This window comes from Neorhizobium sp. PAMB6630 (assembly GCF_058242775.1).
Genome location: NZ_CM177836.1, coordinates 1,807,414 through 1,864,084, shown reverse-complemented (window position 1 = coordinate 1,864,084; position 56,671 = coordinate 1,807,414). Strand labels below are relative to the sequence as shown.

General features: G+C 60.4%; 54 protein-coding genes (2 of these 54 running past the window's edge). 12 read left to right on the top strand and 42 right to left on the bottom strand.

The features are described from left to right. Both AC4CWF_RS08775 and AC4CWF_RS08770 read right to left on the bottom strand, forming a co-directional pair. A protein-coding gene (locus tag AC4CWF_RS08775) for a DUF1800 domain-containing protein (RefSeq protein ID WP_491284985.1) crosses the window boundary here: on the bottom strand, positions 1 to 194 show its beginning. The gene continues 1,279 nt to the left of window position 1, outside the view; 194 of the gene's 1,473 nt are visible here — the first part of the coding sequence; its start codon is at positions 192 to 194; its stop codon lies off the left edge, out of view. A gap of 128 nt (positions 195 to 322) precedes the next feature. Next, positions 323 to 928, bottom strand: a complete 606-nt coding sequence (locus AC4CWF_RS08770; protein ID WP_491284984.1) for a class I SAM-dependent methyltransferase — start codon at positions 926 to 928, stop codon at positions 323 to 325. 177 nt (positions 929 to 1,105) lie between these two features. Between AC4CWF_RS08770 and uvrB the strand changes: the two genes are divergently transcribed. After that, positions 1,106 to 4,165, top strand: coding sequence for an excinuclease ABC subunit UvrB (gene uvrB / locus AC4CWF_RS08765; protein ID WP_491284982.1), 3,060 nt, complete (start codon positions 1,106 to 1,108; stop codon positions 4,163 to 4,165). A 65-nt stretch (positions 4,166 to 4,230) separates the two neighbouring features. Here the strand turns inward: uvrB and AC4CWF_RS08760 are convergent, their stop codons facing one another. Continuing rightward, the gene (locus AC4CWF_RS08760; RefSeq protein ID WP_491284980.1) at positions 4,231 to 6,183 is read right to left on the bottom strand and encodes an ATP-binding protein; all 1,953 of its coding nucleotides are present in this window, start codon (positions 6,181 to 6,183) and stop codon (positions 4,231 to 4,233) included. An 880-nt stretch (positions 6,184 to 7,063) separates the two neighbouring features. On the opposite strand from AC4CWF_RS08760, the gene AC4CWF_RS08755 reads away from it, so the two are divergent. Continuing rightward, the gene (locus tag AC4CWF_RS08755; protein WP_491284978.1) at positions 7,064 to 7,471 is read left to right on the top strand and encodes a hypothetical protein; all 408 of its coding nucleotides are present in this window, start codon (positions 7,064 to 7,066) and stop codon (positions 7,469 to 7,471) included. Here AC4CWF_RS08755 and dusA read toward each other — a convergent pair whose 3' ends face one another. From dusA to AC4CWF_RS08740, 3 genes are all read right to left on the bottom strand, one after another. Further along, positions 7,472 to 8,521 (bottom strand): tRNA dihydrouridine(20/20a) synthase DusA, encoded by a 1,050-nt coding sequence (gene dusA, locus AC4CWF_RS08750; RefSeq protein WP_491284976.1) that lies wholly within the window; start codon positions 8,519 to 8,521, stop codon positions 7,472 to 7,474. It abuts the gene before it with no gap. Positions 8,522 to 9,139: 618 nt separating this feature from the next. Continuing rightward, complete coding sequence (locus tag AC4CWF_RS08745; protein WP_491284974.1) at positions 9,140 to 9,286, bottom strand: hypothetical protein; 147 nt, start codon at positions 9,284 to 9,286, stop codon at positions 9,140 to 9,142. Positions 9,287 to 9,480: 194 nt separating this feature from the next. Then, entirely contained in the window at positions 9,481 to 9,858 is a 378-nt protein-coding gene (locus tag AC4CWF_RS08740; protein ID WP_491284972.1) for a response regulator transcription factor, read from the bottom strand. 75 nt (positions 9,859 to 9,933) lie between these two features. On the opposite strand from AC4CWF_RS08740, the gene AC4CWF_RS08735 reads away from it, so the two are divergent. From AC4CWF_RS08735 to AC4CWF_RS08725, 3 genes are all read left to right on the top strand, one after another. Next, positions 9,934 to 11,084 (top strand): IS3 family transposase gene (locus AC4CWF_RS08735; RefSeq protein WP_491282487.1). Its coding sequence is split into 2 segments (ribosomal slippage): positions 9,934 to 10,201 and positions 10,201 to 11,084, totalling 1,152 coding nucleotides; the frame shifts between segments, so codons are not numbered across the junction. A 322-nt stretch (positions 11,085 to 11,406) separates the two neighbouring features. Continuing rightward, entirely contained in the window at positions 11,407 to 11,919 is a 513-nt protein-coding gene (locus tag AC4CWF_RS08730; RefSeq protein ID WP_491284970.1) for a hypothetical protein, read from the top strand. Positions 11,920 to 12,061: 142 nt separating this feature from the next. Beyond that, positions 12,062 to 12,283 (top strand): transposase, encoded by a 222-nt coding sequence (locus AC4CWF_RS08725; RefSeq protein WP_491284968.1) that lies wholly within the window; start codon positions 12,062 to 12,064, stop codon positions 12,281 to 12,283. Positions 12,284 to 12,394: 111 nt separating this feature from the next. On the opposite strand, the gene AC4CWF_RS08720 is transcribed toward AC4CWF_RS08725, so the two are convergent. From AC4CWF_RS08720 to AC4CWF_RS08655, 14 genes are all read right to left on the bottom strand, one after another. Continuing rightward, positions 12,395 to 13,102, bottom strand: a complete 708-nt coding sequence (locus AC4CWF_RS08720; RefSeq protein ID WP_491284966.1) for an ABC transporter ATP-binding protein — start codon at positions 13,100 to 13,102, stop codon at positions 12,395 to 12,397. Beyond that, positions 13,099 to 13,815, bottom strand: coding sequence for an ABC transporter ATP-binding protein (locus AC4CWF_RS08715; protein ID WP_491284964.1), 717 nt, complete (start codon positions 13,813 to 13,815; stop codon positions 13,099 to 13,101). The genes AC4CWF_RS08720 and AC4CWF_RS08715 overlap by 4 nt, the downstream gene beginning before the upstream one ends. After that, positions 13,812 to 14,846 (bottom strand): branched-chain amino acid ABC transporter permease, encoded by a 1,035-nt coding sequence (locus AC4CWF_RS08710; protein WP_491284962.1) that lies wholly within the window; start codon positions 14,844 to 14,846, stop codon positions 13,812 to 13,814. Before AC4CWF_RS08710 ends, AC4CWF_RS08715 begins: the two co-directional genes overlap by 4 nt. Before the next feature lies 1 nt (position 14,847). Beyond that, positions 14,848 to 15,723, bottom strand: coding sequence for a branched-chain amino acid ABC transporter permease (locus tag AC4CWF_RS08705; protein ID WP_491284960.1), 876 nt, complete (start codon positions 15,721 to 15,723; stop codon positions 14,848 to 14,850). Between the two features lie 11 nt (positions 15,724 to 15,734). Further along, a complete protein-coding gene (locus AC4CWF_RS08700) occupies positions 15,735 to 16,994 on the bottom strand; it encodes an ABC transporter substrate-binding protein (RefSeq protein ID WP_491284958.1) in 1,260 nt (419 codons plus the stop codon). 75 nt (positions 16,995 to 17,069) lie between these two features. Continuing rightward, on the bottom strand, positions 17,070 to 18,665 hold the full coding sequence (locus tag AC4CWF_RS08695) for a GMC family oxidoreductase (protein ID WP_491284956.1): 1,596 nt from the start codon (positions 18,663 to 18,665) through the stop codon (positions 17,070 to 17,072). 66 nt (positions 18,666 to 18,731) lie between these two features. Then, positions 18,732 to 20,138: an aldehyde dehydrogenase family protein gene (locus tag AC4CWF_RS08690; protein WP_491284954.1), complete on the bottom strand. Its 1,407-nt coding sequence runs from the start codon at positions 20,136 to 20,138 to the stop codon at positions 18,732 to 18,734. A 115-nt stretch (positions 20,139 to 20,253) separates the two neighbouring features. Further along, positions 20,254 to 21,207, bottom strand: a complete 954-nt coding sequence (locus AC4CWF_RS08685) for a helix-turn-helix domain-containing protein (protein WP_491284952.1) — start codon at positions 21,205 to 21,207, stop codon at positions 20,254 to 20,256. 135 nt (positions 21,208 to 21,342) lie between these two features. Continuing rightward, on the bottom strand, positions 21,343 to 22,347 hold the full coding sequence (locus AC4CWF_RS08680; protein ID WP_491284950.1) for a phosphotransferase enzyme family protein: 1,005 nt from the start codon (positions 22,345 to 22,347) through the stop codon (positions 21,343 to 21,345). A gap of 8 nt (positions 22,348 to 22,355) precedes the next feature. Beyond that, positions 22,356 to 23,639, bottom strand: a complete 1,284-nt coding sequence (locus AC4CWF_RS08675; protein WP_491284947.1) for an aspartate aminotransferase family protein — start codon at positions 23,637 to 23,639, stop codon at positions 22,356 to 22,358. A 1-nt stretch (position 23,640) separates the two neighbouring features. After that, the gene (locus AC4CWF_RS08670) at positions 23,641 to 25,002 is read right to left on the bottom strand and encodes an aspartate aminotransferase family protein (RefSeq protein WP_491284945.1); all 1,362 of its coding nucleotides are present in this window, start codon (positions 25,000 to 25,002) and stop codon (positions 23,641 to 23,643) included. 18 nt (positions 25,003 to 25,020) lie between these two features. Continuing rightward, positions 25,021 to 25,671: an HAD family hydrolase gene (locus AC4CWF_RS08665; protein WP_491284943.1), complete on the bottom strand. Its 651-nt coding sequence runs from the start codon at positions 25,669 to 25,671 to the stop codon at positions 25,021 to 25,023. Next, the gene (locus tag AC4CWF_RS08660; protein ID WP_491284941.1) at positions 25,668 to 26,936 is read right to left on the bottom strand and encodes a Tm-1-like ATP-binding domain-containing protein; all 1,269 of its coding nucleotides are present in this window, start codon (positions 26,934 to 26,936) and stop codon (positions 25,668 to 25,670) included. Before AC4CWF_RS08660 ends, AC4CWF_RS08665 begins: the two co-directional genes overlap by 4 nt. Before the next feature lie 20 nt (positions 26,937 to 26,956). Then, positions 26,957 to 27,724 carry an IclR family transcriptional regulator gene (locus AC4CWF_RS08655; RefSeq protein ID WP_491284938.1) on the bottom strand — a complete coding sequence of 256 codons (768 nt, stop codon included), beginning with the start codon at positions 27,722 to 27,724 and terminating at the stop codon, positions 26,957 to 26,959. 313 nt (positions 27,725 to 28,037) lie between these two features. Here AC4CWF_RS08655 and AC4CWF_RS08650 point away from each other — a divergent pair, with 313 nt between their 5' ends. Beyond that, positions 28,038 to 29,492 (top strand): APC family permease, encoded by a 1,455-nt coding sequence (locus AC4CWF_RS08650; RefSeq protein WP_491284936.1) that lies wholly within the window; start codon positions 28,038 to 28,040, stop codon positions 29,490 to 29,492. 75 nt (positions 29,493 to 29,567) lie between these two features. Next, positions 29,568 to 31,046 (top strand): aldehyde dehydrogenase, encoded by a 1,479-nt coding sequence (locus tag AC4CWF_RS08645; RefSeq protein ID WP_491284934.1) that lies wholly within the window; start codon positions 29,568 to 29,570, stop codon positions 31,044 to 31,046. A gap of 284 nt (positions 31,047 to 31,330) precedes the next feature. On the opposite strand, the gene hpaI is transcribed toward AC4CWF_RS08645, so the two are convergent. From hpaI to AC4CWF_RS08600, 9 genes are all read right to left on the bottom strand, one after another. After that, a complete protein-coding gene (gene hpaI, locus AC4CWF_RS08640) occupies positions 31,331 to 32,137 on the bottom strand; it encodes a 4-hydroxy-2-oxoheptanedioate aldolase (RefSeq protein ID WP_491284932.1) in 807 nt (268 codons plus the stop codon). Positions 32,138 to 32,153: 16 nt separating this feature from the next. Beyond that, a complete protein-coding gene (gene hpaH, locus AC4CWF_RS08635) occupies positions 32,154 to 32,954 on the bottom strand; it encodes a 2-oxo-hept-4-ene-1,7-dioate hydratase (RefSeq protein WP_491284929.1) in 801 nt (266 codons plus the stop codon). Between the two features lies 1 nt (position 32,955). Continuing rightward, on the bottom strand, positions 32,956 to 33,828 hold the full coding sequence (locus AC4CWF_RS08630) for a fumarylacetoacetate hydrolase family protein (RefSeq protein WP_491284928.1): 873 nt from the start codon (positions 33,826 to 33,828) through the stop codon (positions 32,956 to 32,958). A 13-nt stretch (positions 33,829 to 33,841) separates the two neighbouring features. After that, positions 33,842 to 35,296, bottom strand: a complete 1,455-nt coding sequence (gene gabD / locus AC4CWF_RS08625) for an NADP-dependent succinate-semialdehyde dehydrogenase (RefSeq protein ID WP_491284925.1) — start codon at positions 35,294 to 35,296, stop codon at positions 33,842 to 33,844. A 90-nt stretch (positions 35,297 to 35,386) separates the two neighbouring features. After that, a complete protein-coding gene (gene hpaD, locus AC4CWF_RS08620) occupies positions 35,387 to 36,367 on the bottom strand; it encodes a 3,4-dihydroxyphenylacetate 2,3-dioxygenase (RefSeq protein ID WP_491284923.1) in 981 nt (326 codons plus the stop codon). A 61-nt stretch (positions 36,368 to 36,428) separates the two neighbouring features. Next, entirely contained in the window at positions 36,429 to 37,946 is a 1,518-nt protein-coding gene (hpaE, locus tag AC4CWF_RS08615) for a 5-carboxymethyl-2-hydroxymuconate semialdehyde dehydrogenase (RefSeq protein ID WP_491284921.1), read from the bottom strand. 106 nt (positions 37,947 to 38,052) lie between these two features. After that, complete coding sequence (locus tag AC4CWF_RS08610) at positions 38,053 to 38,445, bottom strand: 5-carboxymethyl-2-hydroxymuconate Delta-isomerase (RefSeq protein WP_491284919.1); 393 nt, start codon at positions 38,443 to 38,445, stop codon at positions 38,053 to 38,055. A 116-nt stretch (positions 38,446 to 38,561) separates the two neighbouring features. Next, positions 38,562 to 39,077: a flavin reductase gene (locus tag AC4CWF_RS08605; RefSeq protein WP_491284917.1), complete on the bottom strand. Its 516-nt coding sequence runs from the start codon at positions 39,075 to 39,077 to the stop codon at positions 38,562 to 38,564. A 10-nt stretch (positions 39,078 to 39,087) separates the two neighbouring features. After that, positions 39,088 to 40,653, bottom strand: a complete 1,566-nt coding sequence (locus AC4CWF_RS08600; protein ID WP_491285308.1) for a 4-hydroxyphenylacetate 3-hydroxylase N-terminal domain-containing protein — start codon at positions 40,651 to 40,653, stop codon at positions 39,088 to 39,090. 98 nt (positions 40,654 to 40,751) lie between these two features. Here AC4CWF_RS08600 and AC4CWF_RS08595 point away from each other — a divergent pair, with 98 nt between their 5' ends. Both AC4CWF_RS08595 and hpaR read left to right on the top strand, forming a co-directional pair. Beyond that, positions 40,752 to 41,678 carry a helix-turn-helix domain-containing protein gene (locus AC4CWF_RS08595; RefSeq protein WP_491284915.1) on the top strand — a complete coding sequence of 309 codons (927 nt, stop codon included), beginning with the start codon at positions 40,752 to 40,754 and terminating at the stop codon, positions 41,676 to 41,678. 72 nt (positions 41,679 to 41,750) lie between these two features. After that, complete coding sequence (gene hpaR, locus AC4CWF_RS08590; RefSeq protein ID WP_491284913.1) at positions 41,751 to 42,254, top strand: homoprotocatechuate degradation operon regulator HpaR; 504 nt, start codon at positions 41,751 to 41,753, stop codon at positions 42,252 to 42,254. Between the two features lie 160 nt (positions 42,255 to 42,414). Here hpaR and AC4CWF_RS08585 read toward each other — a convergent pair whose 3' ends face one another. The 8 genes from AC4CWF_RS08585 to AC4CWF_RS08550 form a co-directional block, all read right to left on the bottom strand. After that, positions 42,415 to 42,717 carry a LysR substrate-binding domain-containing protein gene (locus AC4CWF_RS08585; protein ID WP_491284911.1) on the bottom strand — a complete coding sequence of 101 codons (303 nt, stop codon included), beginning with the start codon at positions 42,715 to 42,717 and terminating at the stop codon, positions 42,415 to 42,417. A 223-nt stretch (positions 42,718 to 42,940) separates the two neighbouring features. Beyond that, positions 42,941 to 44,125: a thiolase family protein gene (locus AC4CWF_RS08580; RefSeq protein ID WP_491284909.1), complete on the bottom strand. Its 1,185-nt coding sequence runs from the start codon at positions 44,123 to 44,125 to the stop codon at positions 42,941 to 42,943. Between the two features lie 40 nt (positions 44,126 to 44,165). After that, positions 44,166 to 45,176 (bottom strand): aldo/keto reductase, encoded by a 1,011-nt coding sequence (locus AC4CWF_RS08575; protein ID WP_491284907.1) that lies wholly within the window; start codon positions 45,174 to 45,176, stop codon positions 44,166 to 44,168. Positions 45,177 to 45,250: 74 nt separating this feature from the next. Beyond that, positions 45,251 to 46,255 (bottom strand): NADP-dependent oxidoreductase, encoded by a 1,005-nt coding sequence (locus tag AC4CWF_RS08570; protein WP_491284905.1) that lies wholly within the window; start codon positions 46,253 to 46,255, stop codon positions 45,251 to 45,253. 29 nt (positions 46,256 to 46,284) lie between these two features. After that, positions 46,285 to 47,145, bottom strand: coding sequence for an alpha/beta fold hydrolase (locus AC4CWF_RS08565; protein ID WP_491284903.1), 861 nt, complete (start codon positions 47,143 to 47,145; stop codon positions 46,285 to 46,287). 49 nt (positions 47,146 to 47,194) lie between these two features. After that, positions 47,195 to 48,019 carry an oxidoreductase gene (locus AC4CWF_RS08560; protein ID WP_491284901.1) on the bottom strand — a complete coding sequence of 275 codons (825 nt, stop codon included), beginning with the start codon at positions 48,017 to 48,019 and terminating at the stop codon, positions 47,195 to 47,197. 107 nt (positions 48,020 to 48,126) lie between these two features. Beyond that, on the bottom strand, positions 48,127 to 49,218 hold the full coding sequence (locus tag AC4CWF_RS08555; RefSeq protein WP_491284899.1) for an alkene reductase: 1,092 nt from the start codon (positions 49,216 to 49,218) through the stop codon (positions 48,127 to 48,129). Between the two features lie 57 nt (positions 49,219 to 49,275). Continuing rightward, the gene (locus AC4CWF_RS08550) at positions 49,276 to 50,064 is read right to left on the bottom strand and encodes an SDR family NAD(P)-dependent oxidoreductase (protein WP_491284897.1); all 789 of its coding nucleotides are present in this window, start codon (positions 50,062 to 50,064) and stop codon (positions 49,276 to 49,278) included. 109 nt (positions 50,065 to 50,173) lie between these two features. Between AC4CWF_RS08550 and AC4CWF_RS08545 the strand changes: the two genes are divergently transcribed. Continuing rightward, positions 50,174 to 50,722: a TetR/AcrR family transcriptional regulator gene (locus tag AC4CWF_RS08545; protein WP_491284895.1), complete on the top strand. Its 549-nt coding sequence runs from the start codon at positions 50,174 to 50,176 to the stop codon at positions 50,720 to 50,722. A gap of 178 nt (positions 50,723 to 50,900) precedes the next feature. On the opposite strand, the gene AC4CWF_RS08540 is transcribed toward AC4CWF_RS08545, so the two are convergent. From AC4CWF_RS08540 to AC4CWF_RS08520, 5 genes are read right to left on the bottom strand one after another with little or no spacing between them, the layout of a single operon-like run. Then, positions 50,901 to 51,902 carry a branched-chain amino acid ABC transporter permease gene (locus tag AC4CWF_RS08540; RefSeq protein WP_491284893.1) on the bottom strand — a complete coding sequence of 334 codons (1,002 nt, stop codon included), beginning with the start codon at positions 51,900 to 51,902 and terminating at the stop codon, positions 50,901 to 50,903. Between the two features lie 11 nt (positions 51,903 to 51,913). Further along, positions 51,914 to 52,771, bottom strand: a complete 858-nt coding sequence (locus tag AC4CWF_RS08535) for a branched-chain amino acid ABC transporter permease (RefSeq protein ID WP_491284891.1) — start codon at positions 52,769 to 52,771, stop codon at positions 51,914 to 51,916. Further along, positions 52,758 to 53,492, bottom strand: coding sequence for an ABC transporter ATP-binding protein (locus AC4CWF_RS08530; RefSeq protein ID WP_491284889.1), 735 nt, complete (start codon positions 53,490 to 53,492; stop codon positions 52,758 to 52,760). The genes AC4CWF_RS08535 and AC4CWF_RS08530 overlap by 14 nt, the downstream gene beginning before the upstream one ends. Beyond that, complete coding sequence (locus AC4CWF_RS08525; RefSeq protein WP_491285306.1) at positions 53,489 to 54,244, bottom strand: ABC transporter ATP-binding protein; 756 nt, start codon at positions 54,242 to 54,244, stop codon at positions 53,489 to 53,491. The genes AC4CWF_RS08530 and AC4CWF_RS08525 overlap by 4 nt, the downstream gene beginning before the upstream one ends. Next, complete coding sequence (locus AC4CWF_RS08520; RefSeq protein ID WP_491284887.1) at positions 54,241 to 55,518, bottom strand: ABC transporter substrate-binding protein; 1,278 nt, start codon at positions 55,516 to 55,518, stop codon at positions 54,241 to 54,243. The genes AC4CWF_RS08525 and AC4CWF_RS08520 overlap by 4 nt, the downstream gene beginning before the upstream one ends. A 257-nt stretch (positions 55,519 to 55,775) precedes the next feature. Here AC4CWF_RS08520 and AC4CWF_RS08515 point away from each other — a divergent pair, with 257 nt between their 5' ends. Both AC4CWF_RS08515 and AC4CWF_RS08510 read left to right on the top strand, forming a co-directional pair. After that, positions 55,776 to 56,309, top strand: coding sequence for a 2,4'-dihydroxyacetophenone dioxygenase family protein (locus AC4CWF_RS08515; protein WP_110801647.1), 534 nt, complete (start codon positions 55,776 to 55,778; stop codon positions 56,307 to 56,309). Continuing rightward, positions 56,309 to 56,671, top strand: partial view of a 2,3-butanediol dehydrogenase gene (locus AC4CWF_RS08510; RefSeq protein ID WP_491284884.1) — the beginning only. It continues 711 nt past the right edge of the window; the window shows 363 of its 1,074 coding nt (coding positions 1–363); the start codon lies at positions 56,309 to 56,311; its stop codon lies off the right edge, out of view. Before AC4CWF_RS08515 ends, AC4CWF_RS08510 begins: the two co-directional genes overlap by 1 nt.

The window sequence follows — 56,671 nt, the reverse complement described above, 5'->3', positions numbered from 1 at the left end:
GTCTCGCGCCGGCCGGTTAGGCCATCGCGGGGGAACCGTGGCTTTGCCGCACTGCCGCGCTTCAGCTGCAGCATCAGCGCCTCCACATCGGCGGCCGGCGCCTCGCCGGGTTTCAACCCGTAGCCATAACGGCGCGCCGCCAGCGTGGCAGCGGAAAGGCCGGTCGTTTCGAGGCTGGATGGAGGAGGAGCCATGAGATCACCCTTTGCAACCCACGGACCATGACGCAGGATTGTGACGGAAGCGGTCTGAGATTGCGGTCTTTTTCGGGACGGGAACGCAACCGTGTGGTTGCGGTTCCACGCCCGGCCCGCGATCTTTTCTAGAGCCGTTTCAGGCAGTAGGAAAAATGCGCATCCGGCTCCACGGTCATGAATTCGAACTGCCAGTCATACTCGACGCAAAACCGGTTGACCGCCTGCACAACCCCATAAACCACCGGCTTGATGACATTGCCGGTGCAGAAATCATGGCCGCAGATGCGCCCGTCGGCCTTGACCTTGGCATGGCACAGAACCAGCTCGTTCCAGGTATTTTCATAGGAATGGTCGGTATCGACATACACCCAGTCGAAACTTGCATCGGCAAATGTCGGCAGCATGTCCGTGGAGCCGCCGACATGCAGTTGCACACGTTCCGCCGCGATCTCCTCGGCAAAGGCCGAGCGCACGGTCTCATAGCCTTCGTTATACCGGCTGAGATCCCAGGCATCGATGAGATGCAGCTGGCGCGGCTTGTTATACGCCATGATCTCACGCGTATAATCCCCGAAGGCAACGCCGATCTCGGCGGCCACGCCGCCATGCGGCAGGCGGTGCAAAAGCTCGGTGCGGTTGGGCAGCAGCCGGCAGTTTTCCGTGTGGTGCAGCGACAGCATGGTGCGCGGCATGCTCTTTTTCAGCGCCTGCCGCTTTTCGAGAGACAACATGGGCAACTTCTTTCTTCATGGCAGGTCAGCGGCGGGAAGCCGCAGGCGAGTCTTGCAGTCGAGGTTCTTATAAACACGGAACGTCGTTCAGCGTAACCTCACCTTTTCGTCAAATCCGTTCCCAATTTGTTTCGCTGCACCCTTCCATTTCCAGAGGACTCCCTCCATATTCCGGGCATGTCGAAAGCTCCGAAAAAATCCGCATCCCAGACCTCCCGTCCGGCCAAAACCTCCGGTTTCGAGGAGGCGCCTCAGGCAGGCTTCGAAGGCGCGCCGCTCGAAGGCTCGGTCAGCGACTGGGTGAAGCAGCTGGAAGCCGAAGCCGAAATCTCCGGCATCGAGACGCAGCGCGAGATCGCCTCCAAGGCCGGCAAACACCGCAAGAAGATCGAGATCGCCGCCCGCGAGGAAGCGATCCGCCAAGCGGCAAAACCGACCACCGCGAAAAATACCACTTCGCAAAAAACCTCGCGCGGCGTCTCCATCGGCGCCTCCTCCGATCCGAAAACGCGGGCTGCCGCCGGCCTCAATCCGGTCGCCGGCATGGATATTTCGCTCGAAGACGCTCAGTCGCTTGCCCCCGGCGCGGTGACTGCCACCGTCGATGCCTTGTCAAAACTGATCGAAAGCGGCAATCCGCTGTTCAAGGACGGCAAGATGTGGACGCCGCACCGTCCCTCGCGCCCACAAAAATCCGAGGGCGGCATTCCCATCCGCATGGCCTCCGATTACGAGCCCGCCGGCGACCAGCCGACGGCGATCCGCGATCTCGTCGAAGGCATCAATTCCGGCGAACGCTCCCAGGTCCTGCTCGGTGTCACCGGCTCCGGCAAGACGTTTACGATGGCAAAGGTCATCGAGGCCACGCAGCGCCCGGCCGTCATCCTTGCGCCGAACAAGACGCTGGCTGCCCAGCTCTATTCGGAGTTCAAGAACTTTTTCCCCGACAATGCGGTGGAATATTTCGTCTCCTACTACGACTATTACCAGCCGGAAGCCTATGTGCCGCGCTCCGATACGTTCATCGAGAAGGAATCCTCGATCAACGAACAGATCGACCGCATGCGCCACGCCGCCACCCGCGCCATCCTGGAGCGTGACGACTGCATCATCATCGCCTCCGTCTCCTGCATCTACGGTATCGGGTCGGTGGAAACCTACACCGCCATGACCTTCCAGATGGAGCTGGGAGACCGCATCGACCAGCGCCAGCTGCTCGCCGATCTCGTCGCCCAGCAATACAAGCGCCAGGACATCAATTTCGTCCGCGGCTCTTTTCGCGTCCGTGGCGATACGATCGAAATCTTTCCCGCCCACCTGGAAGATGCCGCCTGGCGCATCTCGCTGTTCGGTGATGAGATCGACAGCATCACCGAGTTCGATCCGCTGACCGGCCACAAGACCGGCGATCTGAAATCGGTGAAAATCTACGCCAATTCGCACTATGTCACCCCCCGCCCCACCCTCAACGGCGCGATCAAATCCATCAAGGAAGAGCTGAAGCTGCGCCTCGCCGAGCTTGAAAAAGGCGGCCGCCTGCTGGAAGCACAGCGTCTGGAACAGCGCACCCGCTACGATATCGAGATGATGGAGGCCACCGGCTCCTGCGCCGGCATCGAGAACTATTCGCGGTATCTCACCGGCCGTCGCCCCGGCGAGCCGCCGCCGACGCTGTTTGAATATATCCCCGACAACGCCCTCCTCTTCATCGATGAGAGCCACGTCTCCGTCTCCCAGATCGGCGGCATGTATCGCGGCGACTTTCGCCGCAAGGCAACGCTCGCCGAATACGGCTTTCGCCTGCCGTCCTGTATGGACAACCGTCCCCTGCGCTTCGAGGAATGGGATGCCATGCGGCCGCCGACGGTCGCCGTCTCCGCCACCCCCGGCAACTGGGAGATGGAACAGTCCGGCGGCGTCTTTGCCGAACAGGTCATCCGGCCCACGGGCCTTATCGATCCCCCGGTGGAAGTGCGCTCCGCCCGCTCCCAGGTGGACGACGTCTTGGGCGAAATCCGCGAAACCGCGCTCAAAGGCTATCGCACGCTCTGCACTGTGCTCACCAAGCGCATGGCCGAGGATCTCACCGAATATCTCCACGAACAGGGCGTTCGCGTGCGCTACATGCACTCGGATATCGACACGCTGGAGCGCATCGAGATCATCCGCGATCTCCGCCTCGGCGCCTTTGACGTGCTCGTCGGCATCAACCTATTGCGCGAGGGCCTCGACATTCCCGAATGCGGTTTCGTCGCCATTCTCGATGCCGACAAGGAAGGTTTTTTGCGCTCGGAAACCTCGCTCGTCCAGACCATTGGCCGCGCGGCGCGAAACGTCGATGGCAAGGTCATCCTTTACGCCGACAAGATCACCGGCTCCATGCAGCGCGCCATGGATGAAACCGCGCGCCGCCGCGAAAAGCAGGTGGCCTATAACACCGAACACGGCATCACCCCTGAATCGGTGAAAGCCCGCATTTCCGACATTTTGGACAGCGTCTACGAGCGCGACCACGTGCGCGCTGATATCTCAGGCGCCAATGTCCAGGGCGGCGGCAAGGGTTTTGCCGATGGCGGCCACCTCGTCGGCAACAACCTGCAGAGCCACCTCAACGCGCTCGAAAAAAGCATGCGCGATGCCGCAGCCGACCTCGATTTCGAAAAAGCCGCCCGCCTGCGCGACGAAATCAAGCGCCTCAAAGCCGTCGAACTCGCCTCCATGGATGACCCGATGGCAAGGCAGGAGGCAACCCGCGCCGAAGGACCGCGGTCAAGCGGAAAACCGGAGGGGAAAAGCAGGCACAGCGCCTCCGAAGGCGACAAAAAGAACAAGGGTGCGGCGGATGCGACCGGCTCCCTCCCCCCTGTGGGGAGGGTTGGGGAGGGGAATTCCGCCCCGGCGGAGGAAGGCAATGGCACCTCCTACTTCGCCAAACCCAGCCTCGACGACATGGGCCCCGGCACCGACGCCACCAAACCCCTGTTCCGCAAGAACACGCTGGATGAAATGACCGTCGGCCGCACCGAAAAACCCGTAATCGGCAAACTCCCGGAAAAACCGTCCGACGCGTCTGCCAAACGCGTTTCACCCCTCCTCGAAGGCCAGCCCGACCGCGCCCCCAAGGACGACCCCCGCCCCATCGTCCGCGGCAAGGTCGGCGCCGGCAGTTACGAGGATCCGGGCGATCAGAAACGCAAGTCACGGACCAAGGGCAAAACGGGGCGGCCGGGACGCTAACCCCATCGCCCTTCTCCCCGTCCCGACGGGGAGAAGGTGGCGGCAGCCGGATTAGGCGGCTGGGGTCAGGGCGGAGAAAATTCACCTTCTAAATAATCAAATGCTTCCCGTACCGCAATAAGTTCACCATCTGACACAGAGTTTGCATGCGCATCTTTGCGCAACTTATTTACAACATCCAAATATCGAGAGATTCGGGAGCGATTTTCATTAACGTACGGAAGAACGGTTTCATCACGCAAAAAACCCATTAAATCTGTGAGATAAAGGGGGCTATCCTTACTGGAGAACAGAAAACTCGGTTCAAAATTGATTAAATTTTGAACACGTGCTTTCGTCAAAGAACGCTGAACCAGTTCATTCCAATCTGGACCTTTCACAGAACGACTCCAGTGGAAAAGAGCAGTCCGTATATTTGTTTCCAAAACATTGCGCCTTCGCGAAATTTCAGCCCATCGAGTTTCGAAATCGGAGAAAATTAGGCGAGCCAGAATCTTCTTAACAGCCTGAAATCTAATGTCAAAATCCTGACCGGATCTTTCAATGATGCCATACCCTATTAAATGATCAATGAGGTCGGGTGCTTCGTTGCCGTATTCATTCAGCTCCTTGTAATTTCCTTCAACAACTGACTGTAGAACGCAATATTCACTGTTATAGTTCTCCTTAAGATGCTCAATTGTATCCCGAAGATATCTCTCAAGTTCTCCCTCGAAGTCAGATTTTGCTTCTTCGAGTAATTTTTGTGACACCTTCACGGGGCGGTCATTGGACGCTAAATTATGTATTTTACTACAAACTTGTCTTGTGAAGAAGGGATGCCCACCAAACTCCTGCTGCAGATCCGCTACCACTTCTGGGGGGAATTCCAGCCCCATGAAGTAGCCGAGGCGCGCCATCATATCTCGCGTTTCATCAAAGCTTAAATTCGGAATAAATCTTTTTTGCGCATACAAGTAAATTGGATTTGCTACATCAAATATCTTCGCAGTCTCAATTATATATGGATTTGTTCCAAAAATACTTATAGATATCCTGCCATTGGCCTTTGACTGGATATATGATCGTATAATCTGCCAAAAATAAAGCGTATCCGAGTCCGATCTCCAGTGAGAAGACGCAGATGTATTGGGAGATATGTTTTCAATTTCATCAAATATTACTAGTATATTATTCTTGGATGAAGAAAGAATATTGCTCATTTGCTCAAAGAATTTCTCTGAAACAGTTACAGGATCATCCCCAAGCTCAACTGTGATTTTTTTCATGCCAACGGTTCTACGGATCTCATTTATTATATGAGCAAGTAAAGAACCATATCTCCTGGCGTGAACGGCCGGGTTCTGGCAATCCACTAGAACAACATTCAATGAAAAACCGCGAGCCTTACGCTGTACTGCGTAAATCGCGGAAGTTTTACCGCTCTTTCGGAGTCCAAACAATCCTGAATTTTGACCAGATTTTGCCATATCCAGCACAGAGTTCACTATTTCTTGCCTGCCAAAGAAAAATGTTTCTTCACGCAGAGGATTTTGGTAGGCAAAAAGATCTCTAAGAAGATAATTTCTTCTTATTGCCTTCAAGAAAGGATCACTCTTATCCTCAAATATATTTGCAAAAGTTGCGGGTATTATTATAGGATATTCGGGATTTTGATTTAAATAATGCCGAATGGACTGCTCTATCCTATCGTCGGCGCTAATTAAAAACCGCAAACTTTTGTCAATTCTTTTTGACTCCAACAGAGAATAAAACTCTTCAAACGCTTCCAGAGTTCTAATTTCGAATGTCCGATAATCCGAAAACAAAACAAGAACTTCTCGATCTGTATTGATGTAAACGGAAAATTCGTCTGTAGGCCTAATTAGAACCGCCCAGTACTTGCTATTACCGATTTCTATTGGGCTGAACGATTTCGTGACATAAAATTTCTCCCCAATCTTCCATATCGCAGCTTGAATATTTGATGGATATGATTCCAACTTCAGATCTGGATGAAATCCGGGGTATGTGGGCATGTAATATCTCTTTCATTGGGCCAAGTTCACCGGTAGGTGTTTGCAACCAAAATCACTTTATATTCTCCGCATAGGTTGTCTAGGCAGGGGGGGGGGGGTGATTGAAGTAAATTGGATAGAGCGGAAATATCCGCGCTCAGCCCTGCCGAGCCCCCTCCGCAGAAACCTCATCACCTGCGTCGATGATCACAAGCGACGAACACGTCATCCCCCGACAATCCACCACCTGTGGCAGGGTCTGCAGGACGGGTAGATACCGGTGGCTCTGCCCCGCAGACCGGCCGACCAGAGGGGTGAACCTCGGCCGCAACGCCCGACAACTGGCGCCCCCCCCCCCAAAAAAAATCTCCCCCCGCATTTTCCCCACCCCCTCCCCGTGCCCCTATAATCCTCTCGTCCCGCAGCGGATACACCGGCAGGCGTGCCGGCGATGCGGGGCCGGCGCTTGGCGGGAAGAGACGACGCAGGTCTTTCCGACAAGGGTTCGCGGAAATTGGTCTCCCTCCGGCGACACGGGGAAATGGCGGAGCATCGGATGTCTTTGGCCGTTTCCATTCCAGCAAGCGCGCCGGGCGTGTCTGTGCGGCACACAGGGGAACCGCAGGCGGGCATCGGCCGCCCGTGATCCGTCCGGATCTTTTCCCGCAAGGGATAAGTTTTCGGCGCGGGCGGCGGCAAAGGTGTTGGCCTTCGGTTCAGGCAGAGAGGCCCCAATCGCGAGCATAAACCGCCGAACGGGACGCTGAGAGGTGTCATTTATTCCAAACCTTATGCGGCAGCTCTCAGCGGCCCGACCGGTTTGATGATTTCGTAAAAATTTCACCACGGGCCGATGCGGCCGCGCGGGTCTTTGGGCTGCGCGAAAAACAGGGGAAGAACCATGGCTGAGCAGCTTTTTACCCAGGAGACCTATCTGCGCCGGGTGGCCGAGGGGCTCGGCCACCCGCAGTTCTGTTGCAAGCTGCGGGCCTGCCGCCGTGCGGGCCGCTGCTGCGGCGCCATGATCGATGACGGGCTGCCCGTCTGCGTCGGCAGGAGCGTCACCTGCAACAAAACCTATTCCGATTGCTTCGTCAGGCTGTGCTCAAACATGTTCGCCGGTTTCGCCCAGCCCACGCTGCCCGCCGATTGGGCGAAACACGCCGATCCCGATCAGATGGCGGCGGCCGCCGCCGTGATGCGCTCGCTTCTGCCGAACCGCTTCTGGCGCCGGCTTCACCGCTATCTCACAAAAATCACGACGGAGACCGGCGCGCAAACCGATGCGGAGATCAGCCCCCGGCCCTGATCAGGCACTCTCGGCCATGTCGGCGCGCGCGGCACTGTCCGAAACCCGCGTCGGGCCGCCGGCAATATCCACGGCGGCAAAGGCCCGCGCGATCAGCTCCGGATCGATGCCGGGTTTTGTCGCTTCCGAGGAGAGGATCTGGCGATACCGCCGCGCCCCGGCAAAACCCTGGAACAGGCCCACCATGTGGCGCGTCACATGGTTCAGCCGCCCGCCAGAGGCCATCACGCGCTCGCCATAGGCCATCATCGTTTCGCACAGCGCCTGCCAGTCAAAATCACGGCTCGGCGCGCCATAGATCGCATGGTCCACGCCGGTCAGCAGCCCGGCATTCTGATAGGCCGCCCGCCCCAGCATAACGCCATCGACATGATTCAAATGATGAAGCGCCTGATTCAGATCGGTAATTCCACCGTTTATCCCGATGAAAAGATGAGGAAAATCCCGTTTGACCGCATGCACCAGATCATAATCGAGCGCCGGAATATCGCGGTTCTCCTTCGGCGAAAGCCCCTGCAGCCAGGCTTTTCGCGCATGGATCCACACCGCATCGGCGCCGGCATCGGCCATCTCAGCAACAAAGGCCGGCAACACCTCTTCCGGCTGCTGGTCATCCACGCCAATGCGGCATTTCACCGTCACCGGCACGCTCGAGACGGCCTTCATCGCCGAAACACACTCGGCGACCAGCGCCGGCGTCTTCATCAGGCAGGCCCCAAACGTGCCGCTTTGCACCCGGTCCGAGGGGCAACCGACATTGAGGTTGATCTCATCATAGGCAAAATCCGCCGCAATCTTCACCGCCTCGGAAAGCTTCTGCGGGCTCGATCCCCCAAGCTGCAACACAACAGGATGCTCCACCGCATCATGCCCCAAAAGCCTCTCCCGCGGCCCATGAATGATCGCATCCGCCACCACCATTTCCGTATAAAGCACCGCCCGCGACGACAGCTGCCGGTGAAAGAACCGGCAATGCCGATCTGTCCAGTCGATCATGGGGGCAACGGCGAAAACGGGAGCCTTGGAATGCGGTGATTTTCCTTTTACCATAGGGGCTTAAGCTCTTTCAGATTTGTATCGTTCGCAGCCATTTGCGCCCTTTGACGCCCGTTTTGATCATTCTATTGCTACGGCGTAGCAAACGGCAGAGGCGTTGTAGCAAAACATGGGCACGATCGTCGAGCGACGGCGCAAGGATGGTTCGCGCGCTTATACCGCACAAATTCGGATCATGCGAGATGGCGTGAAGGTGCACACCGAGGCGCAGACATTCGACAGACGTCCTGCAGCCAGCGCCTGGCTGAAGAAGCGCGAGACAGAACTTGTAGCACCAGGCGCGCTTGAGGCGCTGAAAGCGCCGCAGGTCATGCTAGCCGATGCGATCAATAAGTACCTCGATACATCCATCCGCAAGATTGGCCGCACCAAGGCGCAGGTGCTGGAGACCATATTACGACATCCACTGGCGACCAAGTCGTGCGAAACGATCACCAGCGCGGATGTCTCTTCGTTCGCACGAGAGCTTCAACAGGGCTGGACACCCGAGGGAGAGATTAAGCCTCGCCAACCGCAGACGGTTGGCAACTACATGTCTCACCTCGACGCCGTCTTCGCCGTTGCGCGTCCTATGTGGGGCTATCCGCTAGAGCAACAGGCTTTCCGTGATGCTCAGGTGGTGACGGGGCGGATGGGCATCATCTCGAAAAGCGCCAGTCGCAACAGGCGGCCAAACCTCCAGGAGCTGGAAAAGCTGCTGACCTTCTTCGCCGATCGCCGAACGCGAGCGCCCCAGGCAATGCCGATGGACAAGGTCATCTTGTTCGCGCTCTTCTCTACTCGTCGGCAGGAGGAAATCACCCTACTGCGCTTTGAGCCAAAAACTGATCTTGTGAGTGTCGCCATACCTATCTCAAAGAAGACGAGGCTGCCTCGAACACGGGACATGACGATTGCCGGCCACAGCCAGGCAAATCTCTCATGGGAGCACTGGCCGAAAAGGTTCTCTGGACTTAGGAACGACCAACGGCCTGTTCGATCACCCCCATCAGCGAGTCGGCATCAAACGGCTTTTTCAGGAGCGCCAAAGCGCCTGCCTGGAAGGCTGCGTCGATCATGGTCTGGGTGGTAAATGCCGAAATGAGCACGATGGGCGGTATCCTCTCGCCTTCGGCATTAACGGCTAGCCGGGAGACGAGATCGAGACCTGAGAGCCCCGCCATTTTGACGTCTGAAATCAAGCACGCACAAAGGCGCGCATCGTCGGATGCCAAATAGTCCTCTGCGCTGCTAAAGAGGGCAGTTTGAAAATCGAAGCTTCTGAGAAGCGCATCGATCCCCCACCGCATTCCAGGATCGTCATCGATGACGACGATGAGCGGTGGCTTCATGTGATAGTTCTCCTAACGAACATGGACTTGCCTCGGAAAAGTGGAGAGGTTTTCTTGAGTTGAAAGGAAACCGGAATGCCGAAGCAGAAGAATTTTACGAAGGAATTTGAGACCGAAGCGGTGCGGCTGGCGCAGACGAGCGGGCGGACTCAGCGTGAGATCGCACAGGACCTGGGCGTCGGCCTATCGACGCTGGTGCGCTGGATCGGTCGTAGCCGTGATCGGGCGATGGATGCGCCGGCGGTATCCGCTGCCACCGAGGACATGGCGGCCGAGTTGAAACGGTTGCGCAGGGAGAACGAAATCCTTCGGCAGGAACGTGAGATACTGAAGCGTGCCGCGACTTTTTTCGCCAAGGAGGGAAGTCGATGAAGTTCCGTTTCATCGACGAGGCGAAAGATGAATTCCCCGCACACCGCCTCTGCAAAGTTTTGGGCGTCAGCCAGAGTGGCTATTTCGCTTGGAAAGACCGGCCAGCAAGTCGTCGGCAGCGCGAGGACATGGTGATGCTCGCGCATCTGCGCTCGGCCTATGCGCTGTCTCACGAGACCTATGGCAGCCCACGCATGACGCGGGAATTGCAGGACAGTGGCTTTGCCATTGGTCGGAGGCGCACAGCACGGCTGATGCGAGACAATGGCCTGCATGCCCGGCAGAAGCGTCGGTTCAAGCGCACGACCGACAGCCAGCATGCTTTCCCGATTGCACCCAACATCATCGATCAGGACTTCGCCGCAATCGGCCCCAATCAGAAATGGGGTGTTGATATTTCCTACGTATGGACCCGCGAGGGTTGGCTGTATCTTTCCGTCGTCATCGACCTGTTCTCTCGCCGCGTCGTCGGCTGGGCTGTTGGTGACCGGCTGCACCGCGAACTGGCACTCAACGCTCTTCGCAAGGCCATTGTCATGCGGCGTCCAAAGCCTGGCCTGGTCCATCATTCCGATCGTGGCAGTCAATATTGTTCTATCGACTATCAGGCGCTCCTGCGCAGCAAAGGCATTTTGATCTCAATGTCGGGAAAGGGAAATTGCTATGATAATGCCATGGTCGAAACGTTCTTCAAGACGTTGAAATCAGAGCTGATCTGGAGGACGATCTATCAAACCCGAAACCAGGCTGAAAATGCCATTGCCCGCTATATCGATGGCTTCTACAATCCCACCCGTCGGCACTCGGCGCTTAACTACCTAAGCCCCGCACAGTTCGAGAGACTGGCCGCTTGATCTGAAAATGCCTCTCCACTTTTCCGAGGCAAGTCCAATATGTCTTCCATTGATAGCACAGGGCGAGCTTGTCAGTGTTCTATATGTGGAACTACGCTCACCATCTTCCGTCCCAACCCGTGAGGCGCGGGATTTCCTGGTTTCAATCGGAGGCCAAAGCGCAGGATTTCTCGGTGCTCTTCGAACGACTGCGCTTCTGGCCGACCTTGAAACTGCACATGCAAAGCTTCGAAATGCGTTCCAGGTTTCGCTGAAGACAACCGCGCTCCTCGCCCGGTTGGGACGTGGAGGGACATGGAGCTGGGAACCGAAAACGGGGGCGATGGCAATCTCCCGAGAGCTAGGCACCGCGTTGGGTTTCGCCGCTGTTAACATGCAATGCGCCCGGACCATTTGGGATCTGACGGTCGCAGACGAACCGACAATCCCAAGCGATGTCACCTGCGCCGTCAACAAGAGATCGGGGTTCGAGGTCGACTTGCGAATAATGCGGCCCGGTGACGAGGTCATCACCACACTCTTTGTCGTTGGAGAACCGGTGTCGCCGGACGGCGCTCAATATGAGGGAATTGCCCTTGACGTCGGGTCCCTTGTAGAGCAGCGGGATCGATCCACCCTAGAGACCGCGCTGCTTGAGCTTCTACACAACCTGGCTGACCCGATTACTGCAATCATGCTCGATATGGCCGCGGCCACGCGCTGGCTCCACAAACGGGACACGACTGAAGCTCGTTCCGCTATAGACCACGCGGAACATCAGGCGCTTCGCATCCCGGAAATGTTCAAACAGGCCCTATCGAAAACCATGGCCGCCGAGGAAGCACTCGATCCCTGAGAGCTTCACAGGCGACAAACCAAGAGTGAACCTCGGGCTGGTGTCGCCGTATCGGGCGAACCAAAAGTGGCCTGGACTCGAAGTTGCACGCGGCCTGCAATAGCGAAGGGTGCCCGCTCATCCTGCTTCTGAATGGGGTCAGATGAGCGACCACAAGGGCGTTCGGCTCATGATCGACGCCTTGCCAACCGCTTTCAGCCTGCTTGGTGACAAAGGCTATGACAGCAACTGGTTCCGCCAGGCCCTTTTCGACAAGGGCATCGAACCGTACATCCCGCCGACAAAAAGCCGCCAACAATCAATCGATTACAACGAAACTCTCTATCGCCAGCGCCACAAACCCGAAAACATGTTCGCAAACTGAAAGACTGGTGGCGCTTCACTACCCGCTACGACCTCAGTGCTCGCACCTTCTTTTCGGCAATTTGCACCGCCGCTACCGTCATTTTCTGGCTCTGATCAATGTGTGCTGAGTCTAGGTCAGATAAGCCTTGTGCAGGATTTCCGGATCCTTGACGAGCACATGCGGATCTCCGCTATAGGCGAGACGTCCTCGCGCCATGACATGGGCTTCGTCCGCCAGCGACAGTGCGACGGCCGTGAATTGCTCGATCAGCAGGATACCCGTTCCTTCGCGGGCCAGACGGGCGACCACGCCCATAAGGCGTTTGACGATTAGCGGTGCAAGGCCGAGCGACATCTCGTCGGCAAGAATAAATTTGGGTCGGCAGATCAGCGCCTGACCCAGCGCCAGCATCTGCTGCTGCCCGCCAGACATGGAGCCTGCCCGCTGGTTCCGGCGTTCGGCCAGTTCCCCGAAGATCGCATAGATCTCGTCGAGAGCCTGGGTGAGTGCCGCCTTCGAATGCCCGTGACCGGCGGTCATCAGATTATCCTCGACCGACAGGCCCGCAAGCACGCGATGGCCTTCAGGCACGGCCGCGATGCCGGCAGAGCGTACGACCTGCGTGCTCGCGCCACCGAGCGAGCGTCCGGCGAACATGATGGTTCCCGCTTCCAATGGTAACGCCCCGGCCAGGGCCAGCACCAGCGAACTCTTGCCCGCGCCATTCGGCCCCAGCAGCGCCGTCACCTTGCCGGGCGCAAGCTGCATGGTCACGTCGTCGACGACCCGCTTGACGCCGCGACGGACCGACAGGTTGAAGATTTCAAGCACGCTCATTCCACCTCCTCCGTTCCGAGATAAACAGCGCGAACGCGATCGTCGGCCAAAACCGTTGCGGTCTCGCCATAGGTGACCAGCGATCCGAAATCGAGCACCATGGTATGCTGACAGGTTGCCTGGATCAGATCCACGTCATGGTCGATCAGAAATGTCCTGGCGCCGATCGTACCCGCAATCTCGGTGATCACGCTGCGAAGCCGCGCAACTTCAATTTGTGAAAAGCCCGCACCGGGCTCGTCAAGCAGGATCAGCTTCGGACGGCCGGCCACACATCGCGCCAGTTCCGTCATCCGCCGTTCGAAGGAATTGAGTGTGGCGACCGGCTGCCGGCGCAAGGCGGTAATGCCGGTAAACTCCAGCGCCTGCTGCAGGAAGCGTTCCCCCTCGCCGCGCGACAGCGGCAAGGCGTCGAGAACCACGCGCACATTGTCCTCGACGGTGAGTTCATCGACGGCCTGCTCCTTCTGGAAGGAACGCCGCAGACCCCAGCGCGCGCGCTGATGCGGCAAAAGCCCGGTCAGGTCATCGCCAAAGGCCAGAATACGGCCGGCCTGGGGGCGAACAAAGCCCGACAGGACGTTGAGAAAGGTGGTCTTGCCCGCGCCGTTCGGTCCGATAATGCCGACGACCGGCGCATCGAGCGAAACCGAAACTGACCGGAGCGCGGTCACGCCGCCGAAACTGACGGTGAGATTGTCGATCTCGATCATCGCGACTGATCCTTTCTGGCCCGGGCAATGAGGCCACGCGCGAGGTCCTCGATCTGGCCGGCCAGGCCGCGGGGCGCCGTGGCCAAGGCGTGAATGAGCGCTGCGCCGAAAATGATATAGGCCGCATCGCCATTCACCCCGAGATCGTTGAGCAGCGCCGGCACGAATCGATAGAGGCCAGCAGCAACGATCGCCCCGAGATGGGTCCAGGCCCCGCCGACAATGGTGAGCGCAAATATCATCACCGATTCCGCCGCCGGAAAACTTCTCGCGTCGAGCATCTGCAGATTGCCGGCGAGCAACACCCCGGCGATGCCGGCCAGAAAGCCGGACAATGCAAAAGCCCAGATCTTGTAGTGGGTGACATCGACGCCGGCCGACATGGCGGCGGCTTCCGAACGGCGGATCATCGCCCAGGCCCTGCCGGGTCTGGCCTTCTCATGCCAGTGGATCAGCCCCATGCCGAGCGCCGCAACAATGACGCAGTAGCTAAAATACCCTGCGTCCGAGCCCGCAAAAACCGGGCGTGGCATGTATCCGGCAGCCTTGACCGCAAAGCCTAAAAACCCCTCCCCGCCATTCGGGAACTGAATGACATTGACCAGGATGGCGAAGGCACCGGCGATCATCAGCGTCACCAGAGCCAGATAAAGGCCCCGCATGCGAAGCGCCGGATAGGCGAAGATCATGCCGAAAATGGCAGCCGCGATACCGCCGGCCAAAAGGTTGACCTCGAACGGCGTGCCGAAACCATAGGCAAACCGCAGCCCAACCCAGCCGCCAGCACCCATCAGCGCCACATGCGCCAGCGACACGAGGCCCAGCCGCCGATAAAGCAACGCGATCGACGCAGATGTCAGCGTGTAGATGGCAACGCCCGTCAGAACCTTGAGCCAGAGTGCCGCCAGGAAGAGTGGGGGCAGGAAGGCCAGAGCAAGCACACAGGCAATCACCGGCACGGTGGATCGCGCAATCGCGGGTTTTTCTGACGGGGCAGCCGCGGAAAAGGACAGGTCGTGTGGCAAGGACATATCAATCTTCCCCGGCAAAAGTCAGGCGGCGGCTGCGCTGCAGCCACATCAGGGCGAGCGTGGCGATGACGAAGGGGGCGGCAACCCGGAATGGCGCGATCGGCTTGACAAGGGTCAGCATGCTTTCCGTGATCCCGATGACCAGTCCCGCCGAAAAGGTGACGGGAATGGACGTCAGCCGGCCGATAATCGTGGTGGCGATGACGGGGATGACGAGAAAGGTCAGCACAGCCGGATCCAGCCGGACAAGATCGCCGAACAGCAGCCCTGTGAACCCGGCGAGAGCACCGGAAATACCCCAGGCAATCGCCTCGACCTTGCGCACGGGCACACCCAACACGCCGGATACCTCGCGATTGTCGGCAAGCGCCCGCATCAGGAGACCCGTGCGGGTGCGCGTGAGATAGATGCCCATGGCGACCGTGGCAAAAAGCCCGCCGCCAAAGGCGATCAGCCGTGTGCCATTAACGCGCAGTCCGAGAAGCTGCACCCCGACCGGATCCGAAAACAGCCCCAGCTTGCGGGAGGTGACCACCCAGATCAGGTTCATCAGCCCCAGCAGGCAAAGCGCAAAGCCAAGTGTCGCGACGGCCTTGATGACCGGTTCGCGATGCGACAGTTTCGGCGCGACGAGAAGCCCGAACCCCAGCGACAGGGCAAAGCTGACCGATATCGCAGCAACCCACGCCAGCGGTTCGGGCAAATGCCATTCGAGGATCTGCCAAGCCGTCATGGCGCCCATGGCACCGATGGCACCATAGGCAAAGTTAAGCACACCGGTGGCGCGGTTGAGGATCACCAATCCCACGCCGCCCAGCGCATAAAGGGCGCCGACGGCAAGCCCCGAAACCAGGAACATTCCATAGGCGCCCAACATACCTGACATCCTCAGTTGCCAATGCCGAGCGCTTTTTCGTCGGCGCGGTAAGGCTCGAGATAGGCGCTGTCGACGTCGGCGCACTCACCGACCACCTTGTAGCCGCCCGCGACCATCTGGACCATTGTATTGGCATGGTTCGGCATGTGGCGGTCGCCATTGCCGACGTAATAAGGGCCGCAGAGCAGATCGGAGGTATAGTTCTTGATGCCGCGGATTGCCGCGGTGACGCTGGCACGATCGAGCTTCGCCGGATCCTGTTTCAAAAGCGCATCGACGAAGAAGCGCGCCGAGAGATAACCGGCCTGGCTGAAGGTGTCGCGCGGGTCCTCGGGTTTGCCATGGGTATCGAGCACATCGCGCCAGTTGGTGGCATCCGGACCCGTGCCGTCGATCGGCGTCAGTTCGGCGTTGACATACAAGACACCCGCCCAGCCGTCGCCGAGCATGGCGGGCACATCGCGATCATAAAGCGGGGTGGAGGAGATCCATTTGTAATTGTCCCGCTGGCCCGATTCCTGCACCACTTTTAACAGCGCAGCCGCCATGCCGGCAGGCAGGTTGACCAGGATGGTATCGGCCCCCGATGCAACGGCTTCCAGGAAGGCGGAGTTCATGTCGGCCGCAGATGGATCGAGCAGCACGCTGGAGCCAGAAAGCCCCTTCGACTGCATATATTTTTCCGTCCAGCCGCAGGAATAGGGTCCCACACTCGGGATGGTCAGACCGATGCAGACGACGTTTTTCGAGCCGAGATTACCCACCGCCCACTGCGCAGCCCCGACCGACGAAGGAAGCGGGCCTTCATTGGTCGACACGATGTTGCGCGATTCAAAACATTCCGCCACCGCGCAGCCGGAGGCCATCGCCATCACGCCTTCTTCTTCGTAGAGCTTAGCGTTGACGCCCATCTCGACGAAGGAGGCATTGCCGACCAGGGCGACAACCTTTTTGTCCTTCACAAGCTTGGTTGCCACCTGGGCGGCGACTTCCGGGTTCCACTGATCGTCCTCGACCAGATATTCCACCGGGCGCCCATTGATGCCGCCATTGGCATTAACGCAGTCGAAATAGGCCTTTGCCGCCTTTGATGCAGACGAAAAGTCGTCCGGGCCCGTCTGGCCGACGATCGCACCGACCTTTATCGGCGCCCCGCTTGCCACCTGACCAGTGTTCAAACCGCAGCTCGGTGCAGCGACAGCCGTACCGACATTGGCAAAAAACAGGGCCGCGACTGCGGCCGCACCATAAAGAAAATGCGCACTCTGCATGTTGTTTCCTCCCATGGGAGCCGGATGATCCCGGCGCGTGGCCAAATGGCCGATCAATGCCGCCCTCGCTCCTCCTCAGGCGGCAAGATCCTTTCCAAGAATGAAGCGGCTTGCCCGCTCCCCGATCATGATCGTCGGTGCATTGGTGTTGCCAGACACGAGCGTCGGCATGATGGAGGCGTCAGCAACCCTCAACCGGTCGACGCCGAACACCTTAAGATCCTCGCCGACTACGGCCATACGATCATCGGCAGGCCCCATCTTGGCGGTACCAGACGGATGAAACACGGTCTTCGACACGCTGCGGATATAGTCGCGCAAGGCCTCCTGATCCTTCTCGACGCCCGGCTCGGGCAGAACGCGCCGCTTGATTAGCCTGGCGAGCGATGGTGCTTCGGTGATCCGGATGGCAAGTTCCACGCCCCGAACCAGCGTCTCCAGATCGGCCGGGTTTGAAAAGCTGTTGGCATTAAACAGCGCCGGATCGTCCGGATTGGACGAGCGCAGCTTCACCGTGCCGCGCGACTGGGGTCGCAGGAAACACGGCCCGATCGAAATGCCGTGCCCCGGGTGCGCCTCACGCTCGCCGAAACCGTTGAAGCTTGGCAGTACATGGAACTGGATATCCGGCTGCCCCGTGCCCGCGGTGTCGACGAAACCACCGGATTCGACCACGGTGGAGGTGAGGAGCCCGGTCTTGGTCAGCATATATTGCAGCATGTGGCCGACGGCAGCCAGACCACGATCCTGCCCAAACAGCGAGATCGGGTCACGCACCTCGGCCTGCACCGTGGCTTCCAGATGATCCTGATAATTTTCGCCAACGCCCGGCAGGTCAGTGACAACGTCGATGCCGTGGGCAGCCAGTTGCGCTGCAGCACCGATGCCGGACAGTTGCAGGATTTTGGGCGTCGCGATGGCCCCGGCCGTCAGCACGATCTCGCCGCGGGCCTTGATGCGCTCGCCCGTCGACAACTGGACGCCGGTCGCCGTCCGCCCCTCGAACAACACCTTGTGAACCTTGGTACCGGTCAGGATCTCAAGATTGGAGCGGTTCTCCGCGTCGCGCAGGAAGGCCTGAGCCGCACTCCAGCGACGACCGTTATTGGTCGTCGTCTGGTAGAAACCGACGCCCTCCTGCAGCTGGCCATTAAAGTCTTCGTTGTAGCGCAAACCCGCTTCCTGGGCGGCACGCACGAAGGCCCAGGACAGAGGGTGGCCGAACCTGCGGTCTGAGACCTTCAGGGCCCCCTCGCCGCCATGAAATTCGCCCGCCAGCCGCTGGTTGCCCTCGATGTCCCGGAACACCGGGAGAACCTTGTCATAGGACCAGGATCGGCAGCCCATCTGCGCCCAGGTGTCGTAATCCTGGCGCTGGCCACGGATATAGATCATCGCATTGATCGAACTGCCACCACCGAGCACATTGCCCTGGGGCACGATGTTCGGCTTGCCCTTAAGACCCGCATCCGGCTCGGACGTGTAGAAATGGACGTCGCGTCCTTTCTCGATGACCTTGAAGAAGGTCGCCGGAATATGGATGAAGCGATCGCTGTCCTTCTGACCGCTTTCGATCAGCAGCACGCGGTTGGCCGGATTTTCCGACAGGCGGGCAGCGACCACCGAACCCGATGAACCGCCTCCGACCACGATATAGTCAAATTCACGCATGGAACTCCCCTCCCGGAAGCAGGCTTCCGTTTCGCCAAGCCAGCAACTTCGTCTTGCCGGTCAAAATCAGGAAAAGACGGTCTGGATGACCGTGAATTCCTTCAGCCCATCGACGCCGAACTCCACCCCGACGCCGGACTGCTTTACGCCGCCGAAGGGCGCATTGGGCTGGATGGCACCGTGCTTGTTGATCCAGACCGAACCGCATTCGAGGCGGCTCGCGACCGCTTTGGCCTGCGCCACGTCGCTGGACCAGACGGACCCGCCGAGACCGCTCGGATTGTCATTGGCCATGGCGATGGCCTCTTCGATGTCGTGGTATCGAACGATCGGCAGCGCCGGACCGAATTGCTCGAGATCGACGAGCTTGGCGCCGTGCTGCAGGTCCGCAATCAGCGTGACGGGATAGAAGTAACCCGCCCCCCCGGTCGGTTGTCCGCCCGTCAGCACCCGTCCGCCCTTTTCGATCGCGTCGTTGACATAATCGGACACGATGGTGAATTGCTGGGCGTTCTGCAGCGGTCCGAGCACGCTGTCATCTGCCAGCCCGTCGCCGACCTTGATCTGCTCCGCATAGGCGGCAAGCGCTTCGCAAACGGCATCATAGATGCTGTCATGGACGTAGAGGCGCTTGAGGCAGGCGCAGGTCTGGCCACTGTTGATGAAGGCGCCCCAGAACAGGCCCTCGGCAATCGCCTTGGGATCCGCATCCGGCAGCACGATGCCGGCATCGTTTCCGCCGAGTTCAAGCGTCAGGCGCTTCAATGTGTCGGCCGCCGACGCCATGACCCGGCGACCGGTGGCCGTCGACCCTGTGAAGGTGACCTTGGCGATATCCTTGTGAGTTGTCAGCGCGCTGCCGAGATCATTGTCATCGGTGATGACGTTGACCACGCCCGGCGGAACGACAGTGTTGAGCAGTTCCACCAGCCGGATGGTCGACAGCGGCGTGTTCGGTGAAGGCTTGATGACGACGGTGTTGCCGGTGCGAATGGCGGGAATGATGTGCCAGCAGGCGATCATCACCGGCCAGTTCCACGGCGTGATTGCGCCAACGACACCGATGGGCTTGCGGTGCAGCTCGACCCGGCCTTCCGGTCCATCCTGCACGATCTCGACCGGCAGTTCGAGCGACGCTGTATAGCGGGTCCAGGCGACCGCACCGCCGATCTCGAAGCGTGAGCCGAGGCCGTTCAGCGGCTTGCCCTGCTCCAGGGTCAGCAGGTGGGAGAGTTCATCCGCGTGAGCCTCGATGGTCTCGGCAATCTTCGCGCACAAGGCGGCGCGCTCTTGCGAACTGGTCGCGGCCCACCCCGGAAAGGCCCGCTTGGCGGCGGCGATGGCCGCTTCCAGGTTATCGAGCGATGCGAGCGGCGACAGCCCGACCACCTCACCCGTCGACGGGTTCTTTACCTGTCTGTGGCGCGCGGTAGCGATCGACTGTCCGTCGATGACGAGTCCGTATTCCTTCACGAGGCATCCTCCCATGCACGATCATGGGAGGAGGTTAGCGCCCGTCAGAGCCGTCGTCTTGGAACGGGACGCGGCCCGAATTGGACAAAAACGCGACGACCCGCGCAATCGACGATCAGGATGCGACATCCTTCGGCGAGCAATCGAACAGCTTGCGGAAACTCCGGTTGAAATAGGAGATATCGTTGAACCCGACCGAATAGGCGACATCGGCGATGGCCCCCGGCTGGCGCGTTCCACGCAGGCTTTCAAGCCGGGCCCGCGCCAGATGCAATCGCTTCAGCTTGATCATGCCGGTCACCGTCGTGCCCTGAGCATTCATGTCTTCCTGCAGGGTGCGGAGCGACACGCCGATCCTGTTTGCCAGCCATTGCGGGGTCAGCCATTCCTCCGTCAGGTTCTCGTCGATGAGCACCTGCACCACCTCGATCCGCCCGGTCATGCTGTCTGGTCGCAGGAAAAGCTCTTCGCCGGGATCGGAAGCAAAGGCCTGACGGGTCGTGTTGAACAGCAGTTCGCGCAGATGGGGCGCCCGACTGTCGTGGTTCGACGTCTTCATCAGCTTTGCGATGAGCGCGCCGAGCATGACCGACATCGGATCGTCGGCGCCGATCTTGCGGCTGACCGACATGCGCGTGGACCTGTCCGACAGAAGAAACTGGCGCGGCATGTGAACGGAGAGATGGTTGGAAAAAGAACCGCCAAAATAGAACATCGAAGGCCGTGCTGAATCGACCAGAATGCATTCCCCGGGGTCGAGCCGCTCCTGGCGGCCGGATTGCTCTATCCCGCAGGACCCTTCCAGTTGCAGCAACAGGAAAAGGTTGTCCCCATGGTCCGCCCGGATATCGTCAGGATCGCGGCGGATGAAATCGAGATTGTTGGCGACCTGGGCGACTTCCATGCCACCGGCATTCGAGACCTCCGCTCCTCCAACGACGCGATCACGGCGATCAAGCCGGCTTGGATTGAAAGTGCCGCAGATCGATTTCAGGTTCGCCGACCAATCATCGAAATGCAGGCTCGGCCATTGCTGCGGGATTTTTCCCGCAAAGCTCTCCAGATACATATCCGCCTCCTCCCAAAGCCGGTTTCGTATTTAGTGAGCATGTTAACAATTTTTGGCGAATGTCAAATCCTCCCGCGCCCGCAATGGGGCGGGCGACGGCCCATCGCAAATTTGCCTGGCCAAAGTCGCCAGACGTCAGGCAACCTCACCCGCCAATGCCAATGTATCGGCGACGTAACGCTTGAGCCGCTCAGCCGTATCCGGCATGTCCAAGCGATGCCCGGCCCAGCCGATATAGGTGACACTGCGCAACAGCATGAACAGGGGCAGCGTCTCGAGGTGGTTATCCGGCAGCGACCGGACGGTGCGATAACCTTCGATCAACGCCGCCGCCATCAGGGGATAGGCCGGCTCGTCCCGGTTCTTGAACAGCGCCGTCGCGATGTCGAACATGCGCCAGCCATGGCCGCCATCATCGAAATCGATCATCTCGATCTTGTCGCCGTCGATGAGCACGTTTTCCCGCACCAGATCTGCGTGGATCAGACCATAGTCGAGCCCCAGGGCGGCGCTCTCCTCCACTCGTTTCCGTAGACTGTCACGCAACTTGCTTAGGCGTCGTGCTTCCTCTGGCGACAAGCCGGGGCAATCCCAGAACCGTCCCCAGAGCGGCGTCTCCCCAAGCAACCCGTCAACATCCCAGGCGGGACGGACAAAGGACGCAGACGACGCCCAGGCATCGCTGATCGCATGCATCCGCGCCATGGCGTCACCCAGCGCCCGGAAGATCCCGACGAGCGCATCCGGTGTATGGGACAGTGGCACACCAGACCGACCGAGTGGTGCCCCCCGCATCCAGCTGACGATATCCGCATGCTGGCTGCCGAAATCATGGCTTTCATCCAGGCCAATGATATGACGTCCGTCCGCGGTCGCCACGGGCGCCGGAACCCGCAGACCGGCTTCGCCCAAGGCAGCCATCCAGGCCAGTTCCGAAACGAGTGCAGGCTGACCGTGATAACCCGGCCGATGCAGCCGAAGAGCCGCCGGCTCGCCATTGGCAAGGCGGATGCGAAAGACTGCATTTTCGCGATATTTGAGAAGCTCCGGCGTTTGTGCGGCAAGCCCCCAGGCAGCGAGCGCCTGCTGGGCGCGCGCTGTCAGTGCCTCAAGCGTCGGAACGCTGTTCTGATGTTCCATCTGCGCTGTCACAGCCCCGTCAACACGTCGTCAAGAGTAGAGAGCATCAGGTCGGCATTGTCCTTGGAAAAGGGCATGGGCGGCCGGATCTTGGTGGCGCATTGGTGGATGCCGAGCTTGCCCATCAGCACGCCCCGCTGACGCATCTCGTTGCTCACCCGTGTGGCCATATCGGCGGCACCGGCTTTCGTTTCCCGATCGAGCACCAGTTCCGCACCGAAAAACAGACCGTTGCCACGCACGTCGCCGATAATGTCGTGTTTCGCGGCCAGCCGCTTCAAGCCATCCTTGGCGTAAGCACCGACGATGCGGGCATTCTCCATCAGCTTCTCGTCCTCGATCACGTCGAGAACCGCCATGGCCGCCGCACTCGACACCGGATTTCCGCCAAACGTGTTGAAATAACGGAAGGCCTTGCGGAAGGCATTAAGCGTATCGGCATTGGCGACAACACCGCCGACCGGATGGCCATTGCCCATCGGTTTGCCAAGGGTCACCACGTCGGGCAGGATGCCGATGCGCTGGTGACCCCACATGTGACCACCGGTCCGGCCGAATCCCGGCTGAACTTCATCACAAATGACGAGACCGCCCGCCTTGCGCACGGCAGCGACAGCCTTGTCGAGGAAGCCTGCCGGCAGATCCGGAAAACCCTCATTGGCGAAATACGGGCAGATGATCAGCGCAGAAAAGCCGAACGGGCTTTCCTGCAGCGAGGCGATCGCCTTTTCCACCTCTGCGGCAAAGGCTTTCGCAAAGGCGTCACCGGGCTCGCCACCGAGCGGGCGATAGCTGTCAGGCGCCGGAACATGGCGGACATGGCCGCCATAACCGCCGACGGGGGGCATGCGGATCGAGAGCTGCGACACGGCCGTGGTATTGCCGTGATAGGTGAAGTCGGTGGCAATGACACCGGTCTTGCCGGTCACGGCCTGCGCCATGCGCAAGGCCACGTCATTGGCCTCGCTGCCGGTGCAGGTCATGATCGCCGTGTCGAGGCTTTTGTCGAAGGTGGCCGTCAGCCGCTCGACATAATTCAGGATGCCCTCGTGCAGATAGCGCGTATGCGTGTTCAACGTCGAGGCCTGGCGGGTGATCGCCTCGACCACGCGCGGATGGCAATGGCCGACATGCGGCACATTGTTGTAGCAGTCGAGATATTTGCGGCCATCGGCATCCCAAAGCCAGACGCCCTCTCCGCGCACCAACTGGACCGGATCCTGATAGAACGTCGACATGTTACGGCCCAAAAGCCGCTCACGGCGTGCCAGCAGGGTTGCGTTATCGGTCATCTCACTTACCTCCCGCGGCCGCAGTCAAACCGGCATCGAGAGCCGAAAGAATACGGCTCACATGCTCGGTGGTGATGATCAGGGATGGGGAGACGATGACGTTGGTCCCGGACGTGCGCACCATGACGCCGGCCTCATAGGCCTTGTCCTGCACGGTCTGGACCACGCCCTTTGAAGCACCCGTTTTTGTCGCGCGATCGCTGACCAGTTCGAGTGCGCACATCAACCCCTTGCCGCGCACATCACCGATCAGCTCGTGCCGGCTCTGAAGTTCGCGCAAGCCCGCCAGCAGTTCCTCGCCACGCGCCCCGGCATTGGTCGCGACATCGAGACGCCTGGTCTCCTTCAGCGTCGCCAGCGCGGCTGCGGCCCCCACCGGATGGCCGGAATAGGTATAGCCATGGCCAATCGTGCCGAGCGTATTCTTGTTCGCCTCGAACGCCTGGGCGATCTTGTCGGCGATCATCACGGCGCCGAAGGGGAAATAGCCATTGGTGATGGCCTTGGCCGTCGACATCATGTCCGGCTTCACGCCCCAGAGGCGCGACCCGGTCCACGCACCGGTGCGGCCAAAAGCAGTGATCACCTCGTCGGCGATCAACAGGATGCCGTGGCGGTCGCAGATATCGCGCATCAGCGGCATGAAGGTTTCGTGCGGCACCATGATGCCGCCAGCACCCAGCACCGGCTCCATGATGAAGGCCGCGATGGTATCAGCGCCCTGGAAGGCGATCTCGTCCTCGAATTGCCGGCCGATGGCAGCAGCAATCTCGGCCGGATCGTCTGTGCCGAAGGGGTTGCGATAAGCGTAAGGCGCGGCCAGATGCGAGACGCCGGGCAGAAGCGGCTCGTAGTTGCGGCGATTGTTGGCATTGCCATTAACCGAGGCGCCGCCGAAATGCGTGCCGTGATACCCCTTTTTCAGCGCAACGAACTTGGTGCGTTCCGGCTGACCATTGACCTTGTGATACTGGCGGGCGAGCCGGAGGCAGGTCTCCACCGAATCCGAACCGCCCGAGGTGAAGAACGCCCGGGTCAAGCCGTCCGCCTTGAACCATTCTGCAAGCTCATAGGAGAGCTCGATCAGCGGCGGATGCGTCGTGCCGCGGAAAGCCGAATAATAGGGCAGTTCCTCCAGCTGCTCGCGGATCGCCTGCTTGATCGGCTCCGAGGAGTAGCCGAGATTGACGTTCCACAGCCCGCCAACACCGTCCAGCACCGTCTTGCCATCGATATCAGTGATTTCGACACCGGATGCCGCCTTGATGATGCGGGGCGGATTGGCCAGCATGTCGGCCGGATGCGCCATCGGATGCCAGGCGTGACGAGCATTGTTTTCAGTCAGAAAGTTGGTTTCGCGCATGGCGCCGTCCTTTTTTTCTCAAAGTCCAAGCATGGAAAGGGCGCGGGCATAACCGTCCGCGGGGCGTGTGACGTCGAAATGCACACAGGGCAGATCAACCGCCTGCGCACCTTCGATATTCTTCAACTGGTCGTCGACGAAGACGCAGGCCTGGCGATCCAGGCCGACCTCGGTGATCACCTGCTCATAGGCACGGGGATCCGGCTTCAGGATCTTCGTATAGGTCGCATCAACGATCACATCGAAGAGATCGATCAGCGGAAAACGCTTGCGGAACTCGACGCCGTAGAACAGGTCGAGTTCGTTCGACAGGATGGCGAGCTTCAACCCGGCCGCCTTCGCCCGGGTGATCGCCTCGCGCGCTTCGGGGCGCAGGACAAGTTCGGCCTCGGCACCGCGGGCCCGCTGCACGAAGGTCTTCATGTCGGTCCACTCTTCGCCGACGAGACGACCGACTTCGGCGGTCCGCGTCATCCAGTAGTCACGCTCGGTGATCTCGCGGTTCTGCATGGAGACCCAGAGCGGATCGGTTGTCGTGTCAAAAGGACCACGCCAGGAGAGCGTGCCGGCCGGCAGACCGAGCGCCCGCTCGGTAATGTCGTGGGTCTCGAACAGCGTGCGGGTCACAACGCCGCCGAAATCGAGGATGAGAGCACGGTTGCCTGTCATGGTCTGCCTTCCGGAATAATGCCTTCGGAAACCCAGGCGTCAAAGACGGCAAGGGCCCGCTCAGAAAAAAGAGGAGAATTGATATGGGCCTCGACCTCGTGCAGCGTCACGCCAGCCGGGATCGCGCTGCGCATGGCGACGTTGAAGGCCGCCAGACCATCCGGATCGTGCAGCGGCTCGCCCGGCAGATCCCAGGCCTGAACCCCATGCAGGGGCAGGAGAAAGGCAACAGGCGCCGTTGCATGCGACAGTTTTTCGCCGATCAGGGCCGCAGTCGCCCGTCGCCCGTCCTGCGATGTGGTAACCGAGCCGATCAGTCGGTTATGCGCATGATAGGGCCGTTCTGCCAGCGCAGGCGGGCGGACCTGCCAGGAAGGCATATCCACCATGTCCATGGCCCCCGGCGCCACCAGCTGCGGAATGCCGAAACGCCCGGCGTTTTCCAACCGATCGGGGCCTGACGTGACCACCGTACCGTTCTGGTGATTGACGACTTCCTGCATGCAGAAATCGAAAACGGCGGCAAAACCCTTCTGAGCGGCAATCGCCTCGTAGGCCCGCCCACCCATGCCGGTGGAGTGGAACACGGCCACTTCATAACCCCGACGCTCCAGTTCCGGACGCAGATGCTTCATGTAGCGCAGGCAACTCGCGCCGAGCGAGGTCATGCCGATGAGAGGGCGCTCCTGCGACGGTCTGACGCTGGTGCGCGCAGCCCCCACAACAGCGCCGCAGGCCTGGGAGAGCACGGCGCGGCAAATGCCGTTCAGCCCATACAAACCGCCCGCCCACAGGATCATCATCAGATCCGGCGCGATACGCTCAGGCGGAACAAGGTGCGAATAGGCAATGGTGGACGCGACAAATTTCGGCACGCCAAGCGGCAGAGCCGCCGCCACATCCAGCGCAAGATCAGTGCCCATGGAGCCGCCGAGTGCAATGATCGCATCCGCCTTGCCGGCGGCATGCAGCGCCTTGGCAAGCGTCGCGGCACCAGCCGACATCAATTCCATCGCCGAATGCTCGTCGCCGCTGCCAATGATCGCCTCGATCGTGGTGCCGGCGGCGGCTGCAATGTCATGGCGCGAATAATCCGGCCGATACGGCGGGTCCGAGAGGACGCTGACATCGACCATGACCGGCTCGCCGCCGGCCTGACGGATGATATCGGCCATGAACTGCAGCTCGTCCGATTTCGTGTCACCCGTTCCGATGACGAGAATATTCGGTGTATGCGTGCTGGCGGTTGGTGCTCCAGGGCTCATTCAACTCGGTTCCCATGTTTTTATTGTCGTGTTCCCGAGGGTCTTTCCGACCCGTAGTATTTTTCTGAAATGCGCTTAGCGGCGTCCGTGACGGAGGCACCGAAACGGGCAAGGGTCGCTGCCTTGGCCCGCGCAACGGGCGCCGCGATGGTGATCGTGCCGATCGGCTGACCGCTCGGCGAAAGGATCGGTGCCGCCGTACTAACAACACCGACCTCCATGCCCTGGTCGCCGACCGAATATCCACGCTCGACCGTCTCCTGCAGCATCCGTCGCAGGACGGCTGCGTCCGTCGCGGTGTGGCTGGTGAAGCTCTGAAGCGGCTTGGCCAGAACGGCCTCAATCAGGCTGGGCGACGAAAACGCCAGAAAGGCCAGACCCGATGCGGTCGCGTGAAACGGCAAATAGGTGCCGACCTCGACGATCACCCGATGCGCGCGCGGCGAGTCCTCCACATGGATCGTCGCCAATCGCCCGCTGGCAAATTCCGACATGTGGACCGTCTCTTCCGCTGCCTCCACCAACGCCTTGACGAAGGGAACGGCTACGCGCAGCAGCGGATATCGCGCTTCCCGGATGCGGGCCAGACGGACCGGTGCCGCGCCAATCCGGTATTTGCGGGTCTCCGTGTCCTGCTCGACGAAGCCGTGTTTTTCCAGCTCCACCAGCAGGCGGCGGGCTGTTGCCTTGTCCAGATTGCACAGCCGCGCGATGTCCGTCAGTCCCGAATCTGTGGTCAATTGCGAGAGGCTGTCCAGCAGGGACAGGGCTTTGCCAACGGTGCTCATAAGGTCTCTCCTTGTTCGCTTCCCCAGACCCGCACGCCAAACACCTGAGTTCCGTTCCTCATCGCATGTCGATCGCGATTCCACCCAAGCGGCGGACGCAATCTACTTAACATGCGAATTAACTTGACAGGGTTGATCGATGTTTGCAAGTCTATATTTGAAGCTATGGTTCACTATACGAACCGATAGCCCGAACAGCCGAAAACCACAACAAAAATGATCGGCATGCATCGGATGAGGCTTCGAATGAGGAAATGGCTTCGGCACTGCCGAGGCAACGTCTGGTTATCGCAACAAGGGGAACGTTAGCGACATGGACAATCAATTCTCGCAGAGCGCAGGCGGGCAAAACCAGCTGCGCAAGAATAGCCTCGGCGTAGGCGCCGTCACATTCCTGGTGGTTTCGGCCGCGGCACCCCTGACGGCAGTTGCCGGCGGTGTTCCGCTGTCCATGTTGCTCGGCAACGGAGCCGGCATCCCGCTGACCTTCCTTCTGGTCACGGGCATCCTGATCCTGTTTGCCGTCGGTTATGTCGCCATGGCACGCCATATCCGCAACGCCGGCGCCTTTTATGCCTATACCGCACAGGGTCTCGGCGGCATGATGGGTGGGGCGGCAGCCCTGATTGCCATCCTCGCCTACAACGCCATGCAGATCGGGGTTTTCGGCCTCTTCGGTGCCGCCACATCCGGTTTTTTTGCCGGCATGGGACTGGAACTTCCCTGGTGGGTCTGGACCTATATCGGCATCGCCATCGTCGCCGTTCTCGGTTATCGCAGCGTCGATCTGTCGGCCAAGGTTCTGACCGTTCTCGTCATCCTGGAATACCTCGTCGTCCTGGTCATTGATGCGGCCATTTTCTTCAAGGGTGGCAACAGCGGCCTTTCGACTGTGCCCTTCACGCCCACGGCAATGATGAGCGGAACGCCGGCCATCGGCATCCTCTTCTGCTTTGCCGCGTTCATTGGCTTCGAAGCAACCACGATCTACAGCGAAGAAGCCCGCGAGCCGCAAAAGACCGTGCCGCGTGCCACCTATATCTCCGTTTTGATCATCGGCCTCTTCTATATGCTGACCTCGTGGTTGATGGTGGTCGGTGCCGGTGTCGAGAAGCTCGTGCCGGAACTGCAAGGCCTTGCCGATCCGACGACCTTCCTCTTCGGCCTGGCCGAGCGGTATGTCGGCGCCTGGATCATCCCGATCATGAACGCGCTCTTCGTCACCAGCCTGTTTGCCGGCGTGCTCGCCTTCCACAATGGCGTTGCCCGTTACATGTATGTTGCCGGTCGTGAAGGCCTGCTGCCCAGGGCAGTCGGCACCACCCACCCGCTTTTCCAGAGCCCGCATGTCGGCTCGGTGATCCAGACTGTCATTGCCGTCCTGGTGATCGCGCTCTTTGCCGCCACCGGCCAGGATCCGGTACTGGCGCTGTTCTCGTGGCTGACCAATGTCGGAACACTGGCGATCATCCTGTTGATGGCCTTTACGGCGTTTGCCATCGTGGCCTTCTTCAGCCGCAACCCAGGCCTGGAAAACAATGTTCTGGTCACCAAGGTGCTCCCGGTTGTCACCGGCGCCATCCTTTTGGCCCTGGTCATCTACATCGCCCTCAACTTCGGGGGCATCGCCGGTGCAAGCGGTTTCCTCGCGGTGTTCCTGCCGGGCCTGGTCGCAATCGCCGCCATCATAGGCTTCATCGCGGCAGCGCGTCTGAAGTTGACTGACGCCGCCCGCTTTGCACGCCTTGGGGCTGGCCAGTCCGCCTGATCGGTGGATGACGGATTGAATGACAACGCCTGGCGGGCATCTTGCCCGCCAGATTTCCAGGCGCGAGGAACACGTATGCAGGACAAGATCAATCAGCGTCGGGTGCTTAACATCGCCCCGCAGGCACTGTTCATCGATGGCGCGTGGCGAGAGCCGCAAACTGGCGCCACGATGGATGTCATTTCGCCGATCGACGGCCAGAAAGTCACCACCATTGCCGATGCGGCAGCAGCCGACGTCGATCTCGCCGTCAAAGCCGCCCGCAAGGCCTTCGACAAGGGCCAATGGTCAAAGGCCGCTCCCGCCGAGCGCAAGAAGGTGCTGCTGCGCATTGCAGAACTGATCGAGCGCGACGCGCTGGATCTCGCCGTTCTGGGCGTGCGCGACAACGGCACAGAGATCAGCATGGCGCTGAAGGCCGAACCCGGCAGTGCCGCCGCCACCTTCCGTTATTATGCCGAGGCCATCGACAAGGTCTATGGTGAGATCGCACCGACCGCCCCGAACGTGCTCGGCCTGATCCACCGCGAACCGGTTGGTGTGGTCGCCGCCATCGTGCCCTGGAATTTCCCGATGATGATCGGCGCCTGGAAAATTGCCCCCGCGCTGGCCGCCGGCAATTGCGTCGTGCTGAAGCCGGCCGAAGGCGCATCGCTGACGCTCCTCAGGCTTGCCAGCCTCTGCGCCGAGGCCGGGATTCCAGAGGGCGTCCTTAATGTCGTCACCGGCCGCGGCGCCGTCACCGGTGCAGCGCTCGGCCTGCACCCTGATATCGACGTGCTGGTCTTCACCGGCTCGGGCGGTGTCGGCCGCCGCCTGCTGGAATATTCGGCGCGTTCCAATCTGAAGCGGGTTTATCTGGAACTGGGCGGCAAATCGCCCAACATCGTCTTTGCCGACGCACCCGACCTCGACAAGGCGGCAAAGGTTTCGACCTCGGGCATTTTCCGCAATTCCGGACAGGTCTGCGTGGCAGGGTCACGACTGCTGGTGGAAAAATCCATTCACGAAGAGTTTGCGGAAAAGCTCGCCACGCTCGCCGCCGCCATCAGGGTCGGTGATCCCTTGTCCCTGACAACCGAATCCGGCGCAATCGCCAGCCAAATCCAGCTCGAGAAGGATCTCGGTTTTGCCGCGCAGGCCGTGTCGGAAGGTGCTCTCCTGCGGACCGGTGGAAAGCGCATTCTTGAAGAGACCGGCGGTTTCTATATGCAGCCGACCGTGGTCGACGTGACCCCGGACATGACGCTCGCGCGCGAAGAAGTCTTCGGCCCCATCCTCTCGATCATCCCCTTCGAGACGGAAGAAGAGGCGCTGCAGATCGCCAATGCCACCGATTACGGTCTGGCCTCGGCCGTCTGGACATCCAATCTCTCCCGCGCACACACCATGGTGCGTGGCATCAAGGCCGGCGTCGTGCACGTCAACACCTATGGCGGCTCTGACAACACCGTGCCACTCGGCGGTGTCAAACAATCCGGCAACGGCCATGACAAGTCACTGCATGCGTTGGAAAAATACACCGATCTGAAGACCGCCTGGTTTCAGCTGTGAACGCTGCAGTGACGACAAGATCAGGGGCTGCCGCTACGGGTGGCCCCATTTATTTCCTCTCCATCGCGCCGGGCATCCATGGCACGTCATGCGGAGAATTTTCGCATCGGCCAGGCGGCGTGTCAGGGGAGAGAAACCAGCAAGCACACGGTTGCCGTTTTCGTCAGCGGGTCGCAGTCGCGTCGCATCCACGACAACAGTGCAAGCCTCTGCCGGCATCCACCGGTTTCGAACGGACAAGGCACAATGCTGCAACCGCCACACCGGCCGGAGCATGAGTTTTCTCAATAAACCTTGGCCTCCCCGGCGCCCTTGGCCGGTTCAGCACCCCTGAAATCGGCAAGCAGCTTGCTGGTGGCATTTGCGAAAAGTGTAACGTCATTGCCGATGGCAACAAAGGTGGCACCAAGGTCGACATAACGTTTTGCCAGCGCCAGATCACCGATGAGGATACCGGCGGCCTTGCCATGGGACTGGATCTTCAAAAGTGCCCGCTCGACCTCAGCCTGGACTTCAGGCGCCCCGGGTTTGCCGAGATACCCCATGTCGGCGGCAAGGTCAGCCGGGCCGATAAAGACGCCATCGACGCCCTCGGTTGCTGCAATTTCGTTGAGGGCAGCAAGGCCGGCCCGGCTTTCGATCTGCAACAGCAGGCAGATCTCATCATTTGCCGTCTGCAGGTAATCCGGAATGCGGGAAAAGCGCGAAGCGCGCGCCAGCGCTGCCCCCACGCCGCGCACGCCATGCGGCGGATACCGCGTCGCCTTGACCAGCTCGGCCGCCTGCGCGCCGCTTTCGACCATGGGAATGAGCAGCGTCTGCGCGCCGATATCGAGCAATTGCTTGATGATCCAGGTCTCGCCGATCGGCGGCCGGATGATTGCATGGCTCGACGAGCCCTTCATCGCCTGCAACTGCGCGACCAGAAGCGGAATATCGTTCGGCGCATGTTCGGCGTCGAGCAGAAGCCAGTCATAACCGGCATCCGCCGAGATCTCGACCGTATAGGGATTGGCGAGCGCCTGCCAGAAACCAATCTGGGTCCGTTTTTCCCGGAGCGCCAGCTTGAAGGTGTTTTGCGGTGCGGGCATTGCCTAATCCTTATCCTTACGCGAAAAACAGGCTGACGGTACCGTAAGGGCCAAAGTCGCCGACAATCGTGTCCCCGTGCCGGGCCTCGATCGGGCGAATGAAGGACCCGGCCAAAACCACCTGCCCCGCCTCGATGCCATCGCCATACTGCGCAAGCCGGTTGGCAAGCCAGGCGATACCGCGCGCCGGCTGGTTGAGGACACCGGCACCAAGGCCGGTTTCCTCGACTTCCGCGTTGCGCGAGACGATGGCACCCATCCAGCGCATGTCGATCTGGTCGGGGCGCATGGCCCGCCCACCGGTAACGATGCCAGCATTGGCGGCATTGTCCGAAATCGTGTCGAAAACGGTGCGCGTCTTCTTCGTCTCGGGGTCGACCCGCAATATGCGGGTGTCGAGGATTTCCAGCGCCGGCGTCACGTAATCGGTGGCATTCAGCACGTCAAAGACTGTCACCCCCGGCCCCTTCAGCGGCGCCTTCATGACGAAGGCGATTTCCGCCTCGATGCGCGGCTGGATGAAGCGGTCCTTGGGGACAGTCGCGCCATCTTCGAACACCATGTCGTCGAACAGCACGCCGGAATCGGGGATATTGATGTTCAGGGCGTATTGCATGGCCTTGGAGGTAAGTCCGATCTTCCAGCCGATCACCTTGCGACCGGCCGCGATCTTCTTTTTCACCCATGCCCCCTGGATGGCATAGGCGTCGTCCATGCCGATGGTGGGGTGTTTTAGGGACAAAAGGCCGGTCTGCACACGGCTACGCTCGGCTTCGTCCAGCGCTGCGGCCGCCGCTTCGATGTGCTCTGGGGTCATGTCAAAACACCTCGTCGGCAATGGTGTTGCGCAACAGGCCGATCCCGTCGGCCTCGACCTCGACCACGTCACCCGGTTTCAGCCAGATCGGCGGATCGAAACGTGCGCCGGCCCCCGTCGGCGTCCCGCAGATGATGACGTCGCCGGGAACCAGCGTTGTGAAGGTGGAGATGTAGTTGATGATCTTGGCGAAGGAGAAGATCATCCGGCTGGTGCGATCCGATTGGCGAACCTCGCCGTTGACGCGGGTCTCGAGCTTGATGTCAGCAAGCTGGCTTTCGTCGGTGAAGGGCACCAGCCACGGCCCAATCGAGCCGGAGGCGTCGAAATTCTTGCCCTGCGTGACATTGAACTTGGCGTGGCGCACCCAGTCGCGCAGCGTACCTTCATTGCAGAGCGTCAGTGCCGCGATATGCGAAAGCGCCTCCTGTTCCGGAATGCGCCGGCCACCCTTGCCGATGACGATGGTGATTTCGCCCTCATAATCGAGCTGGTGGCTTTCCGGCGGACGGATCAGCGGCCGGTCATGGCCGGTAAAGGAACGCGGAAACCGGATGAACAAGGACGGGTTCGGCGGCGCCGCCTGCCCGTCCTTGTATTCCTCATTGCGGTCCGGAAAATTCACGCCGACGCAGATGATCTTTTCCGGCGCCGGCACCGGGATTTCATAGGTGATCTCGCTTACCGGAAAGTCCGGTGCGTGGCCTGCGACCGCGTCCAGAAGCTCGGTGAAGGCATTGGCCTCCACCACCTCGCGCAGCGTCGGATATTTCGCGCCGAACCGGGCGGACAGGTCGATCACGCCATCGCCAACGATCAGGCCATAACCTTTGCGCGTGGATGTGGAAAAACTGGCAAACCGGGGATAGGTCATGGATGGGCTTCCTTTACTGGATACCGCCGAGGCAGACATATTTGATCTCGATAAAGTCATCGATGCCGTATTTGGAGCCTTCGCGCCCAAGCCCCGAGGACTTGACCCCGCCGAAGGGCGCTTCGGCCGTGGAGATGAGGCCGGTATTGACGCCGACCATGCCGTATTCCAGCGCTTCGGCGACGCGGAAGACGCGGGCGAGATCCTTGGCGTAGAAATACGAGGCGAGGCCGAATTCCGTGTCATTGGCCTTGGCGATGACATCCGCCTCATCCTGGAACCGGAAGAGCGGCGCAACAGGCCCGAAGGTCTCTTCGGTGGCGACAGCCATCTCCTGCGTGACATCAGCAAGCACGGTCGCCTCATAGAAGGTTCCGCCGAGCGCATGCGACTTGCCGCCCTGCAGGATCGTCGCGCCCTTGGACACGGCATCGGCCACATGCTCGCCGACCTTCTTAAGGGCAGCCTCATCGATCAGAGGACCAAGCACCACGCCTTCGTCGAAACCGTTTCCGGTCTTCAGCTTGCCGACGGCGGCAGCGAGCTTCTGGGCAAAGGCATCATAAACGCCGTCCTGCACATAGAGCCGGTTGGCGCAGACGCAGGTCTGGCCATTGTTGCGGAACTTGGCAATCAGCGCCCCTTCGACGGCCGCATCAAGATCCGCATCATCAAACACGATGAACGGCGCATTGCCGCCCAGTTCCAGCCCGAGTTTCTTGATCGTCGGGGCCGACTGACGGTAAAGCTCGGCGCCGACTTCAGTCGAGCCGGTGAAGGTCAGCTTGCGCACGATGGGGTTTGCGGTCATCTCGGCGCCGATTTCGCGCGCGGACCCGGTCAGCACGCTGAAGAGCCCTTTCGGCAAACCGGAACGTTCGGCCAGCACCGCGAGCGCGATGGCCGAAAACGGCGTCTGCGAGGCCGGCTTAAGCACCATGGCGCAGCCGGCAGCGAAGGCCGGACCGGCCTTGCGGGTAATCATGGCATTCGGGAAATTCCAGGGCGTGATCGCCGCCACCACGCCGATCGGCTGCTTCATCACCAGGATGCGCTTATCCTTCTGGTGGCCGGGAATGATATCGCCGTAGACGCGGCGCGCCTCCTCGGCAAACCACTCGATAAAGCTTGCCCCATAGGCAATCTCACCCTTGGCCTCCGCCAGCGGCTTGCCCTGCTCCAGCGTCAGGATGCGACCGAGATCCTCCTGGTTTTCCATCATCAGGTTAAACCAGTTGCGCAGGATGCCGGCACGCTCCTTGGCGGTCCGCGCTGCCCACTCAGCCTGCGCCACCTTTGCTGCGGCAATGGCGGTTTTCGTTTCCGCCGTGCCAAGCCTTGGAACGTGGCCGATGACGGCGCCGGTCGCCGGATTGGTGACGGCAATGGCGTTGGCCGGATCAGCCTCGATCCAGTCGCTGCCGACCAGCGCTGCATGGCGAAACAGGGTGGGGTCGTTCAAGGTCATCGGGAGGATCCATCGCTTGCGGTGAGGAACAATAGGGGTTCAAGGAGGGAAACCTGCGCCAGCACCCCTCCCCGTCGTCAAGCGTCGCGTTCACGGCGCGATGATCGGTTGCCCCTTGAGGTCGGATGCCCGCACGGCCGTGCCGGCGAACAGGCTGCCATGCTCGAACCAGGATTTTGGTGCAGGCGCACCCCATAACGTCTGGCGCTGCGGATCCTTGAGATCCCATTTGATCGGTTCGAGGTCCGGATCGACCGTCTGATAGTCTGAGCAATATATCTCGATCCGATGGCCATCGGGATCGAGGATATAGAGGAAGAAGGCATTGGAAATGCCGTGACGGCCCGGGCCGCGCTCGATGTTCTTCACCCAGCCGGTCGTTGCCATCAGGTCGAGCAGATCGATGATGTTGAGCGGTGTCGGCACCCAGAAGGCCGTATGGTGCAGGCGCGGGCCCGTTCCGTTGGTAAATGCGAGGTCGTGAACGCCGCCCTTGCGATGCGTCCAGGCGGCCCAGAGACGACCCGTCTCCTCTTCGGCCGTGTATTCCGTCACCCGGAAGCCGATCTCGTTGTAAAAGGCGACAGATTCATCGACATTCGACGAATAGCAGTTGAAATGGTCGATGCGTAGCGGCTTCACGCCCCGGTAGAGGGCATATTGCTGGTGGATCGGCGGCAGGCGGTCCATGCGGGCATAAAATTCCAGGGGAATGCCGTGCGGGTCACGGGTGCGGAAGGTCCGCGCCTGATAGGGACGCTCCACCCATTCCACCGGCAGGCCCTTGCCCTTGAAGAAATGTGCAGCCTTGTCGAGTTCCTCCTCGCCATAGACCTTGAACCCAAGGTCGCGTGCTTCCGACACCTCGCACTTGCGGAGCACGATGCAGTGATGTCCGCGCTCCTCCATCGCCCGCAGATAGATGACTTCGGGCGTCTCGTCCGTCACCTGCAGGCCAAGCGTATCGACGTAAAACGCGCGCGACTTTGCGAGGTCCCTGACGCCGAATTCGACATGGCTGAGGCGCACGATGTTGAAGGGCGGGTAGAGGTTCGGTTGCGGTAGTGCCATGGTGTTCTCCTCCGTCTGTCCGTGTTGAAGCGGACACATGTCTTGGTGCCTGGATTGATGATCAGCCGCCGAGCTTCTGGATGGCGTGGGGCGAGGTGGCGAAGGCAATGTTCTTCGTTTCCATGTAGAAATCGAAGGACCAGTCACCGCCGTCGCGACCGATGCCAGAATTCTTGATGCCGCCGAACGGGGTCGGCAGATGACGCACATTCTCCGAATTCACCCAGATCATCCCCGCCTCAAGCGCTTCCGTAAAACGGAAAGCGCGCGTTACGTCGGACGTCCAGAGATAGCCGGTGAGGCCGTATTGAACGTCATTGGCTATCGCCAGCGCTTCGGCTTCGTCGGTAAACGGGATCGCCGTCAGCACCGGCCCGAAGATTTCTTCCTGGGCGATGCGCATCTTGTTGTTGGCCCCGGTGAACAGCGTCGGCGAGACATAACAACCACCGCCCGGACCATCGAATTTCGCACCGCCGGCCGCGACCGTCGCACCCTCGGACTTTCCGATGGCGATATATTCGAGAACCTTCTTTTCATGCACGGGATGTACGAGCGGACCGATGACCGTTTCCGGATCGAGCGGGTGACCGACCTTGATGCGCTTTGCTTTTTCCGCCACCAGAGCGGTGAACGTGTCGTAGACGCTCGCCTCGACCAGCAGGCGCGACGAGGAAGTGCAGCGCTCGCCGTTCAGCGAGTAGATCATGAACACGGCAGCGTCGGCCGCGCGCTCCAGATCGGCATCGGCAAACACGACCACCGGGTTTTTGCCACCCAGCTCGAAATGCACGCGCTTCAGCGTATCGGCGCCCTGCTTCATGATCATCGAGCCGGTGCGGCTTTCACCAACGAAGCCGATGGCCTTGATCAGCGGATGTTCGGTCAGCGCCTTGCCGGCATCCTCGCCAAACCCGTTGACGAGGTTCCACACGCCCTTCGGCAGGCCCGCCCCTTCGGCGATCTCGACCAGGAGACGCGCGGTCAGCGGCGAAAATTCGGCCGGCTTGTGCACGATCGTGCAACCGGCAGCAAGCGCCGGCGCGATCTTCCAGGTCGACAGCATGAACGGCGTGTTCCAGGGCGTGATGATGCCGACCGGACCGATCGGACCACGGGTCGTGATGTTCACCTGGCCGGGTCCACGAATGCTCTTGCCATCGCGCGCTTCCGGAGCCCGATCGGCAAAGAAGCGGAAGTTTTCAGCGCCACGCAGAGCAGCCTTCGCCATGAACTTCAGCGACTGCCCCGTGTCCATCGCCTCGACGAAGGCGATTTCCTCGGCGCGCGCCTCGATGGCGTCGGCAATCTTGTGCAGGAGTTTCTTGCGCGCATCTCCCCCCATGGCAGCCCAGGCCGGGAAGGCTTGACGTGCGGCCTTTGCGGCCAGATCGATATCGGCAGCCTTGCCATGCGCCACGCGCCCGAGCGGTTTTAAATCGACCGGCGAGATGGTCTCGAAACTCGCGCCATCGAGTGCTGCAACGGCCTGGCCGTTGATATGATTGAGGACGCCGTCCTGCGCAAAACGGGCCATATAGGCTTGCGCCTTTTTGATGTTGTCTTCGAGCTTCGACATGGGTCTCTCCGTATTTCGTTCTGCCAGACACTGGCGTGCAGGCTTGCCGCCGGTGCCGCGTCATGTTCTGTGTGCGTGTGTTGAAATCAGCCCCTGAAAGCCGTTGTCAGCCGGATAGCTGTCGCAGGCGCGGATGGATGGCGTTCTTTTTCCAGCTGAGATCGGGATCGATCTCGCGGATCTCCAGCGTCAGGGCAAAATGCGGCGTGGCAAACAGCCTCGACAAGTGCTCCGTCACCACCGCAAAGATCCGATCGCCGAGACGCTTGCGATCGTCGATGCTGCGGCCCGCCCCCATGCGGAACGACATATCGATAAAGGCATTTTCCGGCAGTCGATCGGCTATGGCATAGGCCTCGCAGCGCACTGCGCGCACCCTGACGGCCCCGATTTCGAACAGCCCGCTCTCAAGGATCGTCTCGAGAACGCGCCCACACAGGGCGTCGAAATCCACCTGTCCATCCAGGTTGGAGGAGTATTCGAAGACGAAATGCGGCATGTGTCCTCCACGCTGACTGGCATCCTGTCCAAAATGCCGGGCCAATTGGCCTCCCGCCAATATACTTAGCATGTTAAATATATTGGCGGGCCTGTCAAGCGGCGGCGGCGATTTTTTCAGCCCGCGAGTGAGACGGAAGGCGACGAGACATTGACAAAGCTGCGGTCGAAATAGAGAAGCGCATTGCCCCCCGGCCGAGACCGGATCTCCGTCACTTCGCCGATCAGGATATTGTGCGTTCCGATGAGCCGCGCCTCCTTCAGGTGGCAATCAAAGGACACGATGGCGTCCGCCAGCGCCTGATTGCCGGAGGAGAGGTCCACCCACTCGGCGGCCGCATAACGCGACGCCATGTCGGCTTCGCGACCCGCGAAATAACCAGCGAGTTCTTTATGGTCGCCCGCCAGCACATTGACGCAGAAGCGGCGGTTTTCGAGGAAAAGCCCCGCCTGCGACGAACCACTGTTCATGCAGACCAGAAGTGACGGCGGCTCGTCCGTCACCGAACACATAGCAGTCGCGGTAAACCCGCCGCGCCCGGCGGGTCCATTGGTGGTAACGACATTGACCGGCGCACAGACGCGCGCCATCGCATCACGAAATTCGCTGCGGGCAACAGGAGCGTGTGTCATGGGCCCGCCCTCACTCAGCTGCGTCAAGCAAGGCGGCACGGTCGCCACCGAGCGTCTGCAGCCAGGTGTCACCGGTCCAGCCGTGTTCGTCATAGTCCCCCATGCAGGTGTCGACGAGCGCTTCCATGTCGCGCAGGATCGTGCCCTTTTCCGCACCCTTGAGCACCTGCAGGCGCACGTCCTCCGGCGAACCGGCATAGTTTAATTCGTAAAGTGCGTGGCGACCGCCGAATTCCGTGCCCGTGGCATCCCAGAGCAGTTTCATGATCTTGATGCGCTCGATATGGCCCATGTCATTGGAGCCGCGGACATATTGCCCCAGATAGCGATCAATTTCCGGGTTGGCAAAATCCTTGGCCGAGGACGGCAGGTAGATGAGACCGGAGGCAATCGAACGGCGGACGATGTCGATGATCCGCGGATAGGCTTCGGACATAAAGGTTCTGTAGCACAGCGCCGCCTCGAGATTCGGAAGCTTGGCGCCCCCCACCCAGTCGACCGGGTTGCGGGCCATGGTGTCGGAGAAGGCCTTGAACTTGTGGCGAAGTGCAATCACTTCGCCCAGCATCGCCTGATTACCCCGGAAGGCATCGCCGCCGGTGGCCCGCAGCGCCTTGGCGAGCAGGCCGGCAAGGAATTCGAGCTTGACGACGAAACGCCCGCAGCCCTGGAAGCAGAAGCCCTGCATGAAGCCGGACAGGACGGTAAATGACAGGATGCGACGGGCATCCTTGTAAATCAGCACGTCTTCCCAGGGCACGAAGACATTGTCGAGCACCAGGATCGCGTCGTTTTCGTCAAAGCGCGACGAGAGCGGATAATCGAACGGATGCGCCGTCAGGTTTGCGGTTTCCTCATACGAGGTCCGGCAGAACATCTTGACGCCAGGCGCGTTCATCGGCGCGATGAAGGTGAGCGACAAAGACGGATCTTCGGTGACCGTGGCCGAGGCCTGGGCGAGCAGGTTGTAATGCGTCAGGGCCGAAGAGGTCGCCACCACCTTGGCGCCTGAGACATAAATGCCGGCGTCGGTTTCGCGGGTCACATGGACGAAGACGTCCTTGACCTGTTCAGCCGGCTTGTGGCGGTCGATCGGCGGATTGACGATGGCGTGGTTGAGGAAAAGCCCGGCTTCCTGGGTCCGGTCATGCCATGTCCGGGCATTGCCGGCATAATCGCCATACCATTCGGCATTGACCGAGAGCGTATTCATCAGCGAGGCCTTGTAATCGGCCGTGCGCCCCATCCAGCCATAAGACATGCGTGCCCATTCGGCGATCGCCGCCTGCTGACCGACGAGATCGTCCACAGACCGGGCATGCTTGAAGAACTTGTGCGTATAGCCGCCATTGCCGGTATCCGTCGGCGTCGTCAGGATGTCCTTCTTCGCCGGATCGTGCAGGGCATCGTAGAGCCGCGCCAAAGAGCGAGCGGAGTTGCGCATCGACGGGTGCGTCGTGACATCCTTCACGCGCTCGCCGTTGATATAGACCTCGCGGTCGTCGCGCAGCGATGCCAGATATTCTGCACCGGTGAACGGGCGCGTCTTGTCCGAGCGAAAATCTTCGGCTTTCATCATCTATCCTCCCTTGACGATGATCAAAGCCTAGACCTTGCCAAGCGGGTCATCCATGGACAGAATGGGGAAATCGATTGCACTTTTTCAGGAATTGCATGGCCGAGAACGTTCCCAGTTTTTTCGTCTACGGCGAACCGGATCGGCCGCTCGATATCGGCTTCCTGCATGTGGAAACGGTGATGGAGCGGCGACAGCTGCATTCCGGCGCGGTTGCGGCCCACAAGCACGATAGAATGGCGCAGATCACCTTCTGGACCAGCGGTCGTGGCATGTATTTTATCGAAGACAAAAGATTGGACTTTGTCGCACCCGCCGTGAGCTTCGTGCCGAGTGGCATTGTGCATGGGTTCACCGTCGAACCGGATGAGACGGATGCCCTTGTTGCCTCCGTCGCGGACAGTGCCATGGGCCCCATCTCCGCCCTCTCAACACTGCCTTTCGACCGGCCTGTCCTGGTGTCCGGCCAATCTGAAGATCCGGCCTGGGCGAAATTGCACGACATAATGAAGCGGCTGCACGACGACTATCGCTGCGGCATGCCGGCGGCCCTGACCGCGCTCCTGGCCGTGGCGACCAACGACATTGCGACCCTGGCCCGGACGGCACACACGCAGACCCAGACCAGCAATGATCTCGCCCAATCGTTTCGCCGTCTGGTCGATCGCAATTTTCGCGACAACTGGCCGGTGGACCGGTATCTCATGACGCTGGCCACCACGCCGCATTTGCTCGCAAAAGCATGCAGAGAGGCCTTCGGGCTTAGCGTCAAGGCCTATATCGACGAGCGCCGGCAGTTGGAGGCCAAGCGCCTGCTGCTCTTCACCGTCCGATCGGTCGAGGACATAGGATACGAGATCGGCTTTCACGACCCCGCGTATTTTTCCCGCTTTTTCCGCACACGAACCGGCTTGCCACCAGGTGAATGGCGCAATGAACAAACCAACCGACCCAAAGCATCGATGGCGCAGACGTCTGCTCCGGTTGGAAATTCCGTCAATGGCGAGAAACCGCAACAAAGATGACGGAAACGCTTGCGAACCGCAGCAGAATAGAACAATGAACCTGATTACGACATCAGCAAAGAGCGGATTGGAATGGCTGACGGACCTCTGAAAGAGGAGGCTGGACCGGTGGAGGGCATGGCCGCGCCCCGTGCCACGCGGCGATCGCTTCCCATCACGCTTCTGCGGGCTCGCGAGGCCGTGATGAGCCATTTCCGCCCGATGCTGGCAAAACATGATGTCACGGAGCAGCAATGGCGCGTCATTCGCGTTCTCCATGAAGCCGGAACCCTTGATGCCTCGGAGGTGGCCGAACGCGCCTTCATCCTCGCGCCCAGCCTGACACGGATGATCCGCTCACTGGAAGAGCGCGACTTCATATCGAAACACAAGGACAGTTCCGACGGCCGCCGCGTCCTCCTGCGGATCGCACCGGCCGGAGAGACCATCATCCGCGCCGTTATGCCCGACAGCCGCAAGATCTATCAGGATCTCGAAAGCCGCTTCGGACGCGAGCGCATGGACATACTGCTCGAACTTCTCGACGAACTGGCTTCTTATGGCAGCGAAGGGGACATGTCGCTGGGCGACGATTGACATACGGGGGAATTGACCGCCCCATCAGAGGGAGGCGGCTGGGGTTTCAGGCCTAAAGTGGTTGAGGGTGCCTGACTGCGCGCAGACTTGTACAATTCGGCGCCTTTATGAAACCCTCATCCCTGCCCCAGACGCATCAGCACGCGCATACACAAGTGGTTTAGACGGCACGAAGGCGCAGGATCAGGTCGCGCGTGCCGCTGGAACGGGCGACGAATAGGTCGGATAGGCAGCACACCAAACCCCGTTTGGCAAATTGACAGGCGATGACACCATTGGTCGCTTCAAACCGGATTTTGAGCGTTTTGCCGGATTCGCGGCACAGCCTTTCAAGATGCTGGCGAATAATCGAGCGGGGATGGGTGGCAATGACATCGGTCGCGACATCGTCCTCGAAGCTCACGACATCGAGGCGCGCGAGGGCATGGTCGGAACGCATCGCAACCATCGCATCGACCCGCAAAACTCTTCCGTCTCGAAAGCCGATGCGAGAGGGGCATGATGCTGATCCCAAGGTCGAAGCTCTCCTGTCCGACCCGGGTTTCTATATATAGACGAACCCTCGCGCGGACGGTGTGCCGGCCGTTGCGCATCCATTCCAGCGGCTTTTATGCCTGACTTCGGAGGGCTTTGAGCAAGCAGGCTCGTGAAGCCGTGCAGCCTTAGCTCTTCCGCAGAGACCGCGACTACAGCGCTTCCAGCGCCAAGGCGATACCTTGGCCGCCGCCGATGCAAAGCGTGACGATGCCTTTCGACAGCCCGTCGCGTTTCATGGAGTGGAGAAGCCGTGTGGTGAGGATAGCCCCTGTAGCACCAATCGCGTGACCATGCGCAACGGCGCCGCCTTCGACATTGACGATATCCTCCGGTAGCCCAAGTTCGCGCAGCGCTGCGATCGGTACGGCGGCGAAGGCCTCGTTGATCTCGATACGCTCAATGTCACCAAGCGCCCATCCGGCCTTTTCCAGCGCCTTGCGAACAGCCGGAACCGGGCCAAACCCGAACAGACCCGGTTCGACGGCGGCAACCCCATAGCCGGCAAGGCGGGCCATCGGTTCAAGGCCTTTGGCATCGGCAAAGCCGCGTTCCGCCACAATTACGGCTGCGGCCGCGCTGTTAAGCCCCGGCGCATTGCCGGCGGTAATCGTTCCGCCCGGACGGAAGGCAGGTTTGAGCCGTGCGAGTGTTTCAACCGTCGTATCCGGACGCGGCGCCTCATCGACTGAGAAGTTTTCCAGACCTTTGCGACCCTTGATCACCACCGCAATGATCTCGTCTGCGAACCGGCCGGCATCCCGTGCAGCGACGAAACGCTGCTGGGACCGCGCCGCAAACGCATCCTGCGCTTCACGGGTAATCTGGAACTTCGTGACGAGGTCTTCCGTATGCCAGCCGGAATGCTCGCCGGAGAAGGCGTCGTTCAGCCCGTCTGTCAGCAGACTATCGAGGATCTGGGCCGGTCCCATGCGGTAGCCCCAGCGTCCGCCATCCATCAGATAGGGCGCCCGATCCATGTTCTCCATGCCGCCGGCAATAGCCGCATTGGTGTCGCCGGCGGCAATTTCCAGTGCAGCACTCAGGATAGACTGCGCACCCGACCCGCAGACGCGATTGACGGTCAAGGCCGGGACGGAAACCGGAATCCCGCCGCCGATCGCCGCCTGCCTTGCCGGATTCATCCGGTTTCCGGCCTGGATGACGTTGCCCATCACGACCGAGCCGATGTCGTCAGCCAAAAGCCCGGAGCGACGTAAGGTCTCTCGCACAACGACCGCACCCAGCTCGGTGGCTGGCACACCCTTCAGCGCTCCATTATAGGCGCCGATCGCTGTCCGGACGGGGTGGGCGAGGACGATGTCACGTTTGCTCATGGCTGATCTCCCGATCGAAATGGTGGTGAACTGGCGCAGTTCAGGCGACAACCTTTCGTGCGCTTTCTTCGCCCGCCCATGGCTGCGGCCTCCGTGCGGGTGCAGACGGATCAAGGCTGCTGACTGTATCAAGCCTGTCGAGTTGGTCGGCTGATAGCTCGACAGCAAGCGCGCCGAGATTGGTCGACAGCTGCGTCAGCGAGCGGGGGCCGATCATCGGAACAGCACCATGGCTCCCCGCCCAAGCGATCGCCACCTGATCGGCACTGACACCCAATTCACTGGCGATCGCAAGCACGGTGTCGAGGATCTTCGTGCGCTGCGCGGTATTCTCGGCTTGGAAAACATTACCGCCCAGCCCCTCGGCGCGTCCCTTCTCTCCTTGCCGGTATTTGCCTGTCAGCATGCCGCCTCCGAGCGGCGACCATGTCACGACACCAAGCCCAAAAGCCTCGGACGCCGGAAATAGATCCGTTTCCGGTTCGCGATGCACAAGACTGTGCTCGAACTGGGCGGCGGCGATCGGAACGGCACGAGTGAGTTCCGCCAGCGTGACGGCACGCGACAGCCGCCAGGCCGGGAAATTCGACAGGCCCGCATAAAGGATCTTGCCGGCGCGAGCGAGATCTTCGAACCCCCGGACGATCTCTTCAGCAGGCGTCACGCCATCGGGATGATGCGCCCAGTAAATGTCGATGCGGTCTGTCTTCAGGCGCTTGAGGCTGCCCTCCACAGACGCGATCATGGCCTTGCGGCTGTTGCCGGTAACAAGCCGGTCCGCATTGGGCACCGCCCCGTTCGTGAATTTCGTGGCGAGCACGAAGTTCTCACGCCGACCTTGCAACAGGGAACCCAGAAGTTCTTCCGATTGCCCAAACTGATAGATATCGGCGGTGTCGATAAAATTGCCGCCGGCCTCGGCATAAGCGTCAAAGACCGCCCTGCTCGTGTCGAGATCAGCGCCATATCCCCAGCCTGTGCCGAAGTTTCCGGTGCCGAGCGCAATTTGCGAGACCCGAAGGCCGGTTTTTCCGAATGGCGTATATTTCACGAACTGTTCCTCTCCTCAAAAAGATAATGATGGCACTGCCCGCCTGGTCATAATTTGCAATCTCGACTGCAACCTCAATCTGCGACCTTGACGACGACCTTGCCCTTGGCGCGTCCGGTCTCGACATAGGCCAAAGCCTCAGCCGTTTGCGCAAAGCCAAACACCTTGTCCACGACCGGGCGGATAACGCCTGCCTCTATCAGTTTGGCGATCTGGGCCAGTTGCTGCCCTTCAGCCCGCATGAACAGGAAGGAATAGTCGACGCCGCGGCTTTTTGCCTTCTTCAGCACGCCCCGGCTCAGCATTCGCATCACAAAACGCAGGAATGGGTTGAGCTTCAGCGACTTGGCAAAGGGAACGTCCGGCGGTCCGGAGATCGAGATCAATCGCCCACCCGGTTTCAGCACGTTCAGCGACTTTGCCAGCGTCTTGGCATCCTGGCTGTTGAGCACCAGGTCGTAGCCCGATAGCACCTGCTCGAAGTCCTGTGTCTTGTAGTCGATCACCACATCGGCGCCGAGGCTCTTGACCAGTTCGACATTCGCCGCACTGGTCGTGGTGGCCACCACAGCACCGAGATGCTTGGCAAGCTGGATGGCGAAGGTTCCGACACCGCCGGAGCCGGCCTGAATAAACACTTTCTGGCCGGGCTTGACCTTGCCTACCTCGACGAGAGCCTGCCAGGCGGTCAGTCCGACCAGCGGGATCGAGGCTGCCTGCTCCATGGAAAGGTTGGCAGGTTTCAGCGCCAAGTCGGCGGCGTCAACCGCAAGGAACTCAGCAAATGTGCCAGCGCGCTGATCACGAGGACGCGCGTAAACCTCGTCACCCGCTTTGAATTGCCGCACATTGGCGCCGACGCGAACGACCGTTCCGGCCAGATCATGGCCCAGAATGAAGGGCGGGCGATAGGGCAGAAACAGCTTGAACTCGCCGTCCCGTATCTTGGAATCCAGCAGGTTGATCGCTGTGGCCTGGATCCGAACCAGAACATCGTTCGCACCCATGCGGGGATCGGGCATGTCGGCCAGACGCAAAGGGCCCTTCTTTTTGTATTTGTCGACAACGAAGGCTTTCACAGGCTTTCTCCGGTTTGAAATTTATCGGGTCACGCGGCCAAGAACGCCAAGGCCTTCGGCACAAACTCAGCATGATATTGGAAGATGCCGCCATGGCCGGCATCGTCATAGATCAACAGTTCAGCATTCGGGATGCGTCGGGCCATATCGCGGCTGTTGAGCGTCGGCACCATAATGTCATTGTCGCCATTGGCCACAAGAACGGGAATACGAATGCGGCCCAGATCCTGTGGTGCCTGACGGCCCCAAGCCTTGATAGCGGCAAGCTGGCGCAGAAAGGCACGGGGTGTCGGCCCCTTGTCGCGATCCAGTCTACGCTCTTTCAAACGCGCCAGAAAATCCCTGGCTGCCCGGCGACCATTGGCGGTCGAGGTGAAGAACAGATAAGTTTTCGGGTCGCGCAGCGTCAGCATGCCCTTGAGGATCAACGGCCAGGACACAGACCCCACCCTTGCAATACCGGCTCCTCCTGCTGGACCGGTGCCGGTCAAAATCAGCTTGCGCACCAGACCGGGGGCTTTCAGCGCAACATCCTGCGCCACAAAGCCGCCCAGCGAAAAGCCCATCAGGTCCACCGTGCCAAAACCCAGCTTGCCGATCATCTCGATCGCATCGCGGGCCATCTCGTCTATCGTCACCGGAGAAGACCCGCCGGAATGGCCGATCCCCCGGTAGTCAACCGCAATCACGTGATGGGAGACCGCAAGTCCATCGACAATCCTTGGGTCGAAATTGTCCAGTACCGCGCCCCAGTGGTTCAGCAGCACCAATGGCACTGCGCCGCGTGGACCAAGTTCACGATAGGCAAAGCGGGTTTCCCCGACGGTGATGAAGCGGTTCGGGGCATCGATGTAGCGGGCCGCCGGCGGCGATGTGGATACGTCTGTCATGTTGGTCCTGCATTGCCCGCGATCGGGCCTTAAAATGGGACTTGAGATCTCAGGCGATATTGAACTGCTTGCGCAAGATACGGTCGAATAGGGCGCGCGGCAGGAAACGCCTTGCAAACGAGGTTTGGCGGGCAGCGTTGCCTGAAGGGTAGCGCAGCCGCGGCACCCTGGCCTGCGCAGCCTTCACGATGGTTGCCGCGACATCATCCGCCGTGTCGCCAGCCGCCATGGCAGCCTCAAACGCGGCCTGGTATCGGGCAAATGTCTGGCGATAGGCTGCAACCGGACGATCACCCTGCGGCGAGTTGGCCTCGATGGACGTTTTTGTGGCCCAAGGCTCGATCACGGCAACCCGGATCCCGAACGGCCGCACCTCATGGTCCAGCGATTCCGAATAACCCTCGATCGCGTGCTTGCTCGCCGTGTAATAGGCACCGAAAGGCCCCGGTATCAGCCCCACGACCGAGCCGATGTTGAGGATCCGGCCAAAGGCCTGCTGACGCATGATCGGCAGAACCGCATTCGTCACGCGCACCACACCGAGAAAATTGGTGTCAAACAGCGCACGGACCTGCTCTATCGAGCTTTCCTCTGCGGCCCCTGACACGGCGTAACCGGCATTGTTGATCAGGAGGTCGATGCGCCCCAGTTCAGCATGGGCCGCCGCCACAGCAGCAGACACAGACGCGTCAGAGGTCACATCGCAAGCGATCATGCGTATGCCATCGCGGATCTCGCCGGATGCCACCTTGCGGCTGGTCCCAATGACACGATAGCCCGCACGCGCAAGCGCAAAGGCGGTCGCCTTGCCGATGCCACTGGAAGCTCCGGTTACAAAAGCCGTCTTCTGTCCTTGCGATGCAAAGGGCGCCATAGCTTTCTTCTCGATCTGGCGCGCAGCATCTGGCCGCCGTGCCGTTGGAGTTGTCGAAGAGTGATGATCCGCAGATGCGGGGCCGCACCGAAATGCGGCCCCAAGCTTCACTTGCCGGATGCGTCCGCAAGGGTGGGATAATCAACGTAGCCTGCAGCGCCACCACCATAGATCGTGGCAGGATCGATCTGGTTGAGAGGCGCCCCGCCCTGCAGACGTGCGACCAGATCGGGATTGGCGATGAACGGTTTGCCGAATGCAAACAGGTCCGCCTTGCCTTCAGCAAGCTGGGAGGTCGCGAGTTCGAGATCATAACCGTTGTTAGCGATGTAGGTTTTGCTGAACCGCCGGCGCAACGAGCCGTAGTCGAAAGGTGCAACATCGCGCGGGCCGCCCGTGGCACCTTCAACGACGTGAATGTAGGCAATGCCGAGCGCTTCCAGCTGGTCGACGATATAGTCATACTGGGCCTGTGGATCGCTGCTGGAAATCCCGTTGGCGGGCGAGACAGGCGAAATCCGGATGCCGGTACGGGCAGCGCCGATTTCCTGTGCAACCGCCGCAGTGACTTCCAGCATCAGGCGGGCGCGATTTTCCACAGAGCCGCCATAGGCGTCTGTGCGAACATTGGCGCCATCCTTGGCAAACTGTTCGAGCAGGTAGCCATTGGCGCCGTGGACTTCGACACCGTCGAAACCAGCCTTGATGGCGTTGGCTGCTGCCTGCCGGAAATCGTCGATAATGCCTGCAAGCTCATCAAGCTCAAGCGCACGCGGCTCGGACACGTCAGCAAAACCGTTGTTCACGAACGTCTTGGTTGCGGCACGGATCGCTGAAGGGGCGACCGGTGCGTCACCGCCAAGAAGATCGACATGGCTGACGCGACCAACATGCCAGAGCTGAACGAAGATCCGTCCGCCCTTGGCATGCACCGCGTCTGTCACCGTCTGCCAGCCCGCGATCTGCTCGCTTGTGTAGAGCCCGGGCGTATCCTGGTAGCCCTGGGCCTGCCGGGAGACCTGCGTCGCTTCGGTAATGATGAGACCGGCGCTTGCGCGCTGGGCATAATATTGCGCGGCGAACTCGCTCGGCACGAGGCCTGCACCAGCGCGATTGCGCGTGAGGGGCGCCATGACGACGCGGTTGGAAAGAGTCATGGAGCCGAGAGTGTAGGGCTCAAAAAGCGTGTTGTTGGTCATGCTATACCTATATCGTTACCGCAACAGCGGTGTGTGTCGGGCTCAAGATCCGATTGCTCAGGCAGGGTTGCGGTAGCGCTCGCCCGGAAGCGCATTGCCAAAATTGGCCATCATGGTCTTGCGCGCGAGATCGAACGCGTCCCACTGGCCGGCATCGGGAAGCGGCGGAATGGTAACCACCTCGCGACGGTCGAAACCAACCAGCGCCGCATCCACGAGATCGCCCACTTCCATGACGTTTTTCATCGCGTTGACGTCGGCACCGACATGGTCCCAGATCTCGGTTCGGGTCGTGGCAGGCAGCACCGCCTGGACATAGACGCCCTTCGGCCCAAGTTCGAGGCTGAGCCCCTGGGACAGGAACAGCACGAAGGCCTTGGTCGCGCCGTACACCGTCATGCCATATTCAGGCGCCAGACCGACCACGGAACCGATGTTCACGATTGCCCCCTCGCCTGCCGCGGCGAGCCTCGGAGCAATGGCGCTGGCAAGCCTCACGAGGGCCGTGGTGTTGAGAGCGACAAGCCGGGCCATGTCGTCGGTGCTCTGCTGGACGAATGATCCACCCATTGCCGTTCCGGCATTATTGATGAGGATGCCGATATGCGCATCGTTGCGCAGCCGTTCCTCCACCTTGGCAAGATCAGCAGCCTGCGTCAGGTCGGCTTGAAGGATGTCGACCGCCACGCCTGTTTCCTGACGCAGACGGCTCGCAACTGCCTCCATGCGCGCCACGTCGCGGGCAACCAGCACCAGGTCGTGCCCGCGCCGCGCGAACCGCTCGGCATAGGTGGCGCCAATGCCGGTGGAGGCGCCCGTCACAAGAACTGCAGGAATTTGGCTCATCGGATTGCTCTTTTCTGTAATTGGTCTTATATTCATGACATAGATCATGATTGGCTCTTTATATGATGCTCATCATGTAAATGTCAACGATTGCCGCGGAGAAATTTCAATGAAGGTCAGCCGAGAACAGATGGCGGAGAACCGACGCAGAATCCTGGACGTCGCCAGTCGCTTGTTTAAGGACAAGGGGTTCGATGCCGTCAGCGTCGCGGAAGTGATGAAGGCCGCGGGCCTGACACATGGCGGCTTTTATGGTCATTTCAGTTCGAAGGACGACCTGATCGCGCAGACACTGGCGAATGCCCTTGCCGCCGATAGCGTCGGCGACGGCGATTTCAGCGCTTTCGTGCGCTCCTATCTGGCGCCACGCCATCGTGACAATCCGGCCGGCGGCTGCCCGACCGCAGGTCTCGCCGCTGCAATTCGTCACCAGACGCCTGCAGCGAAAGCCGCCATGACAGAAGGTCTCGTCGCGCAGATAGCCCGCATCGAGAAGGCGCTCCCGGAGCAGAATCCGGCCGACAAGCGCCGGCGAGCGATCGGAAGTTGGGCAGCAATGGTGGGAGCTGTCATCCTGTCGCGGGCTATAGACGACCCCGCGCTTTCCGATGAAATCCTGGACCAGACCCATGCATGGATCGATGCCAGTGTCGGCTAGAGCCTGAGGATTGGATCTCCAGTCGAGGATCGACGGCATGACATTGCCTGACGTGTCATACCGAAGGAGAGCCCATCGGAAACCGCCGTTTCGCGCATTTCATGGCCTGTGTACATCGACAAGCTCGCCCCACCGATCCTGTAGGTGGCATGCCGCAAGGTGGTAAAACAACACCGCGTCAATCCGTCCTTTTAAGGATATAGCCAGTGGGAAGCCAAGACCACTGTCCTAGACGCGCAATCAGGCCCCAGAGACCGGTTGGTGCGTATATTGCCGCGGCGAGGGTCAGGAGACCAAGAACGACCAGATATGCGGAACCGTATTGGCCGAAAAGCCGTGTTGCGAAGAAGTATAGAAGCGCGCCGATGATCGGGCCTTCCAGCCGCCCGATCCCACCGACCATGACTGTGAAAATACAGATGGACGACCAGTAAGGATCGAATGCGCTTGTGGGAGAAATGCGCAACTGCGCCATGAAATAGATGGCGCCCGCCAGTCCGGTGCCGATAGCCGCCAAGACATAGACCGAAAAGCGCATGCGGCCGACATCAACACCTTGCGACGACGCAGCGACCGCATCGTCGCGCATGGCTGTGAGGGCAAGGCCAAGCCGCGACCGCATCAGCAGATATGTCCCGCCGATTGTCAGCAACAGCAGCAGCGCAACCAGAAGCGTCAGGCCGATCTCGCGTTGATGGGCACTGTATTTCGCCATCGCCTTGAGCGTCATGCCGGAGCCTGCATTCACCGCTCCGATATTGGAAGTTATCAACCTGAGGACTTCGGCAAGAACCCAGGTGCCGATGGCAAAGTAAGGACCATCGAGGCGTCGCAGCAGCATATAGGCCAGAGCCGCGACGAGTGCAGGCAGGATGACGGAAAGCGGCACCGCGAGGAAGGGATCAACCCCGAGAAAGGTGACAAGAACGAAGAGTGCATAACCGCCAACACCGATGAACGCCTGCTGTCCAACGGACACCATGCCTCCATAACCGGCAAGCAGGTTCCACATCTGTGCAATGGCGATAAAACACGAAAGTTCGATGGCCCAGCGAATATGACCGCCAGATGCCCAGAACGGCATGGTCGGAATGGCCAACACGAGAAGCAACCCGCAGGCAATGGCAATGCGGCTGGAGCGTGTCTGACGGCGCACCGTCGCAAGATGAGGATCTGTCATGTCGCAGCACCTTATTTGCGAGACATGATGCCCTGCGGGCGCCATGCGAGAACGACGAGGAAGACAAGATGTCCGGCAAGAACGCCCCAGCCGGGGTCAATCCGGGAGCCTACAACTTGAGCGATCCCGAGAACCATCGCGCCAAGGAAGGCGCCCCATACCGAGCCCATGCCACCGATGATGACGGCCTCGAAGGCATAGATGAGCTGCCCGCCGCCATCGGCCGGCGCGATAGTCGTCCGGGTGGCCTGGAAGACGGCGGCGATACCGAGAATGCCTACCGCCACCGCCGTGGCCTTGGCGTAGACCGATTTCGTATCGATACCAGAGAGGGTCGCAGCATCCCGATCGGCGGCAGCTGCCCGCAATGCCCGTCCGAACTTCGTGCTCTTTAGCACAATGGACAGGCCAGCCGTCAGGATGACGCCTGCCACGAACACGAGAACGGGCAGAAGGCCGATATAGATTTCGCCGATCTGGAACGATTTGCTGGCCAGCACGCCGGCATCAAGCGATCGCGTATCGGCGGACCAGATGGCGAGCATGGCATTTTGCAGGGCAATCGAAATGCCGAAGGTCGAGATCAGCGAGGGCAGCGGGTCTTCACCCACAACCCGACTGAGGATGAAACGCTGGAGCGCCCACCCGACAAGTGCACCGATCGGCACCAGCAGCAGCACCAGGAACCCCGGGCCAAGCCCCCAGACTGCCGCCAGAGAAATGCCGATGAGCGCCAGCAGGACGACGAGATCGCCATGCGCGATATTGACGATCCGCATGACCCCGAACATCAGCGACATGCCGATGGCATACTGGGCGTAGAGCCCGCCGAGCAGCGCGCCCTGGATGATGGCATCAATCCACCGCATGTTTCACCCCAAAATAGGCTTCTGTGATCTGCTCGCGGGAAATCTCCGATGAGGCACCTGTGAGCGTGATTCGGCCTTCCAACATGCAATAGATGCGGTCGGCGCACCGCTGCGCGAGGGACACGTCCTGCTCTACGATGACGATGGCGGTGCCCGTCGCGCGTATCTCGGGGATCATGGCGTAGATCTCGCCGATGACCTTCGGTGCAAGGCCGAGGCTGATCTCGTCGCACAGGAGCAGCTTCGGCTGCGCCATGAGTGCGCGGCCGATGGCCACCATCTGTTGCTGTCCACCCGATAGCTTCTCCACCGCCTGGCGCCGGCGCTCGGCGAGGATCGGGAAGAGATCGTACAGACGCTCATGGGTCCAGACGGTTTCGCCCGGTTCGATCGTGCGTGCGTGATCGAGAGCGACGCGCAGATTGTCCTCGACCGTCAACCCCTTGAAGAGCCGACGACCTTCCGGAACGAGCGCCAGTCCCTGTCCCGAAAGAGCGTGGGCTGGCATGGCTGCAATGTCGCGACCATTGAAGGCCAACGTCCCGCTCTTGACCGGAAGCAGGCCGACGATCGTCTTGAACAGGGTCGATTTACCAGCGCCATTGGCGCCGACCAGCGCCACGGCCTCGCCCTTGGCCACATCGAAATCGATCGAGAACAGCGCCTGGAAATCGCGGTAGCCGCCGCAGAGCGCGCGGGCCTTCAACAGCACCTCGTTCATGCCTCGATCCCCATATAGACCCGACGGACCTCTGCATCCTGCATGACGGCATCCGGCCTGCCCTCGGCAATCTTTTCGCCGAAGCTCAGCACCATCATCCGGTCTGCAACAGCCATGATGGCGTGCAGCACGTGCTCGATCCAGATGATCGTCACGCCGCGATCCCGCAACCGGGCAATCAGCGTCACGAGATCCTTCGCTTCGCCATCGGTCAGGCCACCCGCGATCTCGTCCAGCAGCAGCAGCTTCGGCTTGCCGGCCATGGCACGGGCCAGTTCCAGCCGCTTGCGGTCGAGAAGTGTAAGGCTGCCGGCCGGGCGGTTTGCCTTGTCGCCAAGCCCGCATTCATCAAGCGTTGTCGCACAATGATCGTAGGCGGCCTGCCCTAGAAGCTGCCCTGCAAACATTGCGGAAACGAGCAGGTTTTCGAAGGTCGACATCTGTGCGTAGGGGCGCGGGATCTGGTAGGTCCGGCCTATCCCCAGCGCCGCCCGCTTGAAAGCGGGAATTCCGCTCATGTCTTGGCCGTCCAGAACCAAAGCCCCCTCATCAGCGGTGATATCGCCGCTGATGAGATTGAACACCGTCGTTTTGCCGGCGCCGTTCGGACCGAGCACGCCGAACACTTCGCCCTGCCCCACGTCGAACGAAAGGTCGCGCGTTACGCGCAGGGCACCGAAGGACTTGCAAAGGCTTCTGGCGTGAAAAAACGCCGCTTTCCCGGCGTGGCCCTCCGCACCAGCAGACGTCAGCCCTGCCAAGACATCATCTCCAGCTTGGCTTCAGGTTCCATGATCGGGTAGGTCTTCGCCTCGACGATCTTCAGATCATAGGGCCATTTCTCGCCCTTGCGCCACTGCCCGCCAAGGATCGGCGTCTTGGAGACATTGGGGTGCGGGCCGTTTGCCCAGTTTACCTTGCCGACCATCGTGGTGAGGTCTGTCGCCTTTAATGCATCACGGACCGAGGTCCGATCGAGGGGATCTTCTGCGCGCTTCAGCGTATCGAGCACGACCTCCCAGATGGCATGCGAATAACCCAGCGGCTGGGTCCACTGCTTGCGGGTCCTTTCTTCCCAGGTGGCCGCAAGGACAGCCGAACTTTCGCCAGTCAGGGTCGACACATAGGGGAAAGCCGGTGTCCACCAGACTTCCGTCGACATGCCATTGCCAAGGTTGCCGAGTGCCTCGACGGCCGAGGGGAACAGAAGGCCTGCGGCAATCGTGGTGATCTTTGGCTTGAAGCCTTGTTGCGCGCACTGGATGGCCGCGGTTCGCAGATCACCGGGGAAGACGAGCCCGCCGAGAATATCGCAGCCGACTTTTTTGAAGGCGGAGATCTGGGCGGAGAAGTCATTGGTGCGCGGCTCGAAAAGAGATGGCTTGACGACCTCGAACCCGGCAGCGCGCAGGGCCGGTGGCAGACCGAATTCCTCGCTGCCCCAGACTTCGCCGTCGGTGTTTCGCGGCAATAGCAGACCCACCTTCTTGTTCGTCTCGGCGCTCGACCACATGTTGACGAAGGAGGCAATGATATCTTCAAGACCCCAGAAGAAGTGGTAGGTCCATTCGAAGCTATCACCACCGCGCGGCATGATGACCGCCTGCCAGGGCGCGGTTGAGGAAACGGAGGGCACGCCGTTCAGCTCCGCCTGCTCCGAGACAGGCAATGTCACATCCGTTGTGGAGGCGGGAATGATGATCTGGACTTCTTCGTTGAGAATCAGTTCGCCGGCCACTTCCGCCGCCCGGTTGGCGTTTGACTGCGAGTCCCGCCCGATGATCTCGACGGCATAGGTCCTGCCGCGAATATCTAGCCCCGCACCGATATGCTTGCGGATGAATTCCAGTGCGTAGGCGTCCGTCTCGCCGAAGGAGCCCATGGCACCGGTCTGCGGACTGACAAAGCCGACGCGGATCGTCGGGTTGGAGGCTGCTCGCAGATAGGACGGAGCAGAAAGGGCGAGCGCCCCGGTGCCGAGCCCCTTCAGGGCCGTGCGACGCGTCAGTATCCTGGATATCGTCATGATGGTTCCTCCCTTCGGCGTTTCGCCCGACGAGACGATACGTTCCCGGCGACCGGGCTCCTCCCGCATCCCCCTCGTCAATGCATGCCGAATTTGGTGTTAGCGCCAGAAAGTCGCCTTGTCGCGGCGCAGGAATGCAATCTTCCCTGTGAGCAAAAAGCTCTGTCCTTCTCAGCAAAGCCCGATTGATCAGGATCATTATTGTATGACTGGCGGCGGTTTTGCCGCGTTCTTGAAGGCATCCAGGGAGGAACACCATGCCCGAAGCAGCGACAAGCGAGTTTTGGCGCGACATCAAGCCCATCACGAAGGTATTTCAGCCGGATGCGAAACCGGAAGTCTATCTTCCAAATGCTCCGACCGAGGACGACAAATATTACGTTCCGTTCACGGAAACGGTTTCGTCGAGACCGCTCTGGATCTCTCCGGAGAAAAACATGTGGTGCGACGTGCTCATGGCGAAGAAGGCTGGGCTGGTGAACCGCCATTATCACCCGCACGAAGTGTTTGCCTACACGATCTCCGGCAAATGGGGATACCTCGAACACGACTGGACCGCGACAGCCGGTGACTTCGTCTACGAGACGCCCGGTGAAGGGCACACCCTGATCGCTTACGAGAGCGACGAGCCGATGCGGGTACATTTCAAGGTCACCGGGCCGCTGGTCTGGCTGGATGAAGACGGCGAGCCGAACGGATATTTCGACGTCCATGACTACATCCGCATGGCCCGCGAGCATTACGAAAAGGTTGGGCTCGGCGCTGATTACATCAATGCACTGATACGCTGATGTCGAGGGAAAATGACACCGGCTTTCTGGCGGCTGTCTGGCACGGCGCTGGCGATGTTCGGGTCGAACATCGCCAGCGCCGACCGCTGCGCAGCGGCGAGGTCCGCCTCGCCGTGTCCTATTGCGGCATTTGCGGCAGCGACCTGCACGAATATACCCATGGGCCGCAGGCGATCCCGGTTAGAAAACTGCATCGTCTCTCCGGCGAAGCGGCACCGCTTGTGATTGGCCACGAATTTGCCGGCACAGTAACCGAAGCTGCAGCGGGTGTTACTATTGCCGTGGGCACACGGGTCGCGGTGGAGCCCGAATATCGTTGCGGCAGTTGTGAAGCCTGCCGGCGGGGTGAATACAATCTCTGC

Excerpts from the sequence above, each read along its gene's own strand:
- AC4CWF_RS08770 (WP_491284984.1), bottom strand. The coding sequence starts at position 928 with ATGTTGTCTCTCGAAAAGCGGCAGGCGCTGAAAAAGAGCATGCCGCGC.
- uvrB (WP_491284982.1), top strand. The coding sequence starts at position 1,106 with ATGTCGAAAGCTCCGAAAAAATCCGCATCCCAGACCTCCCGTCCGGCC.
- AC4CWF_RS08760 (WP_491284980.1), bottom strand. The coding sequence starts at position 6,183 with ATGCCCACATACCCCGGATTTCATCCAGATCTGAAGTTGGAATCATAT.
- AC4CWF_RS08755 (WP_491284978.1), top strand. The coding sequence starts at position 7,064 with ATGGCTGAGCAGCTTTTTACCCAGGAGACCTATCTGCGCCGGGTGGCC.
- dusA (WP_491284976.1), bottom strand. The coding sequence starts at position 8,521 with ATGGTAAAAGGAAAATCACCGCATTCCAAGGCTCCCGTTTTCGCCGTT.
- AC4CWF_RS08745 (WP_491284974.1), bottom strand. The coding sequence starts at position 9,286 with ATGACCTTGTCCATCGGCATTGCCTGGGGCGCTCGCGTTCGGCGATCG.
- AC4CWF_RS08740 (WP_491284972.1), bottom strand. The coding sequence starts at position 9,858 with ATGAAGCCACCGCTCATCGTCGTCATCGATGACGATCCTGGAATGCGG.
- AC4CWF_RS08730 (WP_491284970.1), top strand. The coding sequence starts at position 11,407 with ATGGCAATCTCCCGAGAGCTAGGCACCGCGTTGGGTTTCGCCGCTGTT.
- AC4CWF_RS08725 (WP_491284968.1), top strand. The coding sequence starts at position 12,062 with ATGAGCGACCACAAGGGCGTTCGGCTCATGATCGACGCCTTGCCAACC.
- AC4CWF_RS08720 (WP_491284966.1), bottom strand. The coding sequence starts at position 13,102 with ATGAGCGTGCTTGAAATCTTCAACCTGTCGGTCCGTCGCGGCGTCAAG.
- AC4CWF_RS08715 (WP_491284964.1), bottom strand. The coding sequence starts at position 13,815 with ATGATCGAGATCGACAATCTCACCGTCAGTTTCGGCGGCGTGACCGCG.
- AC4CWF_RS08710 (WP_491284962.1), bottom strand. The coding sequence starts at position 14,846 with ATGTCCTTGCCACACGACCTGTCCTTTTCCGCGGCTGCCCCGTCAGAA.
- AC4CWF_RS08705 (WP_491284960.1), bottom strand. The coding sequence starts at position 15,723 with ATGTTGGGCGCCTATGGAATGTTCCTGGTTTCGGGGCTTGCCGTCGGC.
- AC4CWF_RS08700 (WP_491284958.1), bottom strand. The coding sequence starts at position 16,994 with ATGCAGAGTGCGCATTTTCTTTATGGTGCGGCCGCAGTCGCGGCCCTG.
- AC4CWF_RS08695 (WP_491284956.1), bottom strand. The coding sequence starts at position 18,665 with ATGCGTGAATTTGACTATATCGTGGTCGGAGGCGGTTCATCGGGTTCG.
- AC4CWF_RS08685 (WP_491284952.1), bottom strand. The coding sequence starts at position 21,207 with ATGTATCTGGAGAGCTTTGCGGGAAAAATCCCGCAGCAATGGCCGAGC.
- AC4CWF_RS08680 (WP_491284950.1), bottom strand. The coding sequence starts at position 22,347 with ATGGAACATCAGAACAGCGTTCCGACGCTTGAGGCACTGACAGCGCGC.
- AC4CWF_RS08675 (WP_491284947.1), bottom strand. The coding sequence starts at position 23,639 with ATGACCGATAACGCAACCCTGCTGGCACGCCGTGAGCGGCTTTTGGGC.
- AC4CWF_RS08670 (WP_491284945.1), bottom strand. The coding sequence starts at position 25,002 with ATGCGCGAAACCAACTTTCTGACTGAAAACAATGCTCGTCACGCCTGG.
- AC4CWF_RS08665 (WP_491284943.1), bottom strand. The coding sequence starts at position 25,671 with ATGACAGGCAACCGTGCTCTCATCCTCGATTTCGGCGGCGTTGTGACC.
- AC4CWF_RS08660 (WP_491284941.1), bottom strand. The coding sequence starts at position 26,936 with ATGAGCCCTGGAGCACCAACCGCCAGCACGCATACACCGAATATTCTC.
- AC4CWF_RS08655 (WP_491284938.1), bottom strand. The coding sequence starts at position 27,724 with ATGAGCACCGTTGGCAAAGCCCTGTCCCTGCTGGACAGCCTCTCGCAA.
- AC4CWF_RS08650 (WP_491284936.1), top strand. The coding sequence starts at position 28,038 with ATGGACAATCAATTCTCGCAGAGCGCAGGCGGGCAAAACCAGCTGCGC.
- AC4CWF_RS08645 (WP_491284934.1), top strand. The coding sequence starts at position 29,568 with ATGCAGGACAAGATCAATCAGCGTCGGGTGCTTAACATCGCCCCGCAG.
- hpaI (WP_491284932.1), bottom strand. The coding sequence starts at position 32,137 with ATGCCCGCACCGCAAAACACCTTCAAGCTGGCGCTCCGGGAAAAACGG.
- hpaH (WP_491284929.1), bottom strand. The coding sequence starts at position 32,954 with ATGACCCCAGAGCACATCGAAGCGGCGGCCGCAGCGCTGGACGAAGCC.
- AC4CWF_RS08630 (WP_491284928.1), bottom strand. The coding sequence starts at position 33,828 with ATGACCTATCCCCGGTTTGCCAGTTTTTCCACATCCACGCGCAAAGGT.
- gabD (WP_491284925.1), bottom strand. The coding sequence starts at position 35,296 with ATGACCTTGAACGACCCCACCCTGTTTCGCCATGCAGCGCTGGTCGGC.
- hpaD (WP_491284923.1), bottom strand. The coding sequence starts at position 36,367 with ATGGCACTACCGCAACCGAACCTCTACCCGCCCTTCAACATCGTGCGC.
- hpaE (WP_491284921.1), bottom strand. The coding sequence starts at position 37,946 with ATGTCGAAGCTCGAAGACAACATCAAAAAGGCGCAAGCCTATATGGCC.
- AC4CWF_RS08610 (WP_491284919.1), bottom strand. The coding sequence starts at position 38,445 with ATGCCGCATTTCGTCTTCGAATACTCCTCCAACCTGGATGGACAGGTG.
- AC4CWF_RS08605 (WP_491284917.1), bottom strand. The coding sequence starts at position 39,077 with ATGACACACGCTCCTGTTGCCCGCAGCGAATTTCGTGATGCGATGGCG.
- AC4CWF_RS08600 (WP_491285308.1), bottom strand. The coding sequence starts at position 40,653 with ATGAAAGCCGAAGATTTTCGCTCGGACAAGACGCGCCCGTTCACCGGT.
- AC4CWF_RS08595 (WP_491284915.1), top strand. The coding sequence starts at position 40,752 with ATGGCCGAGAACGTTCCCAGTTTTTTCGTCTACGGCGAACCGGATCGG.
- hpaR (WP_491284913.1), top strand. The coding sequence starts at position 41,751 with ATGGCTGACGGACCTCTGAAAGAGGAGGCTGGACCGGTGGAGGGCATG.
- AC4CWF_RS08580 (WP_491284909.1), bottom strand. The coding sequence starts at position 44,125 with ATGAGCAAACGTGACATCGTCCTCGCCCACCCCGTCCGGACAGCGATC.
- AC4CWF_RS08565 (WP_491284903.1), bottom strand. The coding sequence starts at position 47,145 with ATGACAGACGTATCCACATCGCCGCCGGCGGCCCGCTACATCGATGCC.
- AC4CWF_RS08560 (WP_491284901.1), bottom strand. The coding sequence starts at position 48,019 with ATGGCGCCCTTTGCATCGCAAGGACAGAAGACGGCTTTTGTAACCGGA.
- AC4CWF_RS08555 (WP_491284899.1), bottom strand. The coding sequence starts at position 49,218 with ATGACCAACAACACGCTTTTTGAGCCCTACACTCTCGGCTCCATGACT.
- AC4CWF_RS08550 (WP_491284897.1), bottom strand. The coding sequence starts at position 50,064 with ATGAGCCAAATTCCTGCAGTTCTTGTGACGGGCGCCTCCACCGGCATT.
- AC4CWF_RS08545 (WP_491284895.1), top strand. The coding sequence starts at position 50,174 with ATGAAGGTCAGCCGAGAACAGATGGCGGAGAACCGACGCAGAATCCTG.
- AC4CWF_RS08540 (WP_491284893.1), bottom strand. The coding sequence starts at position 51,902 with ATGACAGATCCTCATCTTGCGACGGTGCGCCGTCAGACACGCTCCAGC.
- AC4CWF_RS08535 (WP_491284891.1), bottom strand. The coding sequence starts at position 52,771 with ATGCGGTGGATTGATGCCATCATCCAGGGCGCGCTGCTCGGCGGGCTC.
- AC4CWF_RS08530 (WP_491284889.1), bottom strand. The coding sequence starts at position 53,492 with ATGAACGAGGTGCTGTTGAAGGCCCGCGCGCTCTGCGGCGGCTACCGC.
- AC4CWF_RS08520 (WP_491284887.1), bottom strand. The coding sequence starts at position 55,518 with ATGACGATATCCAGGATACTGACGCGTCGCACGGCCCTGAAGGGGCTC.
- AC4CWF_RS08515 (WP_110801647.1), top strand. The coding sequence starts at position 55,776 with ATGCCCGAAGCAGCGACAAGCGAGTTTTGGCGCGACATCAAGCCCATC.